The organism is Streptomyces sp. NPDC036822, assembly GCF_055609145.1.
Map to the genome: position 1 here is coordinate 272,986 of NZ_JBVJPY010000008.1, position 55,794 is coordinate 328,779.

Below are 55,794 nucleotides of genomic sequence, written 5' to 3' on the forward strand. Positions count from 1 at the left end.
CGCGCTCGCCGGAGCCCCGGGACGGCAGGCCGGGCCAGGTGTGGCCGACCTTGCGGGCGGCCATCATGCCCCAGCCGGCCGCGCAGCAGCTGATGAGCAGTCCGAGCATGGCGACGACCGCGCCGCCGTCGCCGGAACCGAAGGCGAGCGGGAAGGCGAACATCAGGGAGCCGAGGGCCGCGAGGCCCACGATGGGGGCGAGCTGCCAGATCCGCAGGCGTCGCTGCGGTCGCAGCTCGACCTCGACCTCGTCGGCGTCCACCTCCACGGAGGTGCCCTGGGCGTCGTCGGGACCGTCCGGGGTCAAACCGGGCGCGTCACCCGGGGCTTCGCCCCGGACCGCGCCGTGCTGCTCTGTGTCGCGAGGGCCGGCCTCCATCGCCACGCGCCCTCCCCACTCGGACTCCACTTGGTCGATCGATGCTCGATGATGGCACGCTCCCGGGCGCTGGAATGACGGGCATGGCGTCCCGATGCCATCACGTGATCAGGCTGTAACCGCTCGTTCGACCAACCTCAGCGCCTCTCGCGGGAGTTCCCCGCGGTGTTCGGCGGCGCCGCTGAGCCAGTGGACCCGCGGGTCCCGCCGGAACCACGAGTCCTGACGGCGCGCGAAGCGCTTGGTGGCGCGCACGGTCTCGGCGCGCGCCTCGTCGTCGGTGCACTCCCCCGCGAGCGCCGTCAGGACCTGCTGGTAGCCCAGGGCACGGGCGGCCGTACGCCCCTCGCGCAGGCCTTGCCCCTCCAGCGCCCGGACCTCGTCCACGAGGCCCGCTTCCCACATCCGGTCCACGCGCGTGGTGATCCGCTCGTCGAGTTCGGGCCGCTCGACGTCCACGCCGATCTGGACGGTGTCGTAGACCGAGTCGGGCCCCGGCAGATGGGCGGTGAAGGGCTTTCCTGTGATCTCGATGACTTCGAGCGCCCGGACGATGCGGCGGCCGTTGCTCGGCAGGATCGCGCGGGCGGCCTCGGGGTCGGCGGCCGCCAGCCGGTCGTGCAGGACGCCGGAGCCCCGCTCCTCCAGTTCGGCCTCCAGGCGGGCGCGTACGGCCGGATCCGTACCGGGGAACTCCAGGGCGTCGATGGCACCCCGGACGTACAGGCCGGAGCCGCCGACCAGGACGGGGGTGCGGCCTGCGGCGAGCAGCCGGTCGATCTCGGCGCGGGCGAGGCGCTGGTACTCGGCGACGCTGGCGGCCTCGGTCACGTCCCAGATGTCGAGGAGGTGGTGCGGGACTCCGCCGCGCTCCTCGAGCGTCAGCTTGGCGGTGCCGATGTCCATCCCTCGGTAGAGCTGCATCGAGTCGGCGTTGACGACCTCGCCGCCGAGCTGCTGAGCGAGGAAAACACCCAGATCGGACTTTCCGGCCGCTGTGGGACCGACGACGGCGATGACCCGCGGGGCGGGAGCTGCACTTCTCACCGCCCCAGTCTCGCAAACCTCTCGCCGGGTCCCCGAATGAGCGACGTGACGACCCGCATCCGGCTTCGTTGCCTGTTGCGAGGTTCCGACCGCCGGTTTCCGTGCCGGCTGCGCCGGGTGGCGCAATGGGGCGCCCCGGGCGCCGCGGGGCTTCTCCCACACGAGTACGCTATGGAGTGGAAATGGGCGTTTTTGCAATGTTTCGCCGTAAGGGCAAGGAAGCTGCCGAGGCGTCAACGCAGGAGACCGAGGCCGTCGACGTGACGGACGGCGCGGAGCCCGCGGAGAACGTCGCCGACACCGACGCCGAGGCGGAGACGACGGCGGACACCGAGGCCGCGGGGACCCCCGCCGAGGCACCGGCCGCGGAGGCGGTCGAGGCCGTGGAGATCCCTAAGCAGCAGTCGGCCGAGGAGGCGGCGGACAACGAGGCCGGTGAGAGCGCCCGTAAGTAGCCCCTGGAAGCAGGGCACGGCAGACGGTTTACCGGAGGGATGGTGACCCATGGGTCTCCTGGATTCGCTGAAGGCCAAGCTCGCCCCGGCCAAGGACAAGGTCTCCGACCTCGCGCATCAGCACGGGGGAAAGATCGATCACGGTCTGGACAAGGCCGCGAGGTTGGTCGACGAGAAGACCAAGGGCAAGTACAGCGCCAAGATCGAATCGGGCACCGGCAAGGCCAAACACGCCCTGGACCGGATCTCCCACAAGGACGACGGCACCCCGGGCCCGGCGGGAACGGGACCGACGCCGCCGCCGAACGCCTGACGCACGGCGGCGGCTGACCCTCCGGACGGCGGACGGCCGCGGAGCACATCGCTCCGCGGCCGTCCGCCGTTCGTTCGTCGCCCGCCCGCGTCCCGTTCCGTCCCGTCGCGTGTTCCGTCCGGTGAGGATCCGTGGAGCCCGCTCCCGGTCCGTGGTCTCGTGGCCGGTGAGCCGGCGCGCCGACCGCTACGACCAGACGGCGGTGATGTAGCCGACGCCGTAAGGCGCGTCCTCGAAGAGCAGGCGGCCTGCCAGGTTCGCGCCCTCCGCTGCGCCCGCAAGGACCTGCCACGAAGCCCGGCCCGCCGCCTTCAGCTCGAAGGCCAGGTCCTCGTCCAGGGCGAGCAGGGCGTCCCGGTCGGCCGAGCCCAGCGCCCGGACCGCCTCCGCATCGAAACCGGCGGCGCGCTCGTCCAGATAGCCGGGAGCCTTGACGGACCGGCAGGCGCTGCCGTCGCCCATCACCAGGAGCGCGACACGGTCGGCGGCCCCGGCCAGCTCACGCCCGACGGCCGCGCACCGCGCGGCCTCCAGCCGTTCACCGACCCCCAGCCCCTCCACCGGCGCCCCGGCCCAGTCCGTCCGCTCCAGGAGCCACGCGGCCACGGCTAGAGAGACGGGCAGCGGCGGCCGGCCCCGTCCGGCCCCGGGGGCAGGGCCGGCGCCCAGCCGTACGGAGAGATCGACTCCGAAGCCGGCGAAGGACCCCACAGAACCGGCCGGGTACGTTCCGTGCCCGCCCTCGCCCGCCGCGCCGACGACGTACAGCCGATCGGGCCGGGACGCCGCCAACACCCCCAGGGCGTCGGTACACGCCGCACGGGCGGCGTCCAGTTCGTGCGCGGCCCCGGCCGCGACCTCGGGCACGAGCAGGGGCGGGGAGGGGCAGACGGCTGCGGCGACAAGCATGATCCGCAGCCTACTGCCGAGGTGCGGGTGCCCCGCGGACCGCTCGGCTCAGTGGCTGCCGCAGGCCGGTACGGAGGCGGCGGGCAGGGGCTCCGGCACGCCGATCTTCGGCAGGCCGAGCAGCACGCCCGCCGGCTTGGGGGCAGCGGCGCCTGTGCGCTTCTCCCAGGCGTCACCGGAGCGGGTGCGGCGTACCGACGTCGTCGGACCCTCGGCGAGCAGGTGGTGCGGCGCGGCGTAGGTGATCTCGACCGTCACCACGTCGCCCGGGCGGACCTCCTGGTCCGGCTTGGTGAAGTGCACCAGACGGTTGTCGGGGGCACGGCCGGAGAGACGGTGGGTGGAGCCGTCCTTGCGGCCCTCGCCCTCGGCGACCATGACCTCGAGGGTCCGGCCGACCTGCTTCTTGTTCTCCTCCCAGGAGATCTCCTCCTGGAGCGCGACGAGGCGCTCGTAGCGCGCCTGCACGACCTCCTTGGGAATCTGCCCCTCCATGTCGGCCGCGGGGGTGCCGGGCCGCTTGGAGTACTGGAAGGTGAAGGCGTTGGCGAAGCGCGCCTCGCGGACCGTGTGCATCGTCTGCTCGAAGTCCTCCTCGGTCTCGCCCGGGAAGCCCACGATGATGTCGGTGGAGATGGCGGCGTGCGGGATCGCGGCGCGCACCTTCTCGATGATGCCGAGGAAACGCTCCTGCCGGTACGAGCGGCGCATCGCCTTCAGGATGGTGTCCGAACCGGACTGCAGAGGCATGTGCAGCTGCGGCATGACGTTCGGGGTCTCGGCCATCGCCGCGATGACGTCGTCCGTGAAGTCGCGGGGATGCGGGGAGGTGAAGCGGACCCGCTCCAGGCCCTCGATCCTCCCGCAGGCGCGCAGCAGCTTGGAGAACGCCTCGCGGTCGCCGATGTCGGAGCCGTACGCGTTGACGTTCTGGCCGAGCAGGGTGATCTCGGAGACGCCCTCGCCGACCAGCGCCTCGATCTCGGCGAGGATGTCGCCGGGACGGCGGTCCTTCTCCTTGCCGCGCAGTGCCGGGACGATGCAGAAGGTGCAGGTGTTGTTGCAGCCGACGGAGATCGAGACCCAGGCGGCGTACGCGGACTCGCGCCGGGTGGGCAGCGTGGAGGGGAACGCCTCCAGCGACTCGGCGATCTCGATCTGCGCCTCCTCCTGGACGCGGGCGCGCTCGAGGAGGACGGGCAGCTTGCCGATGTTGTGCGTGCCGAAGACGACGTCGACCCAGGGCGCCTTCTTGACGATGGTGTCCCGGTCCTTCTGGGCGAGGCAGCCACCGACGGCGATCTGCATGCCGGGACGCGTGGTCTTCATCGGGGCGAGCCGGCCGAGGTTGCCGTACAGCTTGTTGTCGGCGTTCTCGCGGACGGCGCAGGTGTTGAAGACGACGACGTCGGCGTCACCGTCCGCGCCCTTGGGGGCGCGGACGTAGCCGGCGTCCTCCATCAGACCGGAGAGCCGCTCGGAATCGTGGACGTTCATCTGGCACCCGTAGGTGCGGATCTCATAGGTCTTGGCTTCGCCCACGTCGCGGCTCCGGTCGATGTTGGTCACTTCTCTAGGGTAAGGGCCTCCGGAGGGGTGACTGCCCGTCCCTCCGGCCCGCCCGGGGAGGGCGCGGGGCCCGGCCGGTGCTCCGGCGCGCGCCCGGGCGTGACCGCGGCGACGGCGGCCGCCGTGGCCTCGAGGACAGCGGTGAGCTGCGCCCCGAGAGTGCCGGCGTCCGGGCGCAGGGAGCCGCTGAAGGCCGCGGAGCCGATCGTGAAGGCGTCGGCGCCCGCCTCGGCCAGGGCGCGGATGCGGGCCGGGGTGGTGATGCTTCCGGCCACGACGAGCCGTCCTGTGGTCGCGGCGCGAGCCGCCCGGACGAGGTCGAGCGGGTCGGCGTCCACGGCGCGGTAGGCCAGCAGGTCCACGCCCGCGCAGCCCGCCGCCTCGGCTCTCCGGCAGTCGTCGGCGATGCGGGACGGGCCGCCCGCCAGGCGGGTGGGGTGTCCGAGGGGCTCGCCGGCGAAGGGAAGGTAGCGGGTGCCGGTGCCGTCGAGGAGGGCCAGGGTCTCCTCGACCCAGGTGCCGCCCATGAGCCAGTCGACGCCCAGGTCGACCGCGCTGCGCACGGAGGCGAGCGCCTCCTCACGGGTGGTGCTGACCACTTCGAGGTAGCTGGTGGCGCCCCTGTCCTTGATCTTCCGGTGGAGCCGGGCGAGGGTCCGCGCGTCGACGCCGACGTCCTTGAAACCGATGTGATCGATGCGGGCCTGGTGGCCGGCGGGGGCGATGCGGGCCTTGTGGCCGATGTGGGGGGCGTCCGCGCCGCCGAGGAGGTCGACTGTGTCACGTCGGCCGAGGCCGAGGAGGTCGCGCCGGTCGAGATCCTCCGGTCCGTCCGGTTCGCGCGACCCGTCACGCCCCTCCGGTCCCTCCGTTCCCTCCGGCCCGTCATGCCGGTCGAGGGCGTCGAGCTGGTCGAGGGCGTCGAGCTGGTCGAGGACGTCGAGGCAGTCGGTGACGGTCCTGTCGTCACGGGTGAGCATGAAGACGAAGTCCACGGCGGTCCTCCGGGTCGGATGTCAGGTCGTCGGCCTGGTGCAGGGCGGTGAGCAGGCTCGTGTGGTCGGCGGTACCGCGGCCCGCGAGGTCGAAGGCCGTGCCGTGGTCGACGCTCGTGCGCACGAACGGCAGGCCGATGGTGATGTTGACGCCGTGTTCCAGGCCCAGGTACTTCACCGGGATGAGCCCCTGGTCGTGGTACTGGGCGACGACCACGTCGAACTCCCCCGCCCGGGCGCGCATGAACACGGTGTCGGCCGGCCAGGGCCCGCTCGCGTCGATGCCCTCCTCCCTCGCGGCCCGGACGGCCGGCTCGATGACGTCGAGGTCCTCGCGTCCGAAGAGCCCGTTCTCGCCGGCGTGGGGGTTGAGCGCGGCCACGGCGATACGCGGGCGGTCGCGTCCGCCGGCCCGGAGCGTGCGGTCGGTCAGCCGGATGATCTCCAGCTCGCGGGCGGTGGTCAGGGCGTCGAGGGCCGTGCGCAGCGACTGGTGGACGGTGACCAGGACGACCCGCAGCTCGTCGTTGGCCATCATCATCGCGTAGTCGCTCGTCCCGGACAGGTCGGCGAGGATCTCCGTGTGTCCGGGGTAGGGCAGTCCGGCGAGCCGGAGCGCCTCCTTGTTGATCGGCGCGGTGGTCAGGGCCCTGACCTCGCCACCGAGGGCGAGGGCGATGCCCCGGCGTACGTACCGGTAGGAAGCCGCCCCGGCGCGGGCGTCGACGGTGCCCGGGGCCAGGTCGGAGGGGAGGGTCCCCTCGGTGAGCACGTCGAGGACTCCCGGTGTGAGGGCGGCCTCGGCCACGGAGTCGATGGGGCGCACGGTCAGGGCGGTGTCCGTCACGCGGCAGGCGCGGGCGAGGGCGTCGGGGTCGCCGATGACCACGACGGGTGGCCGGCGGGCGGGGTCGGCGCAGGCCTTGACGGTGATCTCCGGTCCGATGCCGTTCGGATCGCCCATGGTGAGGGCCAGGGGCTTCACGCGTCCGCGCCCCTCTCGGGTCCGGGGCGGGGGTCGTGGGCCGGGGGACCGGCGGGGGTCGGGAGACCCGCGTGGGCTGCGAGACCGGCATGGGTCTGGGCGGCGGGCCCGTGCGGGGGGTCGTCGCCGGGGCGGTTCTCGGGCTCGTCGCCGGGGCCGTTTCCGGGCTCGTCGCCGGGGCCGTTTCCGGGCTCGTCGCCGGGGCCGTTTTCTGGTTCGTCGCCGGAAGCCGTGCGCGGGGCGGTGAGAAGCCGGCAGAGCCGGTCCAGGGTCTCCTCGTCGCCGAAGCCGCCCGCCTTGATCAGGACGGGGACCGGCCGGGGGCCGATCAGGGTGCCGCGGGCGATTCCCGGCTCGGGCTCGTCGTACAGGTCGATCCCCGCCGCGCCGAGTGCTTCGAGCACCGACACCGCCGTCTCTCCCCCGGTCAGCACGAGTCCGTCGACGGACCCGTCCGTGATCAGGCTTCCCGCCACGAGCGCCAGGTCGCCGGTGAGCGAGCGTGGTGTGGCGGCCCGGCGGTGCTCGTCGGGGGTGTGGACGACCCGTACCGCCGTCGTCGTCCGCCGTAGTGACTCGACGGCGGCGAGGGGATTGTCGACCGACGCGGCCGTCACGTCCGGCCGGTCGCGCAACAGGTCCAGCTGGCGCCGGCTCGCCGGATTCGCGCTCCCGACGACCACCAGCGGCCTGCGGACCGCCGGCAGGGCCGCGGGAGTCACCCCGGCCGGGGCCGGGGAGGCGGTGAGAGGCGTACGGGCGTGGTGCCGGGCGAGAGCGGCGGCGAGGCCCGGGGAGCCGACCCACAGCACCTCGCCGGGCTCGGGGACGGCGGCCACGATGTGGTCCAGGTCGCCGTCCGTGGTGGCGGAGCAGACGAGCAGGCCGCCCTCGGCCACGAGCCCCGCCAGGAGGGCGAGCCGGTCGAGACCGACGACCGTCGCCTCCGGCAGGAGGCGCGCGAGGTCCGAGATCGTGACCGGATGCGCCGGGTCGCGTCCGAACGCGGTCTCGTGGACGGGAACGCCGTGCACGTACTGGACGCCGTCGACCGTGGTGCGCCCCTCGGCCGGGAAGGCGGGAGCGATGAGCACGGCGCGGCGGCGCGAGCCGGCGTGCGCGGCGCGGATCTCGGCGGCGACATGGCCCCGGAGGGTGGAGTCGACGGTCTTGATCAGGAGGTCGGCTCCGGCGTGGGCCCGCGCCGCTGTTCGCGTGCGGACCGCTGCGGTGTCCTCGTCGAGCAGCCGGGTGCCGAGGTCGACGGCGACGACTCCGGCGGGGGTGGTCACGGAGGCGGCCCCCGGCACGCCGATCCGGACCTGGGCCGGGTGTCCTCCCTTGCGGAAGGGAGCGGCTCCGTCCCCGGCGCTGGTCAGGTCGTCCGCGAGGACGGCGATGCTCCATGCGGGCGCTCCGGCGCCGGGCGTCCCGGGGAGCGGGGGGATTGGGGCCGCGTCCGTTCCGTGGGGTGCCTGAGACGTTCGGGGTGTTCGGGCCGCCTGGGGTGCTGGGGGCCCCTCGGGCGCCTGGAGCCCCGGGGATGCCTCGGGGGTTCCCGGTGTCTGGGATGCCATCCTGCTGTGTCTCCTCGCCTCGCCGGTCGGCCGCCGGTCGCCTCGCCGGCACGTCCCCCGGCACCTCGCCGGACGGGCCGCCGGTCTGGTCGCCGTCAGGGCGACCGCCGGCGGCGGTCGTCACAACCGGCCGCCCGTCGGCCTGTGGCCTGCGACCCGTTACCTGTGACCTGTGACCTGTGACCTGTGACCTGTGACGCCATCAACAGTGAGGCTCGGAAAGCCCCTGCGACAAGCGATTCCTTCTCACCCCACCTGTGAGTAGATTTCACACATGCCCTGGCCCGATCTCCCACCGCCCCACACCCTTCTGCCCTTCGAGGCGACCGTGCGGCACGCGAGCATGACCCAGGCGGCCCAGGAGCTCCATGTCACCCACGGCGCCGTCAGCCGGCAGATCCGGAACCTGGAGAAGGCCCTGGGCGTCACGCTCTTCGAGCGCGGGACGCGGTCGCTGAAGCCCACCCCGCAGGCGCGCCTGCTGGCGGCCGCCGTCCGGGACGGGCTCGACAGGATCGACTCGGCCGCCCGCCAGGTCTCCCGCCGCGAGGAGAGCGGCCCGCTCGCCCTGTCCTGCGAGCCTACGCTGCTGATGCGCTGGCTCATCCCGCGCCTGCCCGACCTCGCCGCTCAGGTGCCCGGACTCACCCTGCACCTGTCGGCGGGCGGCGGCCCCGTCTCCTTCGAGCGGGATGCCTTCGACCTCGCCCTGCGCCGGGACGACTTCCCCGTACCGGCACGGGTCAGCCGTACGCCGCTCTTCGACGAGTGGATCGGCCCGGTGTGCAGCCCCGACCTGGCACGGCGCCTCGGCGGCGTGGACGATCTCTCCGACGTGACGCTGCTGCACACCAGCACCCGGCCGCACGCGTGGGACGACTGGCGGCGGCTCACGGGCACCCGCTCCGAGGGCGTCCCGAAGCGGCAGCAGACGTTCGAGCACTTCTACCTCGCGTTGCAGGCGGCCGTCGCCGGCCTCGGTGTCGCCATCGGCCCGTACGCCCTCGTGCACGACGACCTCGTGCGCGGGCAGCTGGTGGCTCCGTTCGGTCTGGTCGCCGACGGCACCGGCTATCAGCTGCTCGGTCCCCGGCCGCCCCAGGAGGACACCCGGGTCTCGGCGCTGCTCGACTGGCTCCACGGGCAGGCGGCCCGGCTCCGGCCGCCCCAGGACCTCACCGGCCGGGCCGCTCTCCCGAACGCGAGCCGATCCGGGCAGCTGGAGGTGTGAGCCGGCCGGCCTGGCCAGGGCGGGGAGGGAGCTGGCAGGATCGCGCCATGCCCGCCACCCTCTTCCGTGCCGCCCGCCGCCGTGCCGTCCAGCTCGCGGCGGCGCTCCTGGTGGTGTGCGGGCTGCTCGTCTGGTGGCTGGTTCCTTTCGGTGCACCCCCGCCGAGCGGCACGGTGACCTTCAGTACGGGCGTGCCCACCGGCGTCTACCAGCGGTACGGCGAGCTGCTGAAGCAGGCGCTGGCCCGCGATCTGCCGGACGTCTCGATAACACTCCGGAACAGCGAGGGCTCCCAGCAGAACCTCGCCCGGCTCGCCTCCGGCGAGGCCGATTTCACCATCGCGACCGCCGACGCCGTGGCCCAGTACACGCGGGACCGCAAACCGGGCTTCGACCGGCTGCGGGGCTCCGCCCGCCTGTACGACGACTACGTCCAGCTGGTGGTCCGCAAGGGGTCCGACGTCCGTTCCGTGGCCGACCTGCGCGGGCTGCGGGTGGGCGTCGGCCAGGAGGGGTCCGGGGTGCGGCTGATCGCGGACCGGGTCCTCGCGGCCGGCGGGCTTACCCCGGACGTAGACATCAGGCCGGTCTCCGCCGGCATCGACACGATGCCGTCCCTGCTGGAGCGCGGGAAGCTCGACGCCTTCTTCTGGTCGGGCGGCCTGCCCACCCACGCGGTGCAGACCCTCTCCCAGCGTCTCCCGGTACGGCTCGTACCGTTGGACGCCTCGCTGGTGGACAACCTCCACGACGTCGGGGGGTCGACCCGCCACTACCGCTCCGCGGTCATTCCGGCGGACGCCTACACCCTGGCCCAGGACGGGCAGCCGGTCGAGACGCTGGCCGTGGCGAACCTGCTCGTCACCACGGCGGAGACCGAGCCGGACCTGGTGGAGGGTTTCACCCGTACGGTCATCAGGAGCCGGGACCGGATCGGCGGCCAGGTCCACCCGGCCCAGCTGGTCGACCTGCGCACCGCGATCTACACCGAGCCGCTGGAGCTGCACGAGGGCGCCCAGCGCTACTACCGCTCGGTGAAACCCTAGGGCCGCTTCCGCCAGGGCCGCTTCCAGGTCGTGTCCGTCACGTCTCGCCCGGGTCGCGAGGCCCTCCGGCCGGCGCCGATACCTTCCGGGCGCATTCCCCAAGTCGGGCCCGGAAGGGCTCTCCGATCCGGCCTCCACGGCCACCGGCCGACTCGCCGCTCATTCCCCCCGAGCCCGCGGCGCCGAGCGCGGGACCGTGACCGTCACACGCAGCCCGTGCGGCTCGTTCGGCGCGAAGTCGATCGCACCGCCCCCCGCCGCGAGCAGGACCCGGGAGATCGACAGGCCCAGGCCCGAGCCCTTGACGTTCTGGTGGCGGTTGCTGCGCCAGAAGCGGTCGCCGACGCGCTCCAGCTCCTCCGGGGTAAGCCCGGGGCCGCGGTCCGCGACCGCGATCGCGCAGGTGTCGCCCTCGGGCACCACGGTCACGACGACCTCCTCACCGGACGGCGTGAACTTCAGGGCGTTGTCGACGATCGCGTCGAGGGCGCTGGAGAGGGCCACCGGATCCGCCCACCCCGTCACGGCCCGGTGCTCCCCGCGCAGCCGGACGCCCTTGTCCTCGGCGAGCGGCCGCCAGGAGGCGATCCGCTCGGCGACCAGCGCGCCGATGTCGGTGAGCCGCAGATCGGCTGCCGCGTGCTCGGCGAGCGCGAGGCCGAGCAGGTCGTCGAGGACCTGGGCGAGCCGCTTCCCCTCGGTCCGGACGGAGGCGATCTCCTCGTTGCCCTCGGGGAGTTCGAGGGCCAGGAGTTCGATGCGCAGCAGCAGCGCCGCGAGCGGATTGCGCAGTTGGTGGGAGGCGTCGGCGACGAAGGCGCGCTGCTGCTCCAGGACGTCCTCGACGTTGTCGGCCATCTCGTTGAACGAGCGGGCGAGCCGGCGCAGTTCGGGCGGCCCGCCCGCGGCGGCGACCCGGGACTTCATCCGGCCGGTGGCGATGTCGTGGGTGACGGCGTCGAGGACCCGGACCGGACGCAGCACCCAGCCGGTGAGCCGGAACGCGGCCCCCACGGCGAGCAGCATCGCGGCGAACTCGCCTGCGGCGATCACGAGCCAGCCGCGGAGGATCGCCGAGCGCAGCCGGCCGGTGGGCGAGTCGGTGACGACGACGGCGACGACGTCCCCGTCCCGTACGACGGGGGAGGCGATGGCGAGCCGGGCGTGGTCCTGCCACGGCCAGACCTGCGGCGGGTCGTGGCTCCGGCGGCCGAGCAGCGCCTCGTTGAACGCGCGGCGCCCCTCCCCTTCGTAGGGGACGACCCAGTCCTCCGGTGCGGCGGCCATGGCACGGTTGTCGCGGTAGAAGATGCCCGTGCGAATGCCGTAGACGTCGTGGTAGCTGGTGAGCTCCCCTTCGAGGGTGGCCCGGCGCTCGTTGGTGCCGATGTCGGTCTCGCTGACGAACTGGGCGAGCGCGGCGAAGCGGGCCGCGTCGTCGAGCCGGTCGACCACCACCCGCTGCTGTTCGGAGGCGGCGAGGCTGGCGGCGAGCGGGAAGCCCAGGGCGAGCAGGACCCCGGCCATGAGGACGATGAGGAGCGGGAGGAGGCGGGTGCGCACGAGTGGGGGTTCCGGCGGCTACGCGGCCGGCACGACCAGGCGGTAGCCGACGCCGCGCACGGTCTCGATCAGGGCGGGCATCCTCAGCTTGGAGCGCAGCGAGGCGACGTGGACCTCGAGCGTGCGGCCGGTGCCCTCCCAACTGGTGCGCCAGACCTCGCTGATGATCTGCTCGCGCCGGAAGACCACTCCGGGCCGCTGGGCGAGCAGCGCGAGGAGGTCGAACTCCTTGCGGGTGAGCTGGACGGGGGCGCCCTCGACGCTGACGCGTCGGGTGGGGAGCTCGATGGTGACGGAGCCGAGCCGCAGAGCGCTCTCCTCGCCCGTTCCGGCGGCCTCGTCACCGGCGGCGGTGCGCCGGCTGACGGCGTGGATCCGGGCGAGCAGCTCCCCGGTGTCGTACGGCTTGACCACGTAGTCGTCGGCCCCGAGGTTGAGGCCGTGTATGCGGGAGCGGACGTCGGCCCGCGCGGTCACCATGATCACGGGGGTGGTGGTGAGCTTACGGATGCGGCCGCAGACCTGGTACCCGTCCTGGTCGGGCAGACCGAGGTCGAGCAGGATCACTCCGTACGAAGGGCGCTCACCGTGTGCGGCGGGCAGCACCGCCTGGAGCGCCTCCTCGCCGTTGCGGGCGTGCGTGACCGAGAACCCGTGCTTCGCCAGGACGGCGGACAGGGCCGCGGCGACATGATCGTCGTCCTCGACGAGCAGCAGTCTCATGACCCTCCTCCGTTACCTCGACGTTCGAACGATGGACTTCCGTGTACCAGGGTTGTACCAGGGTTACCTGGGCATGAACGCCGATGGCCGGTGCCACAGTCAAGTCTCCCCCCGTGACACCGGGGTTTCTGTTATGGACCCGGTACGCCGCGGGCGTCCCCTTCACGCAGTGTGTCCGGTTGCGGCCGGATCGTTATCCTCAATTTCCGCTCAGATGTAATGACGCTGGTCGCACCGCGTGCCTAGTGTCCTCCCCAACCGAGGAGGACGGAGCAAGAAGCCGATGAGCGGAGTGTCAGTGACCAAGGGCTCGAAGGACGCCGTACCGGCGGCGGGCGACCTGGTCGTGCTGTCCAACGTGAACAAGCACTTCGGCGCGCTGCATGTGCTCCAGGACATCGACCTGACGATCGCCCGGGGCGAAGTCGTGGTCGTCATCGGACCCTCAGGGTCCGGTAAGTCCACGCTGTGCCGCACCATCAACCGCCTGGAGACGATCGACTCCGGCACCATCACCATCGACGACCGGCCGCTGCCCCAGGAGGGCAAGGAGCTGGCCCGACTGCGCGCCGACGTGGGCATGGTCTTCCAGTCCTTCAACCTCTTCGCGCACAAGACCGTGCTCGAGAACGTGATGCTGGGGCAGGTCAAGGTCCGCAAGACGGAGAAGGCGGCGGCCGAGACGAAGGCCCGCGCGCTGCTCGACCGGGTCGGTGTCGGCACGCAGGCCGACAAGTACCCGGCGCAGCTCTCCGGCGGTCAGCAGCAGCGTGTCGCGATCGCGCGCGCCCTCGCGATGGACCCCAAGGTCATGCTGTTCGACGAGCCGACCTCGGCCCTCGACCCCGAGATGATCAACGAGGTCCTGGAGGTCATGCAGCAGCTGGCGCGCGACGGCATGACCATGGTCGTCGTCACCCACGAGATGGGCTTCGCGCGCTCGGCCGCCAACCGGGTCGTCTTCATGGCCGACGGCAGGATCGTCGAGGAGGCCACGCCCGACCAGTTCTTCAGCAACCCGCGCAGCGACCGGGCGAAGGACTTCCTGTCGAAGATCCTGCACCACTGACCTTCGCGTCGGCGGGCTTTCCCCTGACCGTCTCGTCAGGGGGCCTCTCCCCCTGCTTCACTTGCCGATCAACGATCCACGAACAAAGGGATGTTCACCATGAAGCTCCGCAAGAGCGCGGCCGTGGCCGTCGCCGTCCTCGCGCTGACCGCCACCGCCTGTGGTGGCAAGGAGGGCTCGGCCGGCGACAAGCCCGCCGTGAAGCCCGGCGACAAGAGCGCTCCGCAGCTGCCCAAGTACATCGTCGCCACCGACGTGAAGGTCGACTCCGCGGTCCTCAAGGAGGCGCAGAAGCGCGGCAAGCTGATCATCGGCTCCAAGGCCGACCAGCCTTACCTCGGCTTCGAGGACCAGGCCACCAAGGAGCGGTCGGGCTTCGACGTCGAGATCGCCAAGATGATCGCGGCGGAGCTGGGCTTCAGCGAGGACAAGATCGAGTGGAAGACGGTCGACTCCAAGCTCCGTGAGACGGCGATCTCCACGGGCCAGGTCGACTACTACGTCGGCACCTACACGATCAACGACAAGCGCAAGGCGCAGGTCGGCTTCGCGGGTCCGTACTACCAGGCCGGCGCCGACCTCCTGGTCCGCAAGGACGAGACCGCGATCACCGGTCCCGAGACCCTCAAGGGCAAGAAGGTCTGCTCGATCACGGGCTCCACCCCGCTGCAGGAGATCAAGAAGCCGCAGTACGGCGCCGAGACCACCGAGCTCGCGAAGTACTCGGACTGCGTGCAGCAGCTGCTCACCAAGCAGGTCGACGCCGTCACCACCGACGACTCGATCCTGAAGGGCTACGCCGCCGCCAACGCCGGCAAGCTCAAGGTCGTCGGCAAGCCGTTCACCAAGGAGCCCTACGGCGTCGGCATGAACAAGGACGACAAGGCCCTGCGTGCCAAGATCAACGACACGCTGGAGAAGTACATCGAGGACGGCACGTACAAGAAGATCTACGAGGCCACCCTGGGCCTCTCCGGCTCTTCCTACGTCGCGCCGCCGGCGATCAACCGCTACTGATCGTCCGCGTCACCACGGGCGCCCCGTACGGACGTACGGGGCGCCGCTCCCCCTGCCCGCACACCTTGTCCGTAAGCCTTGGCACGCCTCGACCGTAGGCCGCCGACCGCCGACGCGGAGACCTCATGAACGTACTGCTCGACCATTTCCCGGAGTTCCGCGACGGCTTCATAGGAACCGTGTCGATCACCGCCGTCAGCTCGGTCATCGCGCTGGTCCTCGGCGTCGTCGTCGCCGGCTTCCGGGTGTCCCCCGTCCCGCCGCTGCGCTTCTTCGGCACCCTCTGGGTCACCCTGCTGCGCAACACTCCGCTGACGCTGCTCTTCCTCGTCTCGTTCTTCGTGGTCCCGGAGATCTTCTTCCCGGGCATGAGCCCCTTCCTGCTGGGTTCGCTCGCGCTCGGCTTCTACACCTCCGCCTTCGTCTGCGAAGCCGTCCGCTCCGGCATCGGCACGGTGCCGATCGGTCAGGCGGAGGCCGCCCGTTCACTCGGCATGACCTTCGCGCAGACCCTGCGGATGATCGTGCTGCCGCAGGCGACCCGCACGGTTCTGCCGCCGCTGAGCTCGATCTTCATCGCGCTCACCAAGAACTCGGCCATCGCCGGCGCCTTCAGTGTCACCGAGCTCTTCGGCTGGCAGACGCTGATGAGCGAGGAGGGCTACGCGATCGGCCCGATCTTCGTCTGGGTGGCCGCCGCGTACCTGGTCGTCACCTTCACCATCAGCGGGATCTTCCGTCTCCTTGAGCGCCGCATGGAGGTCGCCCGATGAGTGCCAGCGTTCTCTACGACAGCCCCGGCCCCAAGGCGCGCGTCCGCAACCGGATCTACGCCGTCCTCGGCACCGTCGCCATCGTCGCGCTGATCGCGGTGAGCATCCTCCGCCTGAGCGAAAAGGGTCATCTCGCCCCCGCGATGTGGGACATCTTCAACTACGCGGGCATCCGGCAGAACATCGCCGACGCCGTCCTCGCCACGCTGAAGGCCTTCGGCCTCGCGGCGGTCGGCTCGCTCGTCCTCGGTGTGCTGCTGGCCGTCGCCCGGCTCTCCGACCACAAGCCGGTCCGCTGGCTGGCCACCGGCTTCATCGAGATCTTCCGCTCCATCCCGCTGCTGATCACGATCTACGCCGTGTGGGTCGGCTTCCTCACCGAGTACTCGATGTGGGCGCTGGCGCTCGGCCTGTCGATCTACAACGGCTGCGTGCAGGCCGAGGTGCTGCGCGCCGGCGTCAACGCGGTGCCCAAGGGGCAGCGCGAGGCGGCGTACGCCCTGGGCATGACCAAGACCCAGGTCATGACGACCGTCCTGCTGCCGCAGGCCGTCCGCTCGATGCTGCCGACGATCATCAGCCAGCTCGTGGTCACCCTGAAGGACACCTCGCTGGGCTTCGTGATCCTCTACCCCGAGCTGCTCCAGACGGCCCGGCTGATCGCCTCCAACACGCAGGTCAACGGCCAGTACCCGTACGTCTCGACCATCGTGGTCATCGGCACCATCTACATCGCGATGTGTCTGGCGCTCTCCGCGCTCGCGACCTGGATCGAGAAGCGCGGCCGCCGGGCGAAGACGGGCATCCTCGTCCCGGACGCCGCGGCGCAGGAGGTCGTGCTCACCGCCGACGCCGGCGGGGGCCTCGGGAACACGGCCGGCGACGCCGACGGGCCCGGTAACACGAAGAACTGACAGTATGTGACATCATCCGGGGGCAGTGGCGGTCGCGCCGCTGCCCTCGTCGCTTGACGGGGGCACCCGCAATCGGTTGCATACGTTCTGTGATCACGCACCGGGCTCGCGCCACTCTTCGCAGTGCTTCCCGCATGACCGAACGGCCTTCAGGAGCCGCGCCGTGGACCCGGTGATCATCGTCGGCGCGGGGCCCGTGGGCCTCGCGCTCTCCCTTGCCCTGGCCTCCCAGGGCGTGCCCAGCGTCGTCCTCGACGAGGGCCCCGGCAAGGAGGAGTCGCGCCCCGCCCGCACGGTCGTGCTGCGCGCCGACATGGCGGCGATGGCGGAACGGCTCGGCTGCACCACCCTGCGTGACGAGGGGGTCCGATGGGTCGGGTGGCGCTCCCTGCGCCGGAAGCAACTGATGAGACACGTCGAACTCCACCAGGGCCTCGCGGACACGGAGAGTGACGTCGAGGGCCTCCCGGCTCCCCTGCACATCCCGCAGCACGCCCTCGCGCGCGGTCTGCGGGACGCGATCGCCGGCCAGGAACTCGTCCAGCTGGTCCCCGAGGCCCGGCTCGACGCGATCGAGCAGGACACCGGCGGCGTCACGGCGCACACCCGGGGCCCGGGGGCGACCTGGTGGCGCGGCAGCCATCTGGTCGGCTGCGACGGGGCCCGCTCCACCGTGCGCAAACTGCTGGGTGTCCGCTTCCCCGGGCGTACGGCGGTGGAACGGCACGCGGTCGCGGCGCTGCGCACCGAACTCCCCTGGCCCGGCGAGGCGGTGCTGCACCGTCAGCCGCCGTGGCGGGGCGGCGGCGACGAGGTCACGGCGCGCCCGCTGCCGGACGGTGTCTGGCGCATCGACTGGCTGCTGCCGCCGCGCGGCGATCTCGTCACCCCGGACGCGCTCGTCGCCCGGATCCGCGACACGCTCGCCGGGTGGTGCGGCGGTGAGACCCCTCCGTACGAGCTGATCGACACCGGGGTCCACACCTTGCACCACCGGCTGGCCCGGCGCTGGCGGGTGGACCGGGTCTTCCTCGCGGGCGACGCGGCCCATCTGCTCGGAGCGGTCGGTACCCAGGGGGTCGACGAGGGGCTGCGGGACGCCGACAACCTGGCCTGGAAGCTCGCGCACGCCTGGCACCACGGCGCCTCGGAGACGCTGCTCGACAGCTACCAGAGCGAGCGGCGGGCGGCCGTCGCCTCCCGGCTCCGGGCCGCCGACCAGTCGCTGCCGGTGCTGCGGGGCGGTGGCGGCCTGCGGACGTACATCCCGGGCGGCACGCGCGGCCACGACGCCCTGCTGACCGACGGGCACCTGGGGCGCGGCCCGCTGGGCGCGCCGCCCTCGTACCCGCACTCCCCCCTCGCGCCTCCCGACGCAGGGAACGTCCGTGCGGCGGTGGCCACGGAGGCCGGGGCGCCGGTGGAGGACGTCCGGGTGACGGCCCCGGACGGTACGACCGTGCGGCTCCGGGACCGTCTCGGCCGCGGGCGGCTCCTGGTCGTCCTGGTCGCGCCGGGGACGGGGGTGTGGGACCGGCGGCACTGGAAGAGCGCCGGTGTGATGCCCCAGTTGGCGGAGGCGGTGCGCGGCCTGCCGACGCGGGCGGAGCTGCTCGTGACCGAGACCTACCCGGGCGCGGCGGCCCACACCGTCCTCCTGGTGCGGCCGGACGGGCATCTGGTGGCCTCGTTCTCCGGCGTGCGGCCGGGCGAGCTGTTCGAGGCGGCGGACGCCGCACGGGGCGGCGCGGTCGGGACGTCCCGGGAGCTGCCGAGGCCGGCGTCCGGTGGAACCGCCTCCGGTGCGGCCGCGTCCGGTGCCGCTTCCGCGTCCGTCTCGAAGTGAGCGACCGCACCGCGGACGTCGATTGACCGTCGCGGGCGCACGTGGTGTACTCCGGATCATGACCGACACCGATGTGCGCCTGTGGCGGAGGGTCCATATGGACCTCGTCCGCTACGCGGGCTGCGTGTGTCGCCCCTCCTGCTGAATTCGCCCTTCCCCGCGCGCTTCCGCCGCTGACGTCGGCGTGGTCCCGCGCGTCTTCCCGCGAACTCCAGGACGGTCCTCCGTGTCCCAGCAGCATGCCTCCGCTCCTCCCGCGTCCCCCGTCGCTCCCGCGCCCGCCGTGCCGGCTGCCTCCGTGGCGCCGTCCCCGTCCGCCGCGCCGTCCCCGTCGGTCACGGTGTCCACGTCGGGAGCACCGGCCGTGGGCTCCTCGGCTCCCACCGCGGCCGAGCTCCTCGACTTCGTCCGCCGCACGGCCGCGGACACCGCGCTGATCGACTCGCTGCCCCTCGATCCGGAGGGCCGTACCTGGGTGCGGCTTGACGGCCCCGGCGGCAGCGAGGCCTGGCTCATCGGCTGGCCTCCCGGCACCGGCACCGGCTGGCACGACCACGCCGAGTCGCACGGCGCCTTCACCACCGCGCGCGGCACGCTGAAGGAGCACTCCCTGGCGGTCCGGCTTCCGGCGAGCGGCTGGAAGACCCTGGAGCTTGCCGAGGGGGTCGACCGGTCCAGGGAGCTGCCCACGGGCAGGGGCAGGGCGTTCGGGCAGCACCATGTGCACGAGGTGCTCAACGAGTCCCGGGTAGCCCACGCCGTGTCGGTGCACGCGTACTATCCGCCGCTCCCGCTGCTCCGGCGCTTCAGCCGGTCGGGCGCGGTGCTCCGTCTTGAGCAGGTCGAGCGTCCGGAGGACTGGCAGTGAGCGGTGAACGGATCGGCATCGACGAGCTGCTGGAGCGGGTGAGGTCCGGCCTGGACCGGATCGAGGCCCGCGCGGCCTACGACACGTACGAGGCGGGTGACGCGCTGCTCGTCGACACCCGGTACGCGGCGCTGCGCGAGCGGGACGGGCTGATCCCGGGCGCCCTGGTCGTGGAGCGCAACGAGCTGGAGTGGCGGCTCGACCCGCTGGGCAGCCACCGCGCGCCCGAGGCGGTCAGCCACGATGTGCGGGTGGTCGTGCTGTGCAACGAGGGCTACGCGTCCTCGCTGGCGGCCGCCTCGCTCCGCCAACTGGGCCTCCACCGCGCGACCGACGTGATCGGCGGCTTCCAGGCATGGAAGGCGGCGGGCCTCCCGGTGCTCCTTCCCTGAGCGAGCTCGTCAGTCGGGCGCGGGCAGCCGACTCGGGCTCGTGAGCGGGCGCGCACCCGGCAGGGAGGCAGACTCGGCAGCGAACACGGGCGGCGGACGCGGCCTCGGGCGGCCCGGCGCGCGGGGCGGCGGATACGGCCTCGGGCGGCGCGGCGCGCGGGCCCTGCAGCCGGGGGCGGGCTCGACGGCGGGCGCGGGCCCGGCAATCGGGCGCGGGTTCGACGGTGGGAGCCGGCCTCGGGGGTGGATGCGCGAGCGTGGCCGGGCGTCCACCGGGGCGCCGCCGCGCTCCCCCCGCGTACGCGCATCCCTGGAAGCCCTAGAAGGGCTCGTCCAGCCCCTCGGTGTCCTCGCCCTCTTCCTCCAGTGCCTGTCTGACCACCCGCAGGGCCATGCCCTCCGCGTACCCCTTGCGGGCGAGCATCCCCGCCAGCCTGCGCAGTCGCCGGTCACGCTCCAGGCCACGGGTGGCGCGGAGCTTGCGGTCGACGAGCTCGCGCGCCGTGATCTCCTCCTGCTCGGAGTCGAGCTGCCCCACCGCCTCCTGGATCAGCGAGGGGTCGACGCCCTTGGTGCGCAGCTCGCGGGCGAGAGCCCGGCGGGCGAGCCCCCGCCCGTGGTGCCGGGACTCCACCCAAGCGTCCGCGAAGGCGGCGTCGTCGATCAGCCCCACGTCCTCGAAGCGTGCGAGGACCTCCTCCGCCACCTCGTCGGGGATCTCCCGCTTGCGCAGGGCGTCGGCGAGCTGCTTGCGGGTGCGGGGGGTCCCGGTGAGCAGGCGCAGGCAGATCGCCCGCGCCCGCTCAGCCGGATCCTGGGGCGACAGCTCCTTCTCGGCCCTCGACGAGTCGGGGCTGTCGCCCGGCCATTCGGTACGCCCGGTCACCGCGTCAGCTCTTGGCCGCCGGGGCCTTGGTCGCCTTGGTCGCCTTGACCGCCGGGGTCGCGGGGGACTTGGCGGCGTCATCCGCGGCCGCCGTCTCTGCGGTGCCCGCGGCCTCCGCGGCCGGCTCGGCCGACGGGTCCTTCGGCCGGACTCCGACGCCCAGCTTCTCCTTGATCTTCTTCTCGATCTCGTCGGCGAGGTCGGGATTGTCCTTCAGGAAGTTGCGGGCGTTCTCCTTGCCCTGGCCGAGCTGGTCGCCCTCGTACGTGTACCAGGCGCCGGCCTTGCGGACGAAGCCGTGCTCCACGCCCATGTCGATCAGGCCGCCCTCGCGGCTGATGCCCTGGCCGTAGAGGATGTCGAACTCGGCCTGCTTGAAGGGCGGCGCGACCTTGTTCTTGACGACCTTGACGCGGGTGCGGTTGCCGACGGCGTCCGTGCCGTCCTTGAGGGTCTCGATGCGGCGGATGTCGAGGCGCACCGAGGCGTAGAACTTCAGGGCGCGGCCACCGGTCGTGGTCTCCGGCGAGCCGAACATCACGCCGATCTTCTCGCGGAGCTGGTTGATGAAGATCGCCGTGGTCTTGGACTGGTTGAGGGCGCTGGTGATCTTCCGGAGGGCCTGGCTCATCAGACGGGCCTGCAGACCCACGTGCGAGTCGCCCATCTCGCCCTCGATCTCCGCACGCGGGACGAGCGCGGCGACGGAGTCGATGACGATGAGGTCGAGGGCGCCGGAGCGGACCAGCATGTCGACGATCTCGAGGGCCTGCTCGCCGTTGTCCGGCTGGGACAGGATGAGGTTGTCGATGTCGACGCCGAGCTTCTTGGCGTACTCGGGGTCGAGGGCGTGCTCGGCGTCCACGAAGGCGACCTGGCCGCCGGCCTTCTGGGCGTTGGCGACGGCGTGCAGGGTCAGGGTCGTCTTACCGGAGGACTCCGGGCCGTAGACCTCCACGACACGGCCGCGGGGCAGACCGCCGACGCCGAGCGCGATGTCGAGGGCGGTCGATCCGGTGGAGATCACCTCGATCGGCTCCTGGACGCGGTCACCCATGCGCATCACGGCGCCCTTGCCGAATTGGCGTTCAATCTGTGCGAGCGCGGCGTCGAGCGCCTTCTCGCGGTCGGTTCCTGCCATGGGTTCCACCCGGTTTGCTTGAGTCGATCGCTTCATGTGAAAGACGCTAACCCCTGCCACTGACAATGGGCCCCGGCGTCCTTCCGACCTGTGGAAAACCCGGCGGCGCCCCCGCCGAGAAGCCCGTGTTTCCAGGGCCGGACCTCCATCAGAATGGATGTTCGATTTCGGTGTCAAGCGCACCACGCCGACGGCGGAGGGCCCGGGCCGAGGGCCACCGGCCCCTACCGGCGCGCCCCCGCGAGGGGCCCGAAGGGGCCGAGCCCTCTCGGTCCTGCCCCGGCGCGACGCGCCGGAGCAGCTCCCCCGCCACCTATCCTTCCTGACATGGCCCTCCCCTCCCGCGTCCGTGGTGGCCGCGTGCCGCCCCGGGCCGCCGACGCCGTCGTGACGCTCGCCGTCACCCTCGTCGTGGCCGTCTGGACCCTGGTCTCGTCGCGCTACGCGACCGAGCCGGCGTCCCGCACCGCCCTCGGGTGGGCCTTGCTGGCGGTCGGCTGCGGAGCGCTCTACTTCCGCCGTCGGCTGCCCGTCACGGTCGCCGTCGTCACGCTGCTCGCCTGTGTGGCCTACTACCCGCTGTCCGCGCAGGACGGGCCGCTGATGATCGCCTTCGCCCTCGCGCTCTACACCACCGCGGCGGAAGGGCGCTTCGCCGCGTCCGTCGCGCTCGCCGCCGCGACGCTGCTCGCCGTCGGCGTCGGCGAGATCCGCCAGCAGCCCGGCCACCGGCAGATGGACGACACCTCGCTGGTGATGCTCGCCGGCTGGCTCGTCAGTCTGGTCGCCGTGGGGCGCGCCCAGCGCACCCGGCTCGCCTACCTCCACGAGGTGGAGCAGCGCGCGCTCGCCGCCGAACGCGAGCAGGAGGCCCGGGCCCGGCAGGGCGCCACCGAGGAGCGGCTGAGGATCGCGAGGGAGCTGCACGACGTCCTGGGCCACACGGTCTCGCTGATCAACATCCAGTCCGGGGCCGCCCTGCACCGGCTGGGCAAGAAGCCCGAACCGGAGATCGCGCTGGCCGCCGCCACGGAGGCACTGGAGGCGGTGAAGGCCACGAGCAAGGACGCGCTGCGCGAGCTTCGGGCGACGCTCGGGGTGCTGCGCCAGGCCGACGAGGCCGCGCCGACCTCGCCGCCCTCCGGCCTCGCCCTCCTCGGCGACCTGGTGGAACGCGCCAGGAGCGCGGGGCTCGACGTCCGTACGAGTGTCGTCGGCACCCCCGTACCCCTGGCGCCGCCGGTCGACCTCGCCGCGTACCGGATCGTGCAGGAGTCGCTGACCAACGTCACCCGGCACGCACGGGCGCACGTCGCCACGGTCACGCTCGACTGGCGCGCGGACGAGCTGCGGCTGCGCGTCGAGGACGACGGTGAGGGGTGCCCGGAGGAGTCGCCGCTGGGCAGCGGCATCCGGGGGATGACCGAGCGCGCGCGGGCCTTCGGCGGCGAACTGACCGCGCGCGGCACCGCGGAGGGCTTCCGGGTCGAAGCCCGGCTGCCGTTCGCCGCACGCACCGCACCGCAGACCGCCTTCGAGGGGGACCCCCGATGATCCGTGTCGTACTCGCCGACGACCAGACCCTGGTCCGAGCGGGCTTCCGCTCGATCCTGGCTGGCGAGGACGACATCGAGGTCGTCGGCGAGGCCGGGGACGGGGAGCGGGCGATCGCGCTCGCCCGCGAGCTGCGCCCCGACGTGGTGCTCATGGACATCCGGATGCCGCTCCTCGACGGGCTGGAGGCCACCCGCCGCATCACCTCGGACGCGCGACTCGAAGGGGTCCGGGTGGTCATCCTGACCACCTTCGACGTCGACGACCACGTCTACGGCGCCCTGCGCGCCGGGGCCAGCGGCTTCCTCGTGAAGGACACCGAGCCGATGGAGCTACTGCACGGGGTGCGCGTGGTGGCGCGCGGCGACGCGCTCATCGCCCCGGCCGTCACCCGCCGGCTGATCGGGGAGTTCGCGAGCCGCGGCCGGCAGCCGGACCCCGGCCCCCGCCTGAACGCCCTGACGGAGCGGGAGCGCGAGGTGATGGGACTGGTGGGCGCCGGGCTCTCCAACGACGAGATCGCCGGGCGGCTCGTCCTCTCCCCGGCGACCGCGAAGACCCACGTCAGCCGCATCATGACCAAGCTCGGCGTCCGGGACCGGGCCCAGCTGGTGATCCTCGCGTACGAGTCGGGGATGATCACGCCCGGCTGGCTGGGGTAGCGGGTCCGGCGCCCGTGCGACGAGCCCCGTGCGGGCTCACGCCCGACGTCCCGCCCTGAGCACCCCGCCCTGGGCGCCGCCCTCAGCGCCCGACGAGCCCCGTACGAGGCCACATCCCCGGATCCGCCCCTTAGGGGTCACGCGCCCGTGGACGCAACTCCTGGGGTACGCGCGCGGGGAGGGACACGACCCGTGGGGTAGGGCGGGTGTCCCCCGCCGGCCGACGCGGCGACCCGATCCGTACACCGACGCTGGCGACGTGAATCCAGACGTCCTCGATCTCGCCCGGCTGCAGTTCGCGCTCACGGCCGGCGGCCACTTCCTCTTCGTCGCCCTCACGCTGGGACTCGCGACCGTCGTCGCCGTGCTCCAGACGGTGGCGACGGTGGGCCGAAAGCCGCCACACGCGCGCATGGTCCGTTTCTGGGGCCAGCTGTACGTGATCAACTACGCCGTCGGGATCGTCACCGGCATCGTGATGGAGTTCCAGTTCGGGATGAGCTGGAGCGGTCTCACGCACTACGCGGGCAATGTCTTCGGGGCCTCGCTCGCGGTCGAGACGATCGTGGCGTTCTTCGTCGAGTCGACCTTCCTCGGCCTGTGGATCTTCGGCTGGAACCGCCTGAACCGATGGGCCCATCTGGCGGCGATCTGGATCGTCACGCTGACCGCGTACCTCTCCGCGTACTGGATCCTGGTCACCAACGGCTTCCTCAACAACCCGGTCGGCCACCGCGTCGAGGGCGACAAGCTGGTCCTGGACGATCCCGTCGCCGTGCTGACCAATCCCTCCGCCCTGCTCGCCTTCGGCCACGTCCTCGCGGGGTCCCTGCTCACCGCCGGCTTCTTCGTCGCCGGGGTCAGCGCGTACCACCTCTTCCGGCGCACGCCCGAGTGGGACTTCTTCGGCCGGAGCCTGCGGATCGGGGTGTTCCTCTCCCTGCCGGCGCTGATGGTGACGGCCGCCTTCGGCGGCGTCCAGCTCGGTGCGCTGAGCACCCTCCAGCCCATGAAGTCGGCCGTGTTCAGCCAGAAGACGGCCGAGATCGCGCGGATCCAGGCGGACATGGTGGCGCGTCACGGACCCGGTGACTACGTCCCCTCCGAAGCCTGGACCCGCGGCGGCGCCCTGGTCATGCTCGTCTGCTTCGGCCTGATGATGTACTTCACCTTCGCCGGGGCGATCCTCGCCTGCTTCAAGAAGGTCGTCTTCCGCTTCCGGCTCTGGCACCTCGCCCTGATGGCCGCCGTGCCGCTGCCGTACATCGCGATGATCAGCGGCTGGGTCTTCCGGGAGGCGGGCCGCCAGCCCTGGGTCGTCCACGGGTTGCTGAGGACCGAGGACGCGGTCTCCGACCTGTCCCCCACGTCGATGCGCGTCTCACTGGCCGTCTTCACCACCCTCTTCGCGCTGCTCGCCGTCCTCAACGCCTGGCTGCTGGCCCGCTACGCCCGCAGGGGCCCCGTCGACTCCGGCCTCGGCCACGACGACCGCACGGCCTCCCCCGAGGAACAGGCCGCAGCCCTTCCCCCCGCGCGCTTCTAAGGAGTGGACCGTGCACACCCTCGACATCCTCGCGATCGCCCTGCTCGCCTTCTTCGCCACCGGCTACCTCGTGCTCGGCGGCGCGGACATCGGCACCGGAATGCTCATGCCCTACCTCGGGCGCGATGGTCACGAACGGCGCCTGGTCATCGCCTCCTTCGCGCCCTTCTTCCTGGGCAACGAGGTATGGCTGGTCGCCACCGCGGGCGTGCTGATCGGCTGCTTCCCGGACCTCGAAGGGGAGCTGCTGACCGGACAGTTCGCGGTGCTGGTGCCACTGCTCACCGGCTGGGTGGTCCGGGACGTCGGCCTGTGGTCGCGCGGCCGGGGCGGGGGCCGCGCCTGGCGAGCGGTGTGCGACGGGGCGGTGGTGTGCGGCAGTTGGGCGGTCGCGCTGTCCTGGGGCCTGCTCCTTGCGGCGCTGCTGACCGGGAAGCCGTACGAGGCCGCCACCGGGTCCGTCGCCGTCGTCACGGCCCTCGCCGTGGCGGCCCTGTTCGCCGCGCACGGGCTCGGCTTCGCCACGCTGCGGCTGACGGGCCTCCCGTACGAACGCGCCCGCCGGCTGGTGGGACGGACCGGTTCCTGGCAGTCCTTCGCCCTCACCGGCGGGCTGCTGGCGGTACTCGCGCTGCCGGCCGGGGCGGGGCTGCCGCTGGCCGAGCACGCGGCGGACACCGCCACGCTCACCCTGCTCGTCCCGGCGCTGCTGGTGGTCACACCGCTGCTGGTCGCCGCCCAGGTGTGGACCTGGCGCACCTTCCGGCACCGGGTGACCCGCCCCTCCTACCTCTGACCCGTCCGAACCCCACCCGGGATCAGATGCCGTCCTCCTCCCGGGACGCGCCCCGGCCCTGCTCCTTCTTGTGGTGCAGCGCCTTCTGCAGCCGGGCGACCACGGCTTCGCCGTAGCGCCGGTGGCCGTGCACGCGCGGGTCGTCCGTCACGTCGTACCGCTTCACATAGGCGCCGAGGAACGCCTGGAGCGTGGCGACGGCCGGGATCGCGATCAGCGCGCCGACCGCGCCGAGCAGCGCCGTCCCGGCGATCACGGAACCGAACGCCACCGCGGGGTGGATGTCCACGGTCTTGGAGGTCAGCTTGGGCTGCAGGACGTAGTTCTCGAACTGCTGGTAGACGAGGACGAACACCAGCACCCACAAGGCGTACCAGGGGTTCACGGTGAACGCGATCAGCATCGGCAGCGCACCCGCCAGATACGTGCCGATGGTCGGGATGAACTGCGAGACCAGACCGACCCACACCGCGAGCGCGGGCGCGTAGGGCACGCCCAGGACCTCCAGCAGGACGAAGTGCGCGACGCCGGAGATCAGCGCCATCAGTCCGCGGGAGTAGAGGTAGCCGCCGGTCTTGTCGACGGCGATCTCCCAGGCCCGCAGCACCTCGGTCTGGCGGGTCGGCGGCAGGACGGAGCACAGAGCGCGGCGCAGCCGGGGGCCGTCGGCCGCGAAGTAGAACGAGAACAGGAAGATCGTCAGCAGCTTGAAGAGGCCGCCGAGGACGGTGGCCGAGATGTCCAGGACACCGCTGGCGCTGTTCTGCACGTACTTCCGCAGCCAGTCGGAGCGCAGCACGCTGTCCTGGACCTCGACCCGGGACAGCTCCGTGTGGAACGTCTGGTTGATCCAGTTGATCAACGAGTCGAGGTACTTGGGGAAGTTCTCGACCATGTCGACGATCTGGCCCGCGAGCATCGATCCGAGCAGGACGACGAAGCCGACGCCGACCACCATGACGGCGAAGAAGACCAGGAAGGTGGCGAGGCCCCGGCGCATGCCGCGGGCCGCCATGCGTCCGACGGCCGGCTCGATGGCGAGGGCGAGGAAGAAGGCGACGAGGATGTTGACCAGGAGGCCGATGAGCTGGTGGAAGGCCCAGCTGCCGAGCTGGAAGCAGGCGTAGAGCGCGAGGGCGAGCAAGAGCGCCCGCGGCAGCCAGCGGGGCATGCGGGCGGCGGGCGGGAGGGCCGTGTCCCCGCCGGCGGCGGACGCGGGCGTCGCGGCGGCCACCGGGCCGGGCGTCGTCGGCCGCCCGGGATCCGTCTCGTCCCCTGTCGTGCCTAGGCCGGTGTCACGCGCACGGTCGGTGTCACCGGTGTCGCGGCCCGGGCCGGACATGCCGGTGCCGCCCACCGGTGCTGTCGGTTCGGTCGGTTCTGTCCGGTCGGGTTCGTCGGAGTCGTCAGTCGGAGCCACCCCGCCAGTCTCGCGCACCGGACGGACATCGCGTCCCGGCCCCGCCCGTCGGCGTTTGTCAGCGCTTGTCGTCGGGCACGCCGACGGCCGAGCAGACCGCCCGCCACACGTCCTTGGCCTCCCAGCCCGCGTCCAGGGCCTCGTGGACCGTACGCCCGCCGAGTTCGGACATCACGTGGTCCCGCGCGAAGGACTCGGCGTAGGCCGCGCCGAAGTGGTCCGCCATCCGCTCCCAGAAAATCGTCAACCGCATGACCCCAGTATCCCGCTCCCAAGAGTGCAGCCCGGTCCATCCCCCTTGTCAGCGGCCCTTTCCGCCCTACGGTCGGACCATGGCTGGAACTCCTTTCGCGGATCCGTCCGCGGCTCCGCACGCGCCGTCACCCCTCGCGCGTGCCGAGCACTTCATCTGGCTCACGGCCCGCGTCCTCGAACAACGGCGGTTCGCCTACCACTTCCTGCGCGCGGGCGCGGAACCCGTCGAGGCCGCGCTGTCGGCGTACCTCAACGAGGACGGCGGGTACGGCCACGCCCTCGAGCCCGATCTGCGCGGCCCGGTCAGCCAGCCGCTGCACACCGGGCACGCACTGCGGGTCCTGGACTCCATCGGCCGCTGCGGCGGCCTGCGGATCGAACGGATCTGCCGCTATCTCACGGAGGTGTCCACCCACGACGGGGCGCTGCCCGCGGTCCTGCCCTCGCAGCGCGCGTACCCCCACGCGCCCTTCGTCCCGGTCGTCGACGCCCCGCCCAGCGACCTGCTGTCCACCGGTCCGGTGGTCGGACTGCTCCACCGCAACCAGGTCTGGCACGCCTGGCTGTTCCGCGCCACGGAGTTCTGCTGGGCGGCGGTGGAGTCGCTGGAGAAGTCCCATCCGTACGAGATCCAGGCCGCCGTCGCCTTCCTCGACGGAGTCCCCGACCGGTCGCGGGCGCAGGCGGCGGGCGACCGGCTGGGGCGCCTCGTCCGGGAGCAGCGGCTCGCGGTCCTCGACCCCGACCGGCTCGACGAGTTCCCCGTGGCGCCCGGATACGCCCCGGGCGAGCACCACTTTCCGTACGACTACGCGCGCGTGCCGGACTCGCTGGCCCGCCGCTGGTTCACGGAGGAGGAGATGGCGCGCTCCCTCGACCACCTCGCCGCGGCTCAGGACGAGGACGGCGGCTGGCCTGTCACCTGGCGGCAGTGGGCCCCGGGCACGGCGCTCGAGGCGCGCCCCGTCGTCACGATCGAGGCCCTGCGGACGCTGCGCGCCCACGGCCGGCCGATCGACTGACGGCAGAGCGCCGGGGCAGGGCCGCCCGTCCCGTCAGCCGCCGATGGCCCTGACGCCCGCGGTCACGACGACCGCGGCCCCCACCACCACCAGGAAGGGGGCCCGGAGCATCAGGGCCACGGCGGCGGCCGCGATGCCCGCGGCGCGGGCGTCCAGGACGAGGGCGCCGCCGGCCGCGAAGGTCTGCTGGGCGGTGAGGGCCGCGAGGAGGGCCACCGGCAGCAGGGCGGCGAGACGCTGGACGAGAGGTCGTTCCAGGGTGCCCGCGGGCACCAGGAGCCCGAGGAGCTTGACGAGGTAGCACCCGGCCGTGGTGAGGCCGATGGCGATCCAGACGTTCATCGGTCGCCCTCCGTTCCGCTTTCCCCGGCCGTCCGGGCCGTTCCGCTTTCCCCTGCGGCTTCGGATTTCCCGCCCTGCCCGCTCGCTGGGACCTTCCCGCCCTTGGTGCTCTTCCCGGCCTCCCCGCCGTGTCCGCTCCTGCCGCCGCTCCCGGCCTTCGCGGCGTCGCGCCGGCCCTGGGCCCACAGCACGAGGGGCGCGGCGAGCGCCGCCGCGAGGACGGGGACACCGGCCGGCAGGACGGGCAGCAGTCCGAGGCCGAGCAGGACGGCGATCCCCGCCGTGGCCCGCTCGGTGGCGGTGCGCAGCATCGGGGCGAGCAGGGCGAGGAAGACGGCCGGACCGGCGGCGTCGAGGCCCCAGGCCTCGGTGTCGCCGAGGGCTTCGGCGCCGAGCACCCCGAGCAGGGTGGTCAGGTTCCACAGCACGTAGAGCGTGATTCCGGTGACGGTGAACCCGATCCGCGCGGCCCGCCGGGTGGGCTGCGCGAGCGCGACCGCCGTCGTCTCGTCGATCACCCACTGGGCGGCGAAGGGCCTGACCGCGCGCGGCAGGGCGAGCAGCTGGGAGAGCCGCAGGCCGTAGAAGGCGTTCCGGGTGCCGAGGAAGAAGGCTCCGGCGGCGGCCGTGAACGGGTTGCCGCCCGCGGCGAGCGCGCCCACCAGCGCGAACTGCGAGGCACCGGTGAAGACGAGCAGGCTGAGCGCGCAGGTCTGGAGCAGCGTGAGCCCGGCTCCCGCCGACGTCACGCCGAAGGCGAAGCCGGAGATCCCGACGGCGATGCCGACGCCGAGGGCGTCCCGTACGACCGCGGAGTCCGTTTTCTCTGGTGCGTCCCGGATGACCGGGGGTGCTGTCTGTTCTGCCACGCCAGGGACGTTACGAGCCGTCCCGTCGCCCGGTCTTGTACGTTCTTGCGCGCTCGCGTTGGTACGCACCGGGAGGAACCCCGACGATCCGGGTGAAATGCCGGTTCAGGTGGGGCTGATCGGTGAACCCGACGGTCACGGCCGCCTCGCTCGGCGCGACGCCGTTCTCCAGCAGGCCGCGGGCACGGCGTACGCGCGCGTTGGTGAGCCAGGCGTGCGGGGGCATGCCGTACTCGCTCTTGAACGCCCTCAGCAGCGCGAACGGGCCGACGCCGAGCTCCCGGGCCAGCTGTTCCAGGGAAGGCGGCTCGGACATCCGCCCCTCCAGGACCTCCCGGGCTCTGACCGCCGCGCGGCTTCCGGCCGCCCGCGGGGTGCGGGCCGGCAGGGTCTGGCCGTGCCGGCGCAGCAACCGGGCGACGCCGATCCGCAGCAGGCTGTCGGCGGCGAGGGCGTTGCCCTCCTCGGCGGCCCGGTGCACGGCCTGGATGAGCCGGGCGGTCTCCTCGTCCTCCACGATCGTCTCGGCGAACCCGACCGTCCCGCGGAGGGTGGTCTCCTCGTCCGCGATTCCGGCGATCAGCTGGGAGGACGGGTAGAGGGTGGCGTACGACCAGCCCTCGGGCACGCCGGCGTGCGCCGCGTGCGGGACCTCGGGATTGATGAGGACCACCGTGCCGGGCCGGGCGCGGATCGTGCCCTCCGGCATCACCACGTCCTCGATCCCCCGGCGCACGGCTCCGAGGACGAACCCCTCGTGGCTGTGACGGGTGAAGGAGTGGCGCACGTAGCGGGCGCGCAGCAGATCGAGGCCGGGCACGCCCGGGTACTGCCAGTGCCTGGCCCACTCGTCCTTGTGACCGCCGCTCGGCTGGATCGCCATGGGTTCCATTCTGCGCCGCCCGCACCGCTTCCGACCTGCACGTCCATGTCATGGACAGGCCTCCCCCCCGGCCCCGCACCGCCACCCGCCCCGGCACGGCACGCCACCCCGCCGGGCCCGTCACCGCCACCTCATCGCCCACCGCACCGCCACCCACCCCGGCATGCCGCGCCACCCCGGCCGCGCACCGCACCGCCACCCACCCGGCACGCCCCGCCACCTCCTCGCCCCCCACCCGTCCGGCCCACCCCCGCCAACCCGCCCGGCACGCCCCGCCACCCCGCCCGGCCCGTCACCGCCACCCGTTGTCAGTGGCCGGGTGCACGATGGGGGGCATGGTCAGGTCTGCGCTCGACTCGTTCTCCCCCGCGACCCGCGGCTGGTTCACCCAGGCCTTCAACGCGCCCACGGCGGCGCAGGAAGGCGCCTGGCAGGCCATCGGCGCGGGCTCCGACGTGCTCGTCGTGGCGCCCACCGGATCCGGCAAGACCCTGGCCGCCTTCCTCGCCTCCCTCGACCAGCTCGCCTCGGCCCCCCCGCCCGCGGACCCCAAGAAGCGCTGCCGGGTGCTCTACGTCTCGCCGCTGAAGGCCCTCGCGGTCGACGTGGAGCGCAATCTCCGTTCCCCCCTGACCGGGATCCGCCAGGAGTCGGTGCGGCTGGGGCTGCCGGAGCCGGAGGTGCGGGTGGGCATCCGCTCCGGCGACACTCCGCCCGCCGAGCGCCGGGCGCTCGCGACCAAGCCGCCGGACATCCTGATCACCACCCCTGAGTCGCTGTTCCTCATGCTGACCTCCGCCGCGCGCGATGCCCTGTCCGGCATCGAGACGGTGATCCTGGACGAGGTCCACGCGGTCGCGGCGACCAAGCGCGGTGCCCATCTCGCGCTGTCCCTGGAGCGGCTCGACGAGCTCCTGCCGCGCCCGGCGCGCCGGATCGGTCTCTCGGCGACCGTCCGGCCGGTGGACGAGGTGGCCCGCTATCTCTCCCCGCAGCGCAGGGTGGAGATCGTGCAGCCGCCCTCGGGCAAGGAGTTCGATCTCTCCGTCGTCGTCCCGGTGGAGGACATGGGCGAGCTGGTCGGTTCCCCTGCCCCCGACGGCAAGGAAGGCGGCGACAAGCCGTCGATCTGGCCGCACGTGGAGGAGCGCATCGCCGACCTCGTCCAGTCCCACCGCTCCACGATCGTCTTCGCCAACTCGCGCCGGCTCGCCGAGCGGCTCTGCAATCGGCTCAACGAGATCGCGTACGAGCGTGCCACCGGCGAGGCGCTCCCCGAGGGCTCCCCGCCCGCCGAGATCATGGCCCAGTCGGGGGCCGCGCAGGGCGCCCCGGCGCTGCTCGCCCGGGCGCACCACGGCTCGGTCTCCAAGGAACAGCGCGCCCAGGTCGAGGAGGACCTGAAGGCGGGCCGGCTGCCCGCCGTGGTGGCGACCTCCAGCCTGGAGCTGGGCATCGACATGGGCGCGGTCGACCTCGTCGTCCAGGTCGAGTCGCCTCCCTCGGTCGCCTCCGGCCTGCAGCGGGTGGGCCGCGCGGGACACCAGGTCGGCGCCGTCTCCACGGGCGTGGTCTTCCCGAAGTACCGCGGCGACCTCGTCCAGGCGGCCGTGGTCACCGAGCGGATGCGCAGCGGGTCCATCGAGTCGCTGCGGATCCCGGCGAACCCCCTGGACGTGCTGGCACAGCAGCTGGTCGCGATGGTCTCCCTGGACACCTGGCAGATGGACGACCTGCTGACCGTGGTCCGCCGGGCCGCCCCCTTCGCCTCCCTTCCCGAGTCGGCCTTCACGGCCGTCCTGGACATGCTGGCCGGCCGTTATCCCTCGGACGCCTTCGCCGAGCTGCGCCCGCGGGTGGTCTGGGACCGCGTCGCCGGCACGGTCACGGGCCGCCCCGGCGCGCAGCGGCTGGCCGTCACCTCCGGCGGCACGATCCCCGACCGCGGCCTGTTCGGGGTCTTCCTGGCGGGCGCCGACCCGAAGAAGGGCGGCGGGCGGGTCGGGGAGCTCGACGAGGAGATGGTGTACGAGTCCCGGGTCGGGGACGTCTTCACCCTGGGCACCACGTCCTGGCGGATCGAGGACATCACCCGCGACCGGGTCCTGGTCTCCCCCGCGCCGGGCGTGCCGGGCCGGCTGCCCTTCTGGAAGGGCGACCAGCTGGGCCGCCCGCTCGAGCTGGGCCGCGCGGTGGGGGCGTTCCTGCGCGAGGTCGGTTCGCTCGAACCGGAGGACGCCCGGCTGCGACTGGTGACCGCCGGCCTGGACGGCTGGGCCGCCGACAACGTCCTCGCCTATCTGGACGAGCAGCGCAAGGCCTGCGGCCATGTGCCGGACGACCGCACGATCCTCGTGGAGCGGTTCCGCGACGAGCTGGGCGACTGGCGGGTCGTCATCCACTCCCCCTTCGGGGCCCAGGTGCACGCTCCCTGGGCGCTGGCCCTCGGCGCCCGGCTCGCCGAGCGGTACGGCATGGACGCCCAGGTCATGCACGCCGACGACGGGATCGTGCTGCGGCTCCCGGACGCCGACCTGATGGGCCTGGACCTCCTCGACCACGACCCGGCGGACACCGACCGGCACCTCGACACGACGTACGACGCCGACCAGGCCCCCATCGGCGCGGCCGACGCGCTCTTCGACAAGGGCGAGATCAGCCAGATCGTCACCGACCAGGTCGGCGGCTCGGCCCTGTTCGCCTCCCGGTTCCGCGAATGCGCCGCCCGGGCACTGCTGCTGCCCAAGCGCAATCCGGGCAAGCGCACTCCGCTCTGGCAGCAGCGCCAGCGCGCCGCGCAACTGCTCCAGGTCGCCAGTGAGTTCGGCTCCTTCCCGATCGTCCTGGAGGCCGTCCGCGAGTGCCTCCAGGACGTCTTCGACGTCCCCGGGCTCACCGAGCTGATGGGCGACATCGAGTCCCGCCGGGTCCGCCTGGTCGAGGTCACCACCCCGGAGCCGTCCCCGTTCGCCCGCTCCCTCCTCTTCGGCTACGTCGCCCAGTTCCTGTACGAGGGCGACTCGCCGCTCGCCGAACGGCGGGCGGCCGCCCTCTCCCTGGACTCCCGGCTCCTCGCCGAGCTCCTCGGCCAGGCGGAGCTGCGCGAGCTCCTCGACGCCGACGTGCTGAGCGAGCTGGAGCGGGAGCTCCAGTGGCTCACCGAGGACCGCCGGATCAAGGACGTGGAGGGCGTCGCCGACCTGCTGCGCGTCCTCGGCCCGCTCACCGACGCCGAGCTGGCGGAGCGGGGCGCCGACCCGGACTGGGCTCCCCAGCTGTCCACGGCCCGCCGGGCCCTCCGCGTCCGGATCTCCGGCACGGACCACTGGGCGGCGATCGAGGACGCCGGCCGGCTCAGGGACGCGCTGGGCACGGCCCTGCCGGTCGGAGTGCCCGAGGCGTTCACGGAGCCGGTCAAGGACCCGCTGGGCGACCTCCTCGCCCGGTACGCGCGCACGCACGGGCCGTTCACGTCGTCCGCGGCCGCCGCGCGCTTCGGCCTGGGCGCCGCCGTCACCGACGGCGCCCTCCAGCGGATGTCCGCGGCCGGCAGGGTCGTCCAGGGCGAGTTCCACCCCTCGGGGATCGGGCAGGAGTGGTGCGACGCGGCCGTGCTGCGCCGTCTGCGCCGCCGCTCGCTCGCGGCCCTCCGGCACGAGCTGGAGCCGGTGCCCCCGGCCGCGCTCGCCACCTTCCTTCCCCAGTGGCAGCACCTGGGCGGCAGCAGCCTGCGCGGAATCGACGGCCTCGCACGGGCCGTCGAGCAGCTGCAGGGCGCGCCCGTGCCCGCCTCGGCCCTGGAGAAGCTGATCCTGCCGTCCCGGGTCAGGAACTACTCCCCCGCCCTCCTCGACGAGCTGACCACGACCGGCGAGGTCGTCTGGGCCGGTGCCGGCGCCCTGCCCGGCAAGGACGGCTGGGTCTCCCTCTACCTCGCGGACGCGGCACCCCTGCTCCTCCCGCCGCCGCACCCGCTCGAGACCACCGCGCTGCACGAGTCCGTGCTCACCGCCCTGACCGGGGGCTACGGCCTGTTCTTCCGTCAGATCGCCGACCAGGTCCGGGCCACCACCCACCCGGACGCGACCGATCCGCAACTGGCCGACGCGGTATGGGACCTGGCCTGGTCGGGGCGGCTCACCAACGACACGCTCGCGCCGCTGCGTGCGCTGCTCGGTTCCGGCCGCACGGCGGGCTCCACGGCGCACCGCGCCAGGCGCACGGTTCCCCGCGGGCGCTACGGCACGCTCACCGCGGCCGCCCGGACGGCCTCCCGGACCGGTCCGCCCACCGTCAGCGGCCGTTGGTCCCTGCTCCCTCCGACCGAGCCGGAACCGACCCATCGCGCCCACGCGCTCGCCCGCACCCTTCTGGACCGGCACGGGGTCGTCACCCGGGGCGCCGTGGCCGCCGAGGGCGTGGAGGGCGGCTTCTCGGCGACGTACCGCATCCTGTCGGCCTTCGAGGACAGCGGACAGGCCCGGCGCGGTTACGTGGTGGAAGGGCTCGGCGCGGCCCAGTTCGCGATGGACGGCGCGGTGGACCGGCTCCGGGCGGCGGCGACCGCCCGAGACCGTGGCGCCGAGGCGGGAGCGGGACCGCGCGCGGTGGTGCTGGCCGCCGCCGACCCGGCCAACGCGTACGGCGCCGCGCTGCCGTGGCCCGAGCCTCCGACGGGCGCGGGACACAAGGCCGGCCGCAAGGCCGGTGCGATGGTGGTCGTGGTCGACGGCGAGCTGACGCTCTACATGGAGCGCGGCGGAAAGACGCTGCTGTGCTGGCCCGAGGACCCGGACGACCCGGCGCTGAGAGCCGCCGCCGAGGCGCTGGCCACGTCCGCCCTCGCGGGCTCGCTCGGCACGGTCACGGTGGAGCGGGTCAATGGAGCCGCCGCCCTCACCTCCCCCCTCGCCCGAGCCCTGGAGACCGCCGGCTTCCACGCCACCCCCCGCGGCCTCCGCCTCCGCCCCTGAGTCCGGAAGTCCGCCCGGCCGGGGCGCCCGGGCAGCCCGCACGCCGGCCTCCGCCCGCGCCCCGAGGGCACCCGCCCTCGCCCGGTGATCCCGCATGATGGAGCCATGCCCGAAGGAGACACCATCTGGCTGGCCGCCCATCGGCTGCACGCGGCGCTGGCGGGGCGGGTGCTGACCCGGTCCGATCTGCGCGTGCCCCGGTTCGCGACGGCCGACCTCACCGGCCGCGCTGTCCTCGACGTCACCCCTCGGGGGAAGCATCTGCTCACCCGGATCGAGGGCGGCCTGACCCTCCATTCCCATCTGCGGATGGACGGCTCCTGGCAGGTGTACGCCAACGGTGAGCGGTGGCGCGGCGGCCCTCTCCACCAGGTCCGGGCGATCCTCGGCAACGACGAGCGCACGGTGGTGGGCTACCGCCTGCCCGTCCTCGAACTGATCCGCACCTCCGAGGAGCCCGACGTCGTGGGTCACCTCGGTCCTGACCTGCTCGGCCCGGACTGGGACCCGGCCGAGGCGGTCCGGCGGCTCACCGCCGACCCCGCGCGGTCACTCGGCGAGGCCCTTCTGGACCAGCGCAATCTGGCGGGCATCGGCAACGTCTACAAGTCGGAGCTGGCCTTCCTGGCCGCGGTCACGCCCTGGCTGCCGGTGGGCGAACTGCCGTCCGAGGTGCCCGAACGGATCGTCGCCACGGCCCGCCGCCTCCTGGAGGAGAACAAGGACCGGACCTCCCGCAAGACGACGTCCGCCCGGAGGTCCTCCCAGGACCTCTACGTCTACGGGCGTCGCGGCCGCCCCTGCCTGCGGTGCGGGACCGCCATCCGCAAGGCCGAACTCGGCGACCGCGTCACCTACTGGTGCCCGGGCTGCCAGAAGGGCCCCACCGACTGATTGACGGGCCGTCAGATTCGCCCGTACGGTCCCCTCATGCCTCTCACGGCGTACGACCTCAGCGGCCGCACCGCCTTCGTGACCGGCGCCGCGGGCGGGATCGGCCGCGCGACGGCCGTCCTCCTCGCGCAGGCGGGCGCGACGGTCCACTGCGCGGACCGGGACGAACGGGGACTTCGGGAGACCGCCGCCCGTGTCGCCGACGGCGGGGGCGCGGCGGCCCGCCTCCACCGCCTCGACGTCACCGACCGCGCCGCCCTCGCGGCGGCCGTCGGCAGCGTCACGGGTCCGCTTCACATCATGGCGGCGATCGCCGGGATCATGCACACGAGCACGGTCCTGGAGACGCGGGACGAGGACCTCGACCGCGTGCTCGCGGTCAACTTCAAAGGGGTGTTGTACGCCTGCCAGGAGGGCGCCCGGTCGATGATCGCCTCGGGCACCCGCGGTTCGGTCGTCACCATGGCCTCGGGGGCGATGGACTCGGCGAGTGCGGGCCTGCTCTGCTACAGCGTCGCCAAGGCCGCCGTGGTGCAGCTGACGAAGACACTGGCGACCGAGGTCGGCGGTCACGGCATACGCGTCAACGCGGTCGCCCCCGGATGGATTCGCACCCCCATGACCGACCGCCACGAACCGGCCGCGCAGGAACAGGCGGAGGCGGCGATGGTCCGGCACTCACCCTTGCGCCGGGTCGGCGAGCCCGAGGACATCGCTCACGCGGTCCTCCATCTCGCCTCGGACGCCTCGTCGTTCACGACGGGTCAGATCCTCCGCCCGAACGGCGGGGTCGCGATGCCGTGGTGAACCGCCCCTGCCAGGCCGTGAACCATCCGCGCCAGGCCGTGGGTCCCGCGCTCCCCGGCCGTATTCGGCCCCGGGGCCGGCGCGAGGTGGACGCCGCCACATGGACCGGCAGCAGGCTCAGTCCCCAGCCGCCCGCTGCCACCGCGCCCTCGACCAGCCCGGACTGCTCCGGGACCAGGACGAGGCGCAGGACGGCCCACCACCACAGCCCGCCGACCGCCAGTCCGCTCGCCACCAGCGCGAGCGCGACCAGCGGAAACCGTCGCCGTACCATGGCCGCCTCCTCCGGTCGACGCTAGACCGGGCGTATAGCGCGGCGGGAGGGCGCACGGAAGGCCACACGGGCGCGCGGGAGGCTCGGCGGGCCCGACGAGCCCGCCCTGTCCACCGCGCCCACGCCGCCCGCCGCCACGGTCAGGCGCTCTCCGCCTGGAACATCCACGCGTGCTTTTCGAGGTCGGCTGTGAGGCCGATCAGAATGTCCTGGGTGACCGGGTCGGGCTCGTCCGTGACCTCGATCCGCTCCCGCATCCGCGTGATCACCGCGCCCAGCGCGTCGACCAGGATCTTCACCGCGTCCGTGTCCTTGATCCAGCCCGTGGGGACCTCGCCGATGGCGCTCCCGGAGGCCACGGACGCCGCCCGGCCGTCGGGGTTGACACCGACCGCCGAGGCCCGTTCGGCCACCACGTCCGAGTGCTGGCGGGCGCTCACCACGACTTCGTCGAGCTGGAGGTGGACGGAGCGGAACCGGGGCCCGACCACGTTCCAGTGGACCTGCTTGGCGACGAGGCCGAGGTCGACGAGGTCGACGAGGGCACCCTGCAGGGCATCGCCGACCGTCTTGAGGTCGGCCTCGGACAACGAGCTCTTCACGACGGACATGCCTGTTCTCCAACCAGTCGTACGTTTCCTCACCATGGCACGCATGACCCGCATCGGGCATCTCAAACCAAGCGCGCGAACCCTGACGACCAGCCCGGAAAACGACAAAAACCCCGGCTGGTGTCCGCTCTGGGACACCTTCCGGGGCTCTCGCCCATTCGGTTCAGGCCGGTTCAGGCAGCGACGACGTCCACCGCTTCCGCGGGCGCCTTGATGGTCACCCGCTCGGTGGGCACACCTGCCACCGACGTCACCGACACCGAATTGAGCATCGGGCGTACCGGCGCCGGCACCGGTTCGCTCGCCGCTGCCGATTGGGCCAGTTCGGCCAGCGACAGCTCGTCGCTCACTTCACGCATGAGCTCGGACATCCGTACGTCAAGCGCGTCGCAGATCGCGGAGAGCAGCTCGGAGGAAGCCTCCTTCTGCCCCCGCTCCACCTCGGAGAGATAGCCGAGCGAAACTCGGGCGGACGAGGAGACTTCGCGCAGAGTACGGCCCTGGCGCTGGCGCTGCCGACGCAGCACGTCACCCAACAGGCGACGGAGCAGAATCATCGGTGGCTCCCTCCTCGGACCGCGTAGCCGCATCCTTCACGCCCCACCGTACCGCCTCGCGCTGCGGCCGTGCGGGGAGCGATGTCGTGTTCACTCAGGGCTGCAAACATCAATTCCCCCCGTTCTGTTCCGTATCCTGTGCCCGCGCATTTCCCGAGAGTTCGTCGCCGAGCAGTTCCAGCACGCTGCGTACGCTCTCTCTACGGATGTCCGCGCGATCGCCGTTCAACCGCAATGACGCCACTTTCCCGGCCGCGGCGCCCGATCCGGCCGGCCCGGCGACGGCGACGTACACCGTCCCGACGGGCTGCCCGTCCTGCGGTTCGGGGCCGGCGACACCGGTCGTGGAGATGCCCCAGTCGGATCCGAGCCGGTCGCGCACACCGGCCGCCATCTGCAGCGCGACCTCCGGATCGACCGCCCCGCGGTCCGCCAGGAGGGCTTGGTCGACGCCCAGGAGTTCCGCCTTGAGCGGCGTGGCGTACGCCGTGACGGACCCGCGGAAGCCGGCCGACGCCCCAGGCGCGTACGTCAGCTCCGCGGCCACCAGACCGCCCGTGAGGGACTCCGCGACGGCCACCGTGTGACCACGCTCCGCGAGCAGATCCAGCACCAGGGCGGCCTCTTTCATCGCGCGGACCCCGCCGTGGGCCCCGGTACCGACGGTCCGCCGGACCGTTCGGCACGCTCGGCGGCCAGTCCCTGGCGCCTCAGGACGACCGCCTGTCGCACATAGTCCAGGCCGGTGACGACCGTCAGCACGACGGCGACCGCCATCACCCAGAAGCGCAGGGTGGCGAGTGGACCGGTCATCACGAGCACGTACATGCCGACCGCCGTACCCTGCGCCAGCGTCTTCATCTTCCCGCCGCGGCTGGCCGGGATAACCCCGTGCCGGATCACCCAGAACCGCATCAGCGTGACGCCGAGCTCCCGGGCGAGGATCACGCCCGTCACCCACCACGGCAGGTCCCCCAGCCAGGACAGGGAGATCAGCCCGGCGGCCATGATCGCCTTGTCGGCGATCGGGTCGGCGATCTTCCCGAAGTCCGTGACCAGGTTGTACGTCCGCGCCAGATGCCCGTCGAAGATGTCCGTGATCATGGCGACGGCGAACGCGGCCCAGGCCCAGGCACGCCACACGGGATCGTGACCGCCGTCCTGGAGCAGCAGCACCACGAAGCCGGGGACCAGCACCAGCCGGATCATGGTCAGGATGTTGGCGATGTTCCACAGGCTGGCCTGGTTGACGGCCGCAGCGCCCAGCTTGCCGCCGGGCGCGGGCCTACCGGGCCCGCCCGTCGCGGACGCCGGGACTCCGGTCATCTGCCCGCCTCCTCGTCAAGACACTCGGCCACCAGGTCGACGCCTTCCGTTCCCACGACCTTGGCCCTGACCATACGGCCGGGGGCCAGATCGTGGCGTGCGGCGGACTCGGAGGTGAGGACCACCTGGCCGTCCGTCTCGGGCGCCTGGTGGGCCGCGCGGCCGATCACGCCGTCCTCGTCGACGGCGTCCACCGTTTCGACGAGTACTTCCAGGGTCTCTCCGATCCGCTCCTCCGCACGCTGGGCGGTGAGCTCCTCGGCGAGCCGCGAGAGGTGGGCGAGCCGCTCGTCGACGATCTCCTGGTCGAGCTTGTGCTCGTACGTGGCGGCCTCGGTGCCGTCCTCGTCGGAGTATCCGAAGACACCGATGGCGTCCAGCCGGGCGTGGGTGATGAAGCGTTCCAGCTCGGCGAAGTCCGCCTCGGTCTCGCCGGGGAAGCCGACGATGAAGTTGGAGCGGGCACCGGCGGTGGGGGCCTTGGAGCGGATCGTCTCCAGAAGCTCCAGGAAGCGGTCGGTGTCGCCGAAGCGGCGCATCGCCCGCAGCACGTCCGGGGCGCTGTGCTGGAAGGACAGGTCGAAGTAGGGGGCGACCTTCTCGGTCGACGTCAGCACGTCGATCAGCCCGGGACGCATCTCGGCGGGCTGGAGGTAGCTGACCCGGACCCGCTCGATCCCGTCGACGGCGGCCAGCTCGGGCAGCAGCGTCTCCAGGAGGCGGATGTCACCGAGGTCCTTGCCGTAGGAGGTGTTGTTCTCGGAGACCAGCATGATCTCCTTCACCCCCTGCCCGGCGAGCCAGCGCGTCTCGCCGAGGACGTCGGAGGGGCGGCGCGAGACGAAGGAGCCGCGGAAGGACGGGATGGCGCAGAACGAGCAGCGGCGGTCGCAGCCGGAGGCGAGCTTGACCGAGGCGACGGGGCTGGTGTCCAGGCGGCGGCGCAGCGGCGCGCGCGGCCCGGAGGCCGGGGCCACGCCCTCGGGGAGGTCGCTCGGGACGTTCTCCGGCGCCTCCACGGCGCCGTGGCCGGGCAGCGCCACGGCGGCGGCCGCCTCCTGCCGCTCCACAGGGGAGAGCGGAAGCAGCGTGCGCCGGTCACGCGGCGTGTGCGCCTCGACGTTCCCGCCGCTGAGGATGGTCTGGAGGCGGTCGGAGATGTCTGCGTAGTCGTCGAAGCCGAGCACACCGTCGGCTTCGGGCAGGGCCTCGGCGAGCTCCTTGCCGTACCGCTCGGCCATGCAGCCGACCGCGACGACGGCCTGGGTCTTGCCGTGATCCTTCAGATCGTTGGCTTCGAGGAGGGCGTCGACGGAGTCCTTCTTGGCGGCTTCGACGAATCCACAGGTGTTGACGACGGCGACGTCCGCGTCCGATGCGTCCTCGACGAGCTCCCAGCCGTCCGCTGCCAAGCGGCCTGCGAGCTCCTCCGAGTCCACCTCGTTACGGGCGCAGCCAAGAGTGACAAGGGCGACGGTACGGCGTTCGGGCATGGGCTCAAGACTACTTCGTCCTGGCCGTACCCCCGCCGCGCAGGGTTGCCGCGCGACGGGGGTACGGGGAGAAGGCAGGGCCTGACGGCCGGCGTGATCAGCCGGCCTCGGGGTCGCCCTTGGTGTACGAGAGCCGCTCGACCTGCCCGGATTCGAACTTCTGCGCGACCTTCTTGCCGTTCACGTAGAGCTCGATGGGTCCGGCGTTGCCGAGGATCAGGTCGATGCGCTCGTCGTCCTGGAAGGTCTTGGAGTCGCCCTTGAGCAGCAGCCCGTCGAAGAGCAGCTTGCCGTCGTGGGCCTTGGCGGAGATCCAGCTCTTGTCATTGGTCGCGGTCAGCTTGACCGTGACCTTGTCCTTCGGGACCGCCGCGATGGCGCTCTCGGAGGGCACGGGCTTGGGGTCGGCGGGCTTGGTCGGCTTGGGCTTGACGGGCTTCTTCACGGGGGCGGGGCCTTCCGCCACCGTGCCGGAACCGCTGGAGGCGTCGTTCCCGCTGAACATGGTGAAGCCGGCGAAGCCGACGACGGCCACGATCGCCGCGACCATGGCGGCGGTCCAGTTGGGTCGGCGCGGTTCGGGGCGGATACGTTCCGCCTCGAAGAGCGGTGCGGCGGGGGTCGGCGCGGGACGGCCGCCGTGCTCGGCGTCGTACTGGTCGACGAGCGGCGCCGGATCGAGCCCGACGGCGCGCGCGAGCGTGCGGATGTGCCCGCGGGCGTAGACGTCACCGCCACAGCGCGAGAAGTCGTCCTCCTCGATCGCGTGCACGATCGGGATCCGGACACGGGTGGAGGCACTGACGTCTTCGACGGTGAGGCCGGCGGCGACGCGGCCCTGCTGGAGAACGCGACCGATCGAATCCCGGTCGTCTGCCGGGACGTTCCGGTCGTCTTCGGGGGAGTTGCCGATGGACACGAGAGCGCCTTTCGAGCGTGTAACCACCTGCTGGATGTTCAGTCTATGGGTGGTACGAAAGGGTGGGGCAACCGGGCGGACTCGGTTTGTACGCCATGAGGCTGGGACATCGTTCTGTCCTTGTCTCCAACTTGACGTACGACCAAGGGAAACGGTTGCCCACCCTTCCCTTACGAGTGAGTCTCGGCCAGGTCTCGTTCCGGCCGCACGGGTGAACCGGCGGTGCCCCGCACGGCGTACCGCCGCCTCCGCACGGCCCGCGCGGTCACTCCGCCGACTCCCCGCGGATGACGGCGAGTACTCCGTCCAGCTCATCCGGTTTGACGAGCACGTCCCGCGCCTTGGAGCCCTCGCTCGGCCCGACGATGTTCCGGGACTCCATCAGGTCCATCAGCCGCCCGGCCTTCGCGAATCCGACCCGGAGCTTGCGCTGGAGCATCGACGTCGAGCCGAACTGGGTGGAGACCACCAGCTCGGCCGCCTGGCACAGCAGGTCGAGGTCGTCGCCGATGTCCTCGTCGATCTCCTTCTTCTGCTTGGTGCCGACGGTGACGTCGTCCCGGAAGACCGGCGCCATCTGGTCCTTGCAGTGCTGGACGACGACCGCGACCTCGTCCTCCGTGACGAAGGCGCCCTGCATGCGGACGGGCTTGTTCGCGCCCATCGGCAGGAAGAGGCCGTCACCCTTGCCGATGAGCTTCTCCGCGCCCGGCTGGTCGAGGATGACCCGGCTGTCGGCGAGGGAGGAGGTGGCGAAGGCGAGCCGCGAGGGCACGTTCGCCTTGATCAGACCGGTGACGACGTCCACGGACGGACGCTGGGTGGCCAGGACCAGATGGATGCCGGCGGCCCGGGCCAACTGGGTGATGCGGACGATGGCGTCCTCGACGTCCCGGGGCGCGACCATCATCAGGTCGGCCAGCTCGTCCACGATCACCAGCAGGTACGGGTAGGGGCTGAGCTCGCGCTCGCTGCCCTCGGGCAGCTTGACCTTGCCGTTGCGGATGGCCTCGTTGAAGTCGTCGATGTGCCGGAACCCGAACGCGGCCAGGTCGTCGTAGCGCAGGTCCATCTCGCGCACCACCCACTGGAGCGCCTCGGCGGCCCGCTTGGGGTTGGTGATGATCGGCGTGATCAGGTGCGGGATGCCCTCGTACGCGGTGAGTTCGACCCGCTTGGGGTCGACCAGGACCATCCGGACGTCCTCGGGGGTCGCTCTTATCATCACCGAGGTGATGAGGCAGTTGATGCACGAGGACTTGCCGGAGCCGGTGGCTCCGGCGACCAGGATGTGCGGCATCTTCGCGAGGTTGGCCATCACGTAGCCGCCCTCGACGTCCTTGCCGAGCGCCACCAGCATCGGGTGGTCGTCGCCCGCCGCGTCCGCGAGGCGCAGGACGTCGCCGAGGTTGACCATTTCGCGGTCGCTGTTGGGGATCTCGATGCCGACGGCCGACTTGCCCGGGATCGGCGAGATGATCCGGACGTCCGGGCTGGCCACGGCGTACGCGATGTTCTTGGTGAGCGCCGTGATCTTCTCGACCTTCACGGCGGGGCCGAGCTCGACCTCGTAGCGCGTGACCGTCGGGCCGCGGGTGAACCCGGTGACGGCCGCGTCGACCTTGAACTCGCTGAAGACGGTGGAGAGCGACTCCACCACGGCGTCGTTGGCCGCGCTGCGCGTCTTGCCGGGGCCGCCGCGCGTCAGGAGGTCCATCGACGGCAGCGCGTAGGTGATGTCCCCGGCGAGCTGGAGCTGCTCGGCACGGGCCGGCAGCTCGGTGTGCTCGGGCGCGGGCTTGGTCAGGTCCGGTACGGCCCCGGTCCGGCTCCCCGACTCCGGCTTCGCGCCCCGCGCGGTGGGCACCGGAGCGGCCGGCGGCACCGAAGGACGGGCCGGTACGGCCGGCGGCCCGGCGGGGGCGGCGGGCGCCTGTGCGGCGGAGTCCGCCACCGCGGCGGCCCGCTCGGCGGTGACGTCCCGGGTCAGATCGGCGACCAGCGGGGAGGGCGGCATGCCGTTGAGCACGGCCCCGTCCAGTGCGGCGGCCGCGGCCGCCGCGACGTCCACGGCGTCCAGGGGCCGGTCGAGGGCGGGCCGCGCGGAGGAGCGGCGGGGGCCTCGGCGCCGGGTGAGAGCCTCCTCCTCGGCCTGGTCGGTGTCGTAGACCTCCGCGGGTCCGGGAGCCCTGCGCCGCGCCCGCGCCGGCACCGGCTCGCGCCAGGTCCCGTCGTACGCCTCGTCCTCCTCCACGAGCGCGGGGTCGTAGGCCGGCTCGACGATCCCGAGCCGGGCGCCGAGCGCGTGCAGCCGCTGCGGGATGGCGTTGACCGGGGTCGCGGTGACGACGAGCAGCCCGAAGACGGTGAGCAGGACGAGCATCGGTACGGCGAGGACCTCGCCCATCATGAAGACGAGCGGCTTGGACGCGGCCCAGCCGATCAGACCGCCGGCGTCCTGCATGGCCTCGGTCCCGTCGCCCCTGCCCGGCGAGCCGCAGGCGATGTGGACCTGGCCGAGCACGCCGATGACGAGGGCGGAGAGACCGATGACGATACGGCCGTTGGCCTCCGGCTTCTCCGGATAGAGGATCAGCCGGATGCCGATGGCGCCGACCAGCAGCGGGACGAGCAGGTCGAGCCGTCCGAAAGCGCCGGTGACCAGCATCTCGACCAGCTCGCCGACCGGGCCGCGCAGACGGGACCAGGTCCCGGCCGCGATGATCAGCGCGAGTCCGAGGAGCAGCAGCGCCAGACCGTCCTTGCGATGGGCCGGGTCGAGCCCCTTGGCGCCGCGCCCTATCCCCCGGAACATCGCGCCGACCCCGTGCGCCAGGCCGAGCCACAGCCCGCGGACGAGCCGGTACACACCCCCGGTCGGCGACGGAGCGGGCTTGGGCGCGGCCTTCTTCGCGGGTGCGCGCCTGGCGGGTGCGGCCTTTCTGGCCGCCGCCTTCTTCGCGGGGGGCTTGGCCGCCGCACCGGCGGCCCTCTTCGCGGGCACCGCTTTCTTCGCGACACCAGGCGTACGGCCGGCGCGCGGCTTCGCGGTGCCCGCCGTGCCCTGGGAACCCTTGCCGGACGTACGTGAGGCCATGATGCCGAGGTTACCGGTGTGAGCCGCTCGCGACACGTGCGCGTCCGGCCTCACCCGTTCGTGTCGCCCTTGCCGGGGCATGAAACTGACGGCCGCTCACGGTCGGCAGCCCCGCCGTGACGGTACGTCAGTTCTGGGCGGGGAGGGTCGGCGCGCCGCCCGTGCCCGGCTCCAGCGCGTCCAGCGCGCGCCTCAACCCCGTGAGCTTGCGCTCCAGATGGGCGGCGGTGGCGACGGCCGCGGCGTCGGCGGAGTCGTCGTCGAGCTGCTTGGACAGCGCCTCCGCCTGCTCCTCGACCGCGGCGAGACGGGCCGACAGCTCGGCAAGGAGTCCCGCGGACTCCTTCGCGTGACCTCCGTGGCCGCCGCCCTCCAGCTGGAGGCGCAGGAGCGCGGCCTGCTCCCGCAGCTGGCAGTTCTTCATGTACAGCTCGACGAAGACGGAGACCTTGGCGCGCAGCACCCAGGGGTCGAACGGCTTGGAGATGTAGTCGACCGCGCCCGCCGCATAGCCCCGGAAGGTGTGGTGGGGACCGTGGTTGATGGCGGTGAGGAAGATGATCGGGATGTCCCGGGTCCGCTCCCGCCGCTTGATGTGCGCCGCCGTCTCGAAGCCGTCCATCCCGGGCATCTGGACATCCAGCAGGATGACCGCGAAGTCGTCGGTCAACAGCGCCTTGAGCGCTTCCTCCCCGGACGATGCCCGCACCAGCGTCTGATCGAGCGCGGAGAGAATGGCCTCCAGCGCCAGCAGATTCTCCGGCCGGTCATCGACCAGGAGGATCTTGGCCTTCTGCACCATGCCCCGTCCTCCTCGCCCCGGCATGGGCTCTCCCCGACTCGCCGAGTCGGGGGAAGCACCGGGCGCCGCCCCAGAAGACGACTCCCTTGCGCCGTCCGTCCTTGTGCCGGTCATGGTAGCCGCACCCCGCCTGTCGCCACACCCTGTCACCACGATGTCACTGTGCACGTAGCAGAAACGTGGTGGGAGACCAGAAGGTTCCCCGGATACAGGCCCCTCACACGCCTGTGGCGACAGCCGGCCGGCACGGCGGGAACTCCTCGCGACACCGCGAGGAGACCCCTGTCACTCCCCTCGCATCCACTGCTCCATCACCGACAGCAGGTGGTCCGGGTCGACCGGCTTGGTGACGTAGTCGGAGGCGCCGCACTCGATCGCCTTCTCCCGGTCGCCCTTCATCGCCTTCGCCGTGAGCGCGATGATCGGCAGCCCGGCGAACTGCGGCATCCGCCGGATCGCGGTCGTCGTCGCGTACCCGTCCATCTCCGGCATCATGATGTCCATCAGGACGACCGTCACGTCGTCGTGCTGTTCCAGGACCTCGATGCCCTCGCGGCCGTTCTCCGCGTACAGCACCGCCAGGCCGTGCTGCTCCAGGACGCTGGTCAGCGCGAAGACGTTGCGGATGTCGTCGTCCACGATCAGGACCTTCTCGCCGCGGAAGGCGAAGGTGCGGCGCGGCGCCGCCTCGGCGCGCTCGTCGGCCGCCTGCTGGTCGCCCTGGGTCCGGCCGGCCCGGCCCGGCAGCGCCGGGCGCTCCGCCCCCGCCGGGACCGCCTTGCGTCGGTGCCGGAACAGCGCCCCTGCCCCGGAGCGCAGGTCGGCCGCCATGGACGACGGCGCCGACTCGAAGTGCCCGTCGTGCCCGCCCACGCCGTCCTCGTACCCCGTCCGCTGCTCCGACGGATCGTCCTCCTCGCCCTGCCCGTAGCCGTTCGCGGCCAGCTCCATGGGGTGCAGCGGCAGGTACAGCGTGAACGTCGAACCACGGCCCGGTTCGCTCGCCGCGTAGATCTCACCGCCGAGCAGCCGCGCGATCTCCCGGCTGATGGAGAGCCCGAGACCCGTACCGCCGTACTTGCGGCTGGTCGTCCCGTCCGCCTGCTTGAACGCCTCGAAGATGACCCGCATCTTGCCGGCCGCGATGCCGATGCCCGTGTCGGTCACCGAGAACGCGATCAGCTCGGCCTCCGGGTCGCGCAGCGAACCCGCCTCCAGGAGCTGCTCGCGGATCGACTGCGGCACATCCGTCCCGGCGGGCCGGATGACCAGCTCCACCGCGCCCGTGTCGGTGAACTTCACCGCGTTGGACAGCAGGTTGCGCAGCACCTGGAGCAGGCGCTGCTCGTCGGTGTGGAGCGTGGCGGGGAGCTCGGGCGAGACCCGCACCGAGAAGTCGAGCCCCTTCTCCGCGGTCAGCGGCCGGAACGTCGCCTCCACGTAGTCGACGAGCTGCACCAGCGCGATACGGGTCGGGGAGACGTCCATCTTGCCCGCCTCGACCTTGGACAGGTCGAGGATGTCGTTGATGAGCTGGAGCAGGTCGGAACCGGCCCCGTGGATCGTCTCGGCGAACTCCACCTGCTTCGGCGAGAGGTTGGCGTCGGCGTTGTCGGCGAGCAGCTTGGCCAGGATGAGCAGGGAGTTGAGCGGCGTCCGCAGCTCGTGCGACATGTTCGCGAGGAACTCCGACTTGTAGCGCATCGAGACGGCGAGCTGCTCGGCCCGCTCCTCCAGGACCTGACGCGCCTCCTCGATCTCGGTGTTCTTCACCTCGATGTCCCGGTTCTGCCGGGCGAGCAGCTCCGCCTTCTCCTCCAGCTCCGCGTTGGAGCCCTGGAGCTCCTTCTGCCGGTGCTCCAGCTCCGCCGAGCGCTCCCTCAGCTGCTCGGTCAGCTCCTGCGACTGCTGGAGCAGCACCTCGGTCTTGGTGTTCACGCTGATGGTGTTCACGGTCGTCGCGATCAGCTCGGCGAGCTGGTTGAGGAAGTCCCGCTGGATCTGCGTGAACGGCTGGAAGGAGGCCAGCTCGATCACCCCGAGGACCTTCCCCTCGAAGAGGACCGGCAGCACGATCACATGCGCCGGGGCGGCCTCGCCGAGCCCGGAGGAGATCTTCAGATAGCCCGGCGGCACATTGACCTGGATCGTCCGCTTCTCCTCGGCCGCCGTTCCGATCAGGGTCTCCCCCGGCCGGAAGGAGGTCGGCATGGAGCCGGCGGAGTACCCGTAACTGCCGCGCATCCGCAGCTCGTACGAGCCCTCGCCCTCCCCGCCGAGTTCGGCGCTGGCCGTCGCGGAACCGGTCGGCATCGCCACGAAGAACGCGCCGTGCTGGGCCGAGACGACGGGCGTCAGCTCGCTCATGATGAGGGAGGCGACGTCGTCCAGGTCCCGGCGGCCCTGCATCAGACCGGAGATCCGGGCGAGGTTGCCCTTGAGCCAGTCCTGCTCCTCGTTGGCGAGGGTGGTGTCGCGCAGGTTGGCGATCATGGTGTTGATGTTGTCCTGAAGCGCCTGGATCTCGCCCGCCGCGTCCACACCGTCGATCTTGAGGTTCAGGTCGCCGCGGGTCACCGCGGTGGCGACGGCCGCGATGGCCCGCACCTGCCGGGTCAGGTTCCCGGCCATCTCGTTCACCGACTCCGTCAGGTCGCGCCAGGTTCCGTCGACGTCCCGGACTCGCGCCTGACCGCCCAGGATGCCTTCCGTACCCACCTCACGGGCCACCCGGGTGACCTCCTCGGCGAACGAGGACAGCTGGTCGACCATCGTGTTGATGGTGTTCTTCAGCTCCTGGATCTCACCGCGCGCGTCGATGTCGATCTTCTTGGTGAGATCGCCCTTGGCGATGGCGGTGGTGACGGCGGCGATCTGACGCACCTGGCCCGTCAGGTTCGACGCCATCGAGTTCACCGACTCGGTGAGGTCCTTCCACGTGCCCGACACGCCCGGCACCCGCGCCTGGCCGCCCAGCTCGCCTTCCGTGCCCACCTCGCGGGCGACCCGCGTCACCTCGTCCGCGAACGAGGACAGCGTCGTCACCATCGTGTTCACGGTGTCGGCCAGCTCGGCCACCTCACCGCGCGCCTCGACCGTCACCTTCTTCGTCAGGTCGCCGTTGGCGACCGCGGAGGAGACCCGGGAGATGTTCCGCACCTGACTCGTCAGGTTGTTCGCCATCAGGTTGACGTTGTCGCTCAGGTCCTTCCAGATGCCCGTGACCCCGCGCACCCGTGCCTGACCACCGAGGATGCCCTCCGTACCCACCTCGCGGGCGACCCGCGTCACCTCGTCCGCGAAGTTCGACAGCTGGTCGACCATCGTGTTGACGGTCGTCACCAGCTCCAGGATCTCGCCCTTGGCGTCGACGGTGATCTTCTTCGACAGATCGCCCTTGGCGACCGCCGTGGTCACCTCGGCGATGTTGCGCACCTGCGAGGTCAGGTTGTTCGCCATGAAGTTCACCGACTGGGTGAGGTCCTTCCAGGTGCCGGAGACCCCCTGCACCTCGGCCTGACCGCCCAGGATGCCCTCCGTGCCCACCTCACGGGCCACCCGCGTCACCTGCTCCGCGAAGCTGGAGAGCTGGTCCACCATCGTGTTGAGGGTGTTCTTCAGCTCCAGGATCTCGCCCCGCGCGTCCACGTCGATCTTCTGCGACAGGTCACCGCGCGCCACGGCCGTGGCGACCTGCGCGATGTTGCGCACCTGGGCGGTGAGGTTCCCGGCCATGCCGTTCACCGAGTCGGTCAGATCACGCCACACCCCGGCCACGCCCGGCACCTGCGCCTGGCCTCCGAGCCGGCCGTCCGTACCCACCTCACGGGCCACCCGCGTCACCTGCTCCGCAAACGCGGACAGCTGGTCCACCATCGTGTTGATGGTGTTCTTCAGCTCCAGGATCTCCCCGCGCGCGTCCACGTCGATCTTCTGCGACAGGTCGCCCCGCGCCACGGCCGTCGTGACCTGCGCGATCTGCCGCACCTGGGACGTCAGGTTGCCGGCCATGAAGTTGACGGAGTCGGTGAGCTCCTTCCACGTACCGGAGACACCGTCGACCCGGGCCTGACCGCCCAGGCGGCCCTCCGTGCCCACGTCCCTCGCCATCCGCGTCACCTGGTCGGCGAAGGACGACAGCTGCGACACCATCGTGTTGACGGTGTTCTTCAGCTCCAGCATCTCGCCCGCGACGTCGACGGTGACCTTCTGCGACAGATCGCCGTTGGCGACCGCCGTCGTCACCTGCGCGATGTCCCGCACCTGACCCGTCAGGTTGCGGAACGCCGTGTTCACCGAATCGGTCAGGTCCTTCCACGTACCCGCCGCGCCCGGCACCTCGGCCTGACCGCCCAGGAGACCCTCGACACCGACCTCCCGCGCCACCCGGGTCACCTCGGAACCGAACGCGGACAGCTGGTCGACCATCGTGTTGACGGTGTTCTTCAGCTCCAGCATCTCGCCGGCCACGTTCACGGTGACCTTCTGCGACAGATCACCGTTGGCGACCGCCGTCGTCACCTGCGCGATGTCCCGCACCTGCGTCGTGATGTTCCGGAAGACCGTGTTGACCGAATCGGTCAGGTCCTTCCACGTACCCGCCGCACCCGGCACCTGCGCCTGACCGCCCAGCAGGCCCTGCGCCCCGACCTCACCGGAGACGCGCGTCACCTCGTCGGCGAACGTCCGCAGCGTCTCCGTCATCTGGTTGATGGTGTCCGCGAGCTGCGCGACCTCGCCGCGCGCGCTCACGGTGACCTTCTGCGAGAGGTCGCCGTTGGCGACCGCCGTGGTGACCTCGGCGATACCCCTCACCTGATTGGTGAGATTTCCCGCCATCGTGTTGACGGAATCGGTGAGGTCCTTCCACACACCGGCGACCCCGGCCACCTCGGCCTGACCGCCCAGCTCGCCCTCGGTGCCGACCTCCCGCGCGACGCGGGTCACCTCCGAGGAGAACGAGGAGAGCTGGTCCACCATCGTGTTGACGGTGTTCTTCAGCTCCAGCATCTCGCCGGCCACGTGCGCCGTGACCTTCCGCGACAGATCGCCCTTGGCGACCGCCGTCGTCACGAGAGCGATGTCACGTACCTGAGCCGTCAGGCGGTACGCCATCGTGTTGACCGAATCCGTGAGGTCCTTCCACGAACCGGACATCCCGCGCACCTGGGCCTGACCGCCCAGCTTCCCCTCGGTACCGACCTCCAGAGCGACCCGCGTCACCTCGTCGGTGAACGCCGACAACTGGTCGACCAGGTTGTTCACGGTCCGCGCGACCTTCAGGAACTCCCCGCGCAGCGGCCGCGCCGCCCCGTCGGGCCCGTCCGACCGCAGGTCCATCCGCTGGTCGAGATCACCCTCGGCCACCGCCGACAGCACCCGCCCCACCTCGGACACCGGCCGCGTCATGTCGTCGACCAGCGCGTTCGCGGCCTCGATCGCCGCCGCCCAGGCCCCCTCGCTGGCCCCGGCCTCCAGCCGCTCGGACAGCTTGCCCTCGCGCCCCACCATCCGGCGCACCCGGGACAGCTCCCCGGTCAGATGCATCTGCCGGTCGGCGACCTCGTTGAACACGGCGGAGATCTCCGCCATGACACCGTCGCCGGATACGGTCAGCCGCTTGCGGAAGTTCCCGTCCCGCATCGACACCAGAGCCTGGAGCAGCCGCTCCATCGCCGCCGCGTCCACCTGCACCGTCCCACCGCTCCGGGACCGTCCGCCCTTCGCCCGCGTGCCGCTGCCGCTGCCGCGCCGCGCCGCCGTGCCAGAGTCCACCGTGTCCCTCCCGAAGGGGTTGGCCGTCTTGCCCGGGCCGTCACCACAAGCCTGCCCAGTGTTTCACCGCAGCCGAACAAGGCCATAACAGTTCGGCAGCTTCGCATAACGTCCCCGTCCTCGGGGGACGGAAACAGCGGTGACCGGCATCCGCCCGGACAGTGAAGGTAAGTAACCTGGCATCCGGCTGTCCAACCGCCCCGGTCCGCCCGGCGGGGGCGGGGCGGCGGGAAGAACACCACCGGGGAGCGGGAGGGGCACACCGACCATGGCAGAGCCGGGCGTCGAAACGCGTACGAGGAGTTCTGTGATCACCGCGCGGGCGGCTGCCAGCTTCGACCCCGTCGGACGGTCCGTCGCGACCGCCCGAGCCTTCGTCCGGGACACCCTCCAGGGCTGGGGGTACGCCGAGGTCGTCGACGACGCCGTCGTCCTCACCAGCGAACTCGTCACCAACGCCGTCATCCACGCCGGCACCGCCGCCGACGTCCTGTGCCTACGCAGCGAGGACGGCGTCCGCGTCGAGGTCGCCGACCGCTACCCCGAGCGCGAGATCCCCGTCCAGAGCGGCCGCACCGTCGCCCACCCCGACCGGGAGAACGGCCGGGGCCTGCTCCTGTGCGCGGCCCTGGCCACCCGCTGGGGCGTCGAGTACACGCCGACCCGGAAGAACGTCTGGTTCCAGCTGGATCTGCCCGAGCGCCCCATCGGGACCCGCTCGGCGGGCCCGGTGCTCCCCGACGCCCTCCTGCCCGTCGCCGAGAGCCGCGTACGCGTGGCCGTCGCCCAGATCGACCGCGGCGGCGCCGTCACCGCGTGGAACGAGGACGCCGAGGAACTCTTCGGATACACCGCCGAGAAGGTCCTGGGCAAGCCGCTCGGAGACCTCGCCGCCTGGCCCCACACCCCCGGCATCGGCACCGGCCTGGTCGAGGCGCTCCAGCTCTCCCGCTGGGAGGGCAGCTACGGCATCCGCTGCGCCGACGGCCGGGTCGTCCCGGTCTACGCCTCCCACCTCCGCGTCCGCGACGCCGAGGGCGAGCCGTCCACCGTCTGCCTCCTCGTGCGGGAGTACGAGCGCGCGGTCCTCCAGACCCCGCAGCGTTCCCCCGTCTCCGACCCCGGCGCCGAGAACCGCTCAGCCGACCCCTTCGAGGTGTTCATCGGCTCCCCCGCCCCCGACGACCTCGACGGGCTCCTCCAGCGCACGGTGGAACGCGCCCGCGACATGCTCGACGGCGACTCCGCGTTCCTCCTGCTCGCCACGGACGACGAGACCGAGCTGGAGGTGCGGGCCACGACCGGCCTCCCCTCCGCCCGTCAGCGCTTCGCCCGCGTCCCGGTGGAGACCGGCGCCAGCCGTTACGGCTCCGCCCGGATGCCGGCCGTCCACGAGGACCTGGCCGCCGTCCCCGGCGCGGTGCCCCTCCTGGAGGGCACCGGCATGCGCTCGGTGGTGACGGTCCCCCTCAAGGTCGAGGGCCGTCTCACCGGCTCGCTCGGTGTGGCCGCGGAGAGCGCGAACCGCTATTCCAACGAAGAGGCCCTGCGGCTGCAGTTCGCCGCCGACCGCATCGCCCTCGCCGTCGAGTCGGCCCGCCTCGGCGAGCTGGAACGCCTGCGCCGCGGCTCCCTCAGCTTCCTCGTCGAGGCCTCCGACCTGCTGGCCGGGACCCTGGACCGCGACCAGACGCTGGCGCTCATGGCCCAGATGACCGTCCCCACCCTTGCCACCTGGTGCGCCGTCTACACGATCGCCGACCAGTCGTCGGACCCGTATCTCTCGTACGTCCTCCATGAGGACGAGGACCGCATCGACGGCCTGAAGGCCCTGCTCACCTCCATCGCCCCGCCGGACCCGGTGCCCACCCCCGGCGCCCGGGTCTGGGCCGCCCCCGCGGCGGCCGCCCACCGGGCCGCGCTGTCCACCTCGATGCGGGAACTGGACGGGGTGTCGGGCCCGTTGTCCTCGGGCATCGACGCGACCCTGGCCACCGCCGCCGTGGTCGGCGGGGAGACGGTCGTCCTGCCACTGGTGGCCCGTAACCGCGTCATCGGCATGCTCACCCTGGGCAAGCCCTCCGACGACCACTTCCGCCAGGAGATCCTGGAGCTCGCCGAGGACCTCTCGCGCCGAGCGGCCCTCGCCCTGGACAACGCGCGGCTCTACAGCGAGCGCATGGCGATCAGCCAGTCCCTCCAGCGCAGCCTCCTGCCGCCGGGCCTCCCGGAGATCCCTGGTGTCGAGGTCGACGTGATCTACCGCGCGGCCGGCGAGGGCAACGAAGTGGGCGGCGACTTCTACGACCTCTTCCCGATCCGTGACAACGCCTACGGCTTCGCGATCGGCGACGTCTGCGGTACGGGCCCGGAGGCCGCGGCGGTGACGGGCCTGGCCCGGCACGCCCTGCGCCTGCTGGCCCGGGAGGGCTTCGGCGGCCCCGCGGTCCTGGAGCGCCTGAACGCGGCCATCCTCGACGAGGGCGCCCGCAGCCGCTTCCTGACCCTTCTCTACGGCGAGATCTGGCCCCAGGAGGACGGCTCGGCACTCCTGAAGGTGGTCTGTGCCGGTCATCCGCTCCCCCTGCGGCTGCGCCAGGACGGCACGGTCCTACCCGCCGCCGACCCTCAGCCGCTCCTGGGCGTCATCGACGACCTGGAGCTGTACGAGCAGACGATCACGCTCGATCCCGGCGATGTTTTGCTGTGCGTGACGGACGGCGTGACGGAACGCCGTGAGGGCACGCGCATGCTCGGCGACGACGGCCTGGCGGAGGTCCTGAAGTCCTGTACGGGCCTGACGGCCGGCGCCGTCGCGGCCCGCATCCTGCGTGCGGTCGAGCGCTTCGCCCAGGAGCCGGCGTCCGACGACATGGCCATCCTGGCGATGCGCATCCCCGAGCCGATCGCCAACGGCTGACAGCGAGCACCCCGGCCCGGCTGCCCTCGTGGGGCAGCCGGGCCCCTTCATGTGCGGATACGCCGTGCGAATCCTGTGCACAAAACAAAGAAGGCCCCCGCCATATGGCGGGGGCCTTCTTCTTGTGGAGCCCTTTAACGGAATCGAACCGTTGACCTTCTCCTTACCATGGAGACGCTCTACCGACTGAGCTAAAAGGGCGGGTTGTTCGGCGGCGTCCTACTCTCCCACAGGGTCCCCCCTGCAGTACCATCGGCGCTGAAAGGCTTAGCTTCCGGGTTCGGAATGTAACCGGGCGT

The 55,794-nt window shown here is 72.1% G+C and carries 46 protein-coding genes, 1 tRNA gene, 1 rRNA gene and 1 pseudogene; 21 read left to right on the forward strand and 28 right to left on the reverse strand.

Annotated features, from left to right (window positions below; genetic code table 11):
- Both ACZ68P_RS20730 and miaA read right to left on the reverse strand, forming a co-directional pair.
- Positions 1-379 (reverse strand): hypothetical protein (locus ACZ68P_RS20730; protein WP_471008237.1); only part of this gene is annotated, 379 nt, incomplete at its 3' end.
- 108 nt (positions 380-487) lie between these two features.
- Positions 488-1,426, reverse strand: a complete 939-nt coding sequence (gene miaA / locus ACZ68P_RS20735) for a tRNA (adenosine(37)-N6)-dimethylallyltransferase MiaA (protein WP_471008144.1) — start codon at positions 1,424-1,426, stop codon at positions 488-490.
- A gap of 182 nt (positions 1,427-1,608) precedes the next feature.
- Here miaA and ACZ68P_RS20740 point away from each other — a divergent pair, with 182 nt between their 5' ends.
- Together ACZ68P_RS20740 and ACZ68P_RS20745 are read left to right on the forward strand one after the other, a co-directional pair.
- A complete protein-coding gene (locus ACZ68P_RS20740; RefSeq protein ID WP_471008147.1) occupies positions 1,609-1,881 on the forward strand; it encodes a hypothetical protein in 273 nt (90 codons plus the stop codon).
- Positions 1,882-1,930: 49 nt separating this feature from the next.
- Complete coding sequence (locus tag ACZ68P_RS20745) at positions 1,931-2,194, forward strand: antitoxin (protein WP_471008150.1); 264 nt, start codon at positions 1,931-1,933, stop codon at positions 2,192-2,194.
- Between the two features lie 186 nt (positions 2,195-2,380).
- On the opposite strand, the gene ACZ68P_RS20750 is transcribed toward ACZ68P_RS20745, so the two are convergent.
- From ACZ68P_RS20750 to ACZ68P_RS20770, 5 genes are read right to left on the reverse strand one after another with little or no spacing between them, the layout of a single operon-like run.
- Positions 2,381-3,103, reverse strand: coding sequence for a class III extradiol dioxygenase subunit B-like domain-containing protein (locus tag ACZ68P_RS20750; protein ID WP_471008153.1), 723 nt, complete (start codon positions 3,101-3,103; stop codon positions 2,381-2,383).
- A 48-nt stretch (positions 3,104-3,151) separates the two neighbouring features.
- On the reverse strand, positions 3,152-4,672 hold the full coding sequence (miaB, locus tag ACZ68P_RS20755) for a tRNA (N6-isopentenyl adenosine(37)-C2)-methylthiotransferase MiaB (RefSeq protein ID WP_471008155.1): 1,521 nt from the start codon (positions 4,670-4,672) through the stop codon (positions 3,152-3,154).
- Positions 4,669-5,667, reverse strand: a complete 999-nt coding sequence (locus ACZ68P_RS20760) for a beta/alpha barrel domain-containing protein (protein ID WP_471008157.1) — start codon at positions 5,665-5,667, stop codon at positions 4,669-4,671. Before ACZ68P_RS20760 ends, miaB begins: the two co-directional genes overlap by 4 nt.
- Positions 5,639-6,652 (reverse strand): 4-hydroxythreonine-4-phosphate dehydrogenase PdxA, encoded by a 1,014-nt coding sequence (gene pdxA, locus ACZ68P_RS20765; RefSeq protein WP_471008159.1) that lies wholly within the window; start codon positions 6,650-6,652, stop codon positions 5,639-5,641. Before pdxA ends, ACZ68P_RS20760 begins: the two co-directional genes overlap by 29 nt.
- Positions 6,649-8,229 (reverse strand): four-carbon acid sugar kinase family protein, encoded by a 1,581-nt coding sequence (locus tag ACZ68P_RS20770; RefSeq protein WP_471008162.1) that lies wholly within the window; start codon positions 8,227-8,229, stop codon positions 6,649-6,651. Before ACZ68P_RS20770 ends, pdxA begins: the two co-directional genes overlap by 4 nt.
- Positions 8,230-8,503: 274 nt before the next feature.
- Between ACZ68P_RS20770 and ACZ68P_RS20775 the strand changes: the two genes are divergently transcribed.
- Both ACZ68P_RS20775 and ACZ68P_RS20780 read left to right on the forward strand, forming a co-directional pair.
- Entirely contained in the window at positions 8,504-9,460 is a 957-nt protein-coding gene (locus ACZ68P_RS20775) for a LysR substrate-binding domain-containing protein (protein WP_471008165.1), read from the forward strand.
- A gap of 47 nt (positions 9,461-9,507) precedes the next feature.
- Positions 9,508-10,506, forward strand: a complete 999-nt coding sequence (locus ACZ68P_RS20780) for a TAXI family TRAP transporter solute-binding subunit (protein ID WP_471008167.1) — start codon at positions 9,508-9,510, stop codon at positions 10,504-10,506.
- A gap of 159 nt (positions 10,507-10,665) precedes the next feature.
- Here ACZ68P_RS20780 and ACZ68P_RS20785 read toward each other — a convergent pair whose 3' ends face one another.
- Positions 10,666-12,069, reverse strand: coding sequence for a sensor histidine kinase (locus ACZ68P_RS20785; protein WP_471008169.1), 1,404 nt, complete (start codon positions 12,067-12,069; stop codon positions 10,666-10,668).
- Positions 12,070-12,087: 18 nt separating this feature from the next.
- A complete protein-coding gene (locus ACZ68P_RS20790) occupies positions 12,088-12,792 on the reverse strand; it encodes a response regulator transcription factor (RefSeq protein ID WP_471008171.1) in 705 nt (234 codons plus the stop codon).
- Positions 12,793-13,075: 283 nt separating this feature from the next.
- On the opposite strand from ACZ68P_RS20790, the gene ACZ68P_RS20795 reads away from it, so the two are divergent.
- The 8 genes from ACZ68P_RS20795 to ACZ68P_RS20830 all read left to right on the forward strand — a co-directional run bounded on the left by ACZ68P_RS20795 (position 13,076) and on the right by ACZ68P_RS20830 (position 19,671).
- On the forward strand, positions 13,076-13,861 hold the full coding sequence (locus tag ACZ68P_RS20795; RefSeq protein WP_391141317.1) for an amino acid ABC transporter ATP-binding protein: 786 nt from the start codon (positions 13,076-13,078) through the stop codon (positions 13,859-13,861).
- A 99-nt stretch (positions 13,862-13,960) separates the two neighbouring features.
- Complete coding sequence (locus ACZ68P_RS20800; protein WP_471008175.1) at positions 13,961-14,878, forward strand: glutamate ABC transporter substrate-binding protein; 918 nt, start codon at positions 13,961-13,963, stop codon at positions 14,876-14,878.
- A gap of 125 nt (positions 14,879-15,003) precedes the next feature.
- Positions 15,004-15,651, forward strand: coding sequence for an amino acid ABC transporter permease (locus ACZ68P_RS20805; RefSeq protein ID WP_471008178.1), 648 nt, complete (start codon positions 15,004-15,006; stop codon positions 15,649-15,651).
- Positions 15,648-16,565 (forward strand): amino acid ABC transporter permease, encoded by a 918-nt coding sequence (locus ACZ68P_RS20810; RefSeq protein WP_471008180.1) that lies wholly within the window; start codon positions 15,648-15,650, stop codon positions 16,563-16,565. Before ACZ68P_RS20805 ends, ACZ68P_RS20810 begins: the two co-directional genes overlap by 4 nt.
- A gap of 163 nt (positions 16,566-16,728) precedes the next feature.
- Complete coding sequence (locus ACZ68P_RS20815) at positions 16,729-18,411, forward strand: FAD-dependent monooxygenase (RefSeq protein WP_471008183.1); 1,683 nt, start codon at positions 16,729-16,731, stop codon at positions 18,409-18,411.
- A gap of 58 nt (positions 18,412-18,469) precedes the next feature.
- Positions 18,470-18,556 (forward strand): putative leader peptide, encoded by an 87-nt coding sequence (locus ACZ68P_RS20820; RefSeq protein WP_311605579.1) that lies wholly within the window; start codon positions 18,470-18,472, stop codon positions 18,554-18,556.
- Positions 18,557-18,694: 138 nt separating this feature from the next.
- Entirely contained in the window at positions 18,695-19,279 is a 585-nt protein-coding gene (locus ACZ68P_RS20825; RefSeq protein ID WP_471008239.1) for a cupin domain-containing protein, read from the forward strand.
- On the forward strand, positions 19,276-19,671 hold the full coding sequence (locus tag ACZ68P_RS20830; protein WP_471008185.1) for a rhodanese-like domain-containing protein: 396 nt from the start codon (positions 19,276-19,278) through the stop codon (positions 19,669-19,671). The genes ACZ68P_RS20825 and ACZ68P_RS20830 overlap by 4 nt, the downstream gene beginning before the upstream one ends.
- A gap of 319 nt (positions 19,672-19,990) precedes the next feature.
- On the opposite strand, the gene recX is transcribed toward ACZ68P_RS20830, so the two are convergent.
- On the reverse strand, positions 19,991-20,764 hold the full coding sequence (gene recX, locus ACZ68P_RS20835) for a recombination regulator RecX (RefSeq protein ID WP_471008241.1): 774 nt from the start codon (positions 20,762-20,764) through the stop codon (positions 19,991-19,993).
- Between the two features lie 10 nt (positions 20,765-20,774).
- Positions 20,775-21,734 (reverse strand): annotated as a pseudogene (gene recA / locus ACZ68P_RS20840) (recombinase RecA); the annotation flags it as partial.
- 291 nt (positions 21,735-22,025) lie between these two features.
- Between recA and ACZ68P_RS20845 the strand changes: the two are divergent.
- The 4 genes from ACZ68P_RS20845 to ACZ68P_RS20860 all read left to right on the forward strand — a co-directional run bounded on the left by ACZ68P_RS20845 (position 22,026) and on the right by ACZ68P_RS20860 (position 26,256).
- Positions 22,026-23,252: a sensor histidine kinase gene (locus ACZ68P_RS20845; protein ID WP_471008188.1), complete on the forward strand. Its 1,227-nt coding sequence runs from the start codon at positions 22,026-22,028 to the stop codon at positions 23,250-23,252.
- Complete coding sequence (locus ACZ68P_RS20850) at positions 23,249-23,914, forward strand: response regulator (protein WP_471008191.1); 666 nt, start codon at positions 23,249-23,251, stop codon at positions 23,912-23,914. Before ACZ68P_RS20845 ends, ACZ68P_RS20850 begins: the two co-directional genes overlap by 4 nt.
- A gap of 259 nt (positions 23,915-24,173) precedes the next feature.
- Positions 24,174-25,460, forward strand: a complete 1,287-nt coding sequence (locus ACZ68P_RS20855) for a cytochrome ubiquinol oxidase subunit I (RefSeq protein WP_471008193.1) — start codon at positions 24,174-24,176, stop codon at positions 25,458-25,460.
- Between the two features lie 10 nt (positions 25,461-25,470).
- Positions 25,471-26,256 (forward strand): cytochrome d ubiquinol oxidase subunit II, encoded by a 786-nt coding sequence (locus ACZ68P_RS20860; RefSeq protein WP_471008196.1) that lies wholly within the window; start codon positions 25,471-25,473, stop codon positions 26,254-26,256.
- Positions 26,257-26,278: 22 nt separating this feature from the next.
- Here the strand turns inward: ACZ68P_RS20860 and ACZ68P_RS20865 are convergent, their stop codons facing one another.
- Positions 26,279-27,427, reverse strand: a complete 1,149-nt coding sequence (locus ACZ68P_RS20865; RefSeq protein WP_471008243.1) for an AI-2E family transporter — start codon at positions 27,425-27,427, stop codon at positions 26,279-26,281.
- 307 nt (positions 27,428-27,734) lie between these two features.
- A complete protein-coding gene (locus ACZ68P_RS20870; RefSeq protein WP_365713706.1) occupies positions 27,735-27,929 on the reverse strand; it encodes a DUF3046 domain-containing protein in 195 nt (64 codons plus the stop codon).
- Between the two features lie 79 nt (positions 27,930-28,008).
- Here ACZ68P_RS20870 and ACZ68P_RS20875 point away from each other — a divergent pair, with 79 nt between their 5' ends.
- Entirely contained in the window at positions 28,009-28,953 is a 945-nt protein-coding gene (locus ACZ68P_RS20875) for a hypothetical protein (RefSeq protein ID WP_471008199.1), read from the forward strand.
- Between the two features lie 33 nt (positions 28,954-28,986).
- On the opposite strand, the gene ACZ68P_RS20880 is transcribed toward ACZ68P_RS20875, so the two are convergent.
- Genes ACZ68P_RS20880 through ACZ68P_RS20890 form a run of 3 tightly spaced genes read right to left on the reverse strand, consistent with a single transcriptional unit; the run spans position 28,987 to position 31,047 of the window.
- On the reverse strand, positions 28,987-29,295 hold the full coding sequence (locus ACZ68P_RS20880; RefSeq protein ID WP_471008202.1) for an AzlD domain-containing protein: 309 nt from the start codon (positions 29,293-29,295) through the stop codon (positions 28,987-28,989).
- Positions 29,292-30,164, reverse strand: a complete 873-nt coding sequence (locus tag ACZ68P_RS20885; RefSeq protein ID WP_471008204.1) for an AzlC family ABC transporter permease — start codon at positions 30,162-30,164, stop codon at positions 29,292-29,294. Before ACZ68P_RS20885 ends, ACZ68P_RS20880 begins: the two co-directional genes overlap by 4 nt.
- A gap of 10 nt (positions 30,165-30,174) precedes the next feature.
- Positions 30,175-31,047 carry an AraC family transcriptional regulator gene (locus ACZ68P_RS20890; protein ID WP_471008206.1) on the reverse strand — a complete coding sequence of 291 codons (873 nt, stop codon included), beginning with the start codon at positions 31,045-31,047 and terminating at the stop codon, positions 30,175-30,177.
- Between the two features lie 335 nt (positions 31,048-31,382).
- Between ACZ68P_RS20890 and ACZ68P_RS20895 the strand changes: the two genes are divergently transcribed.
- The 3 genes from ACZ68P_RS20895 (at position 31,383) to ACZ68P_RS20905 (ending at position 37,721) form a co-directional block, all read left to right on the forward strand.
- On the forward strand, positions 31,383-36,020 hold the full coding sequence (locus tag ACZ68P_RS20895) for an ATP-dependent helicase (protein WP_471008209.1): 4,638 nt from the start codon (positions 31,383-31,385) through the stop codon (positions 36,018-36,020).
- 105 nt (positions 36,021-36,125) lie between these two features.
- Positions 36,126-36,914, forward strand: coding sequence for an Fpg/Nei family DNA glycosylase (locus tag ACZ68P_RS20900; RefSeq protein WP_471008211.1), 789 nt, complete (start codon positions 36,126-36,128; stop codon positions 36,912-36,914).
- A 36-nt stretch (positions 36,915-36,950) separates the two neighbouring features.
- Positions 36,951-37,721, forward strand: a complete 771-nt coding sequence (locus ACZ68P_RS20905) for an SDR family NAD(P)-dependent oxidoreductase (RefSeq protein ID WP_471008213.1) — start codon at positions 36,951-36,953, stop codon at positions 37,719-37,721.
- Here the strand turns inward: ACZ68P_RS20905 and ACZ68P_RS20910 are convergent.
- The 10 genes from ACZ68P_RS20910 to ACZ68P_RS20955 all read right to left on the reverse strand — a co-directional run bounded on the left by ACZ68P_RS20910 (position 37,669) and on the right by ACZ68P_RS20955 (position 52,575).
- Positions 37,669-37,995 carry a hypothetical protein gene (locus ACZ68P_RS20910; RefSeq protein ID WP_471008215.1) on the reverse strand — a complete coding sequence of 109 codons (327 nt, stop codon included), beginning with the start codon at positions 37,993-37,995 and terminating at the stop codon, positions 37,669-37,671. The genes ACZ68P_RS20905 and ACZ68P_RS20910 overlap by 53 nt on opposite strands.
- A 140-nt stretch (positions 37,996-38,135) precedes the next feature.
- Positions 38,136-38,606: a Dps family protein gene (locus tag ACZ68P_RS20915; RefSeq protein WP_365713690.1), complete on the reverse strand. Its 471-nt coding sequence runs from the start codon at positions 38,604-38,606 to the stop codon at positions 38,136-38,138.
- A 173-nt stretch (positions 38,607-38,779) separates the two neighbouring features.
- Positions 38,780-39,163, reverse strand: coding sequence for a helix-turn-helix domain-containing protein (locus tag ACZ68P_RS20920; protein ID WP_361915527.1), 384 nt, complete (start codon positions 39,161-39,163; stop codon positions 38,780-38,782).
- 109 nt (positions 39,164-39,272) lie between these two features.
- Positions 39,273-39,794 carry a CinA family protein gene (locus tag ACZ68P_RS20925; RefSeq protein ID WP_365713688.1) on the reverse strand — a complete coding sequence of 174 codons (522 nt, stop codon included), beginning with the start codon at positions 39,792-39,794 and terminating at the stop codon, positions 39,273-39,275.
- Positions 39,791-40,489, reverse strand: coding sequence for a CDP-diacylglycerol--glycerol-3-phosphate 3-phosphatidyltransferase (gene pgsA, locus ACZ68P_RS20930; protein WP_471008217.1), 699 nt, complete (start codon positions 40,487-40,489; stop codon positions 39,791-39,793). Before pgsA ends, ACZ68P_RS20925 begins: the two co-directional genes overlap by 4 nt.
- Positions 40,486-41,982, reverse strand: coding sequence for a 30S ribosomal protein S12 methylthiotransferase RimO (gene rimO, locus ACZ68P_RS20935; RefSeq protein ID WP_471008219.1), 1,497 nt, complete (start codon positions 41,980-41,982; stop codon positions 40,486-40,488). The genes pgsA and rimO overlap by 4 nt, the downstream gene beginning before the upstream one ends.
- 97 nt (positions 41,983-42,079) lie before the next feature.
- Positions 42,080-42,901, reverse strand: coding sequence for a helix-turn-helix domain-containing protein (locus tag ACZ68P_RS20940; RefSeq protein ID WP_471008221.1), 822 nt, complete (start codon positions 42,899-42,901; stop codon positions 42,080-42,082).
- Positions 42,902-43,166: 265 nt separating this feature from the next.
- Positions 43,167-45,998, reverse strand: a complete 2,832-nt coding sequence (locus ACZ68P_RS20945) for a DNA translocase FtsK (RefSeq protein WP_471008222.1) — start codon at positions 45,996-45,998, stop codon at positions 43,167-43,169.
- Positions 45,999-46,125: 127 nt separating this feature from the next.
- On the reverse strand, positions 46,126-46,800 hold the full coding sequence (locus ACZ68P_RS20950) for a response regulator (protein ID WP_391141251.1): 675 nt from the start codon (positions 46,798-46,800) through the stop codon (positions 46,126-46,128).
- Positions 46,801-47,085: 285 nt separating this feature from the next.
- Complete coding sequence (locus ACZ68P_RS20955) at positions 47,086-52,575, reverse strand: HAMP domain-containing protein (protein ID WP_471008224.1); 5,490 nt, start codon at positions 52,573-52,575, stop codon at positions 47,086-47,088.
- A gap of 268 nt (positions 52,576-52,843) precedes the next feature.
- Between ACZ68P_RS20955 and ACZ68P_RS20960 the strand changes: the two genes are divergently transcribed.
- Positions 52,844-55,495, forward strand: coding sequence for a SpoIIE family protein phosphatase (locus ACZ68P_RS20960; protein ID WP_471008225.1), 2,652 nt, complete (start codon positions 52,844-52,846; stop codon positions 55,493-55,495).
- A 125-nt stretch (positions 55,496-55,620) separates the two neighbouring features.
- On the opposite strand, the gene ACZ68P_RS20965 is transcribed toward ACZ68P_RS20960, so the two are convergent.
- Positions 55,621-55,696 (reverse strand) — tRNA-Thr (locus ACZ68P_RS20965).
- Positions 55,697-55,701: 5 nt separating this feature from the next.
- Positions 55,702-55,794 (reverse strand): 5S ribosomal RNA (gene rrf / locus ACZ68P_RS20970); the annotation flags it as partial.

Coding starts and splice junctions, on each gene's coding strand:
- ACZ68P_RS20740 (WP_471008147.1), top strand. CDS start 1,609: ATGGGCGTTTTTGCAATGTTTCGCCGTAAGGGCAAGGAAGCTGCCGAG.
- ACZ68P_RS20745 (WP_471008150.1), top strand. CDS start 1,931: ATGGGTCTCCTGGATTCGCTGAAGGCCAAGCTCGCCCCGGCCAAGGAC.
- ACZ68P_RS20750 (WP_471008153.1), bottom strand. CDS start 3,103: ATGCTTGTCGCCGCAGCCGTCTGCCCCTCCCCGCCCCTGCTCGTGCCC.
- ACZ68P_RS20770 (WP_471008162.1), bottom strand. CDS start 8,229: ATGGCATCCCAGACACCGGGAACCCCCGAGGCATCCCCGGGGCTCCAG.
- ACZ68P_RS20775 (WP_471008165.1), top strand. CDS start 8,504: ATGCCCTGGCCCGATCTCCCACCGCCCCACACCCTTCTGCCCTTCGAG.
- ACZ68P_RS20780 (WP_471008167.1), top strand. CDS start 9,508: ATGCCCGCCACCCTCTTCCGTGCCGCCCGCCGCCGTGCCGTCCAGCTC.
- ACZ68P_RS20790 (WP_471008171.1), bottom strand. CDS start 12,792: ATGAGACTGCTGCTCGTCGAGGACGACGATCATGTCGCCGCGGCCCTG.
- ACZ68P_RS20795 (WP_391141317.1), top strand. CDS start 13,076: ATGAGCGGAGTGTCAGTGACCAAGGGCTCGAAGGACGCCGTACCGGCG.
- ACZ68P_RS20800 (WP_471008175.1), top strand. CDS start 13,961: ATGAAGCTCCGCAAGAGCGCGGCCGTGGCCGTCGCCGTCCTCGCGCTG.
- ACZ68P_RS20805 (WP_471008178.1), top strand. CDS start 15,004: ATGAACGTACTGCTCGACCATTTCCCGGAGTTCCGCGACGGCTTCATA.
- ACZ68P_RS20810 (WP_471008180.1), top strand. CDS start 15,648: ATGAGTGCCAGCGTTCTCTACGACAGCCCCGGCCCCAAGGCGCGCGTC.
- ACZ68P_RS20820 (WP_311605579.1), top strand. CDS start 18,470: ATGACCGACACCGATGTGCGCCTGTGGCGGAGGGTCCATATGGACCTC.
- ACZ68P_RS20845 (WP_471008188.1), top strand. CDS start 22,026: ATGGCCCTCCCCTCCCGCGTCCGTGGTGGCCGCGTGCCGCCCCGGGCC.
- ACZ68P_RS20850 (WP_471008191.1), top strand. CDS start 23,249: ATGATCCGTGTCGTACTCGCCGACGACCAGACCCTGGTCCGAGCGGGC.
- ACZ68P_RS20865 (WP_471008243.1), bottom strand. CDS start 27,427: ATGCCCCGCTGGCTGCCGCGGGCGCTCTTGCTCGCCCTCGCGCTCTAC.
- ACZ68P_RS20870 (WP_365713706.1), bottom strand. CDS start 27,929: ATGCGGTTGACGATTTTCTGGGAGCGGATGGCGGACCACTTCGGCGCG.
- ACZ68P_RS20875 (WP_471008199.1), top strand. CDS start 28,009: ATGGCTGGAACTCCTTTCGCGGATCCGTCCGCGGCTCCGCACGCGCCG.
- ACZ68P_RS20880 (WP_471008202.1), bottom strand. CDS start 29,295: ATGAACGTCTGGATCGCCATCGGCCTCACCACGGCCGGGTGCTACCTC.
- ACZ68P_RS20890 (WP_471008206.1), bottom strand. CDS start 31,047: ATGGCGATCCAGCCGAGCGGCGGTCACAAGGACGAGTGGGCCAGGCAC.
- ACZ68P_RS20895 (WP_471008209.1), top strand. CDS start 31,383: ATGGTCAGGTCTGCGCTCGACTCGTTCTCCCCCGCGACCCGCGGCTGG.
- ACZ68P_RS20900 (WP_471008211.1), top strand. CDS start 36,126: ATGCCCGAAGGAGACACCATCTGGCTGGCCGCCCATCGGCTGCACGCG.
- ACZ68P_RS20905 (WP_471008213.1), top strand. CDS start 36,951: ATGCCTCTCACGGCGTACGACCTCAGCGGCCGCACCGCCTTCGTGACC.
- ACZ68P_RS20910 (WP_471008215.1), bottom strand. CDS start 37,995: ATGGTACGGCGACGGTTTCCGCTGGTCGCGCTCGCGCTGGTGGCGAGC.
- ACZ68P_RS20915 (WP_365713690.1), bottom strand. CDS start 38,606: ATGTCCGTCGTGAAGAGCTCGTTGTCCGAGGCCGACCTCAAGACGGTC.
- ACZ68P_RS20920 (WP_361915527.1), bottom strand. CDS start 39,163: ATGATTCTGCTCCGTCGCCTGTTGGGTGACGTGCTGCGTCGGCAGCGC.
- ACZ68P_RS20925 (WP_365713688.1), bottom strand. CDS start 39,794: ATGAAAGAGGCCGCCCTGGTGCTGGATCTGCTCGCGGAGCGTGGTCAC.
- pgsA (WP_471008217.1), bottom strand. CDS start 40,489: ATGACCGGAGTCCCGGCGTCCGCGACGGGCGGGCCCGGTAGGCCCGCG.
- rimO (WP_471008219.1), bottom strand. CDS start 41,982: ATGCCCGAACGCCGTACCGTCGCCCTTGTCACTCTTGGCTGCGCCCGT.
- ACZ68P_RS20945 (WP_471008222.1), bottom strand. CDS start 45,998: ATGGCCTCACGTACGTCCGGCAAGGGTTCCCAGGGCACGGCGGGCACC.
- ACZ68P_RS20950 (WP_391141251.1), bottom strand. CDS start 46,800: ATGGTGCAGAAGGCCAAGATCCTCCTGGTCGATGACCGGCCGGAGAAT.
- ACZ68P_RS20960 (WP_471008225.1), top strand. CDS start 52,844: ATGGCAGAGCCGGGCGTCGAAACGCGTACGAGGAGTTCTGTGATCACC.